Here is a 44,279-nt window from a genome sequence, read left to right on the forward strand (position 1 = left end):
TACTGCAACCTGATAAAACAGTTATAAGAAGCATTACTACAAATAATAGTTTCATAAAGACCTCCATTCATCATCCTAACAATACTAAGATTTATTTTTTAAGCCAATTAATTATTTTGTATTAGATATATCTTATTTATACTATTAATAAATATCAATCAAACTAAAAAGTAAAAATCATCTATTATGTAAATGGATGATTTTTTTAGGATGTTACGATAACTAAGAAAACTTATTGAACAATTTGATAAAATAATATTATTCTTGATTTATTTGTGATTATAGAAAATTTATAAATAGTGTAACTGCAACAATTCCAATAATCATAAATGTCCAAATACTACTTATAATTGTGGATATCAAATTTAATATATTTCTACTTTCTTTATTCTTTACACAAGAAAATGAAAGAATTAATCCTACTAGTACAAATACAATATTGAGTCCTGCCCATATAGTTCGTACCTCATCTATTAAATGAACTCCAAGTAAATTTGGAATAAAAGTTAAGAGGGGTAAAAGGCAAATTATAAGTGCTGTTTGACTTACTCCTATGTACTTTGTATTTTTCATCATCTCATCTCCTTTCTTCCAAATTTTTTCATTGATAAAGTAAGCATGAATAGAAATAACAGAATTGCACATGGCAAGAATGGAAATAATTGGAACACACCTGTTGGATCTGAAGTTGTGAATGCATTTAGAGAGCATGATACTAAGTACCCACTATAGCAATAAGGATACGCTATCCAAAACGGTGTATTCGCCACTAAGACACCTGGTATAACGAGAAATAGATTTAACCCAACTGATAGTAGCGCTTTTTCAAAAATAACTGTAATTGCCCACATGGTTGCGATACAAGGTAACATAGTGAGAAATAAACCTACACACCATTTAATTAAATACATAATGGGTAATACCTCAGTTATACCTGCACTTGTCGTAGCAAGAACACCCGCAACCACAAAGACCGCTAAGAACACAATGATTTCCATAAATAAATAAAAAACAAGAACACAAAATTTAGCAAGCGATAGCATCGTACGATTAACTGGTAACGCAAGCATTTTTAAAATACCATTATTTCCAGTCTCACGCCCTGCAATCATGACACAAACTACAATCATACTAAAAGGTAATAAATAATAACTATAAACCAAAGCACTTTGAATGAACATAGCTGCCCAAGCATTCGTATATTCTGGTGTCAAATAACGACTCAAATTCGCTACTCCTGATATCACAACCAATAATGGTGCAATGAAAATTAACGGAATTATCATTGAACGTTTTACTTTAGTGAATTCAATTTTAACTAATTCTATGAAGTTCATATACCTACCTCCTATTCATAACGAACATTCTTTGATGCATATAGTCCAGCAAAAAGAAAAACAAGGGATTCAACAATTGAAACAATGACTATCATGGTGTCAGGAATCGCAGACATGGCGACAGCTGGTTTTAACATAACCACAAAGGGATTTATCATCAACAATTCAATGTTTGTGGTAGCCATAGCCATACCACTTAAAAACCCAGCAACTCCTATACCCAATGTAACCCACATATTTTCAAAACGAGATGATATAAAAAGCATAAATGATAGAACAGGCATTGACGTTATGAATGAATATAGTGCAAAACCACACAATACATTCAATTCAAATGCTCCTGTGGGTAACTCAGTAATACCAATTTGAATAAGTGCTAAATTTTGAATACATATTGCAATAAAGAATGTAACAACAAGAATCATGAACTTACAGAAATACATCGAAGGTACACTAATTGGAAGCATATGCATCTTTTTAATTGCATTACCTTTGAATTCCATGTTGTAAATCATACAAGTTGCGACAATGATACCAAACATATTTAAAACCATGATCATTCCATACAATTGTGTTAACAAAACATCCATGGGTGGTATTGGCAAATTAAGTAATGTCTGTTTTCTTACAATAAAATTAACAAAAGCATAAGCCGCTCCTAATATTCCAACCAATAGTAATACAGGAATAATACCCACTCTTTTTTCTTTACTTATTTCAATGAAGATATTCTTCATAATTTTGCCCTTTGTTTTCTATCTGTATTATCTTTTTCAATCATCGATAGAAACAAGTTCTCTAAGTTATCAATAGGAAATCCATTTTCTAATGCTTTTTTAAGTAAATCATTTAAGCTCCCTTCAAATAACATACTGCCATGATTTAGTATACCTATATCATCTGCAATAAGTTCTATCTCTGATAACATATGGGAAGAAATTAAAATGGTACAATCATATAACTTTGGCAATGATTTTATTAAATTACGTATTTCATGAATTCCCGATGGATCTAGTCCATTAGTTGGTTCATCGAGAATAAGAATAGGCGGTTTTCCCAATAACGCACCAGCCAATCCTAAACGTTGTTTCATACCCAATGAATACTTTTTAACAAGTCGATTACCAAATTCAGCTAATCCAACCATTTCTAAAGCATCTTCAACAACTGATTTAGGTAATCCCAATATTTTCCTTATAATCTCCAAATTTTCTGAACCTGTTAAATTTGCATAAAATGAAGGTGATTCAATAAATGATCCGACTTCCTTTAAAATTTGTATTCTTTCTTGAGGAAATTGTTTTCCATCAATGACAAAACTCCCTTTACTTGGTTCAGTCAATCCCAACAACATTTTCATCGTTGTGGATTTCCCTGCTCCATTTGGTCCCAAAAAACCATAGATACTTCCTTTCTTTATGTGCAACGAAACCTTGTTAACGGCAATAAATTTTTTGTAACGTTTTGTTAGATGTTCTGTTTGGATAATGTAGTTCATACATCTACCTCCTTTGTTAATTCCATATTAATCGACCAACCTTACTGCAACATTCTTGTAACCTTACATCTTCCTTACATTGACTATAGAAACAAGGAATTTAAAAAAACCTGCGTTATAATAGGATTAACACAGGGGGATTCACTATGAATATCGATTATCTCAAGAACAAACGAATATTACTTGTAGACGATGAAGTAACACTTTTAGATATGATTCTATCTATCCTCAAAGACGATGGTTTTAAAAATTTAGCAATCGCTCATACCGTAGAAGAAGCTCTACTTGTGGCGGATAAGTTTCATCCAGAAATAGCTATATTGGATGTTATGTTACCTGATGGCAATGGGTTTGATTTAATGAATCTTCTTAGAGAAAATGATAACTATCCTATTTTATTCTTGACCGCAAAAGGCGAAGATGACGATAGACTTAAAGGATTGGGACTAGGTGCTGATGATTATATTGTCAAACCCTTTTTGCCTAAAGAACTTACTTTCCGTATCATCGCAATTTTAAGAAGAACTTATAAGATGGATAATCCACTCGTTCAGCTATCACATAGTCAAATTGATTTCGCTCGTGCCGAAGTTATAAAAAACGACAATCATTTACCACTAACCGCTAAGGAACATGAATTGTTAACTATTCTCTATCGAAATGCTGGTCGCATTGTAACAATTGATGCTTTGTGTGAAGCTGCTTGGGGTGATAATCCTTTTGGATATGAGAATTCACTCATGGCTCATATCCGACGTATTCGAGAAAAAATTGAATTAGACCCTTCTCATCCACAATCACTTGTGACCATTAAAGGTCTTGGCTATAAATTAATTGTGGAGGTTCAATAAATGAAAAGCATACTAAAATTAACTCGTCGTTTTGTGAGCATCATGATTACAAGTATTCTTCTACTTGTCTTATTGAATTTTCTTATTCTCGCTCTATTTGTAAACAAACCATCTCCTTATGGAAGTCCTTGGAATACGGCTATTGAAGTTGCGAATGATTTAAAAATAGAGAATCATTATTATTCCTTATCTGATGATCTATTAAATAAATTACATAAGCTGAATATTTGGGCTATGCTTATTGAAAATGATACTCAGGAAGTTATTTGGAGTACCGACAATTTGCCACTAAATATTCCAAAACAATATTCGCTAAGTGATATTTCTAATCTTACTCGTGGTTATATTAAAGATTACCCAACATTTACAGCTAATGCTGAAAATGGCTTATTGGTTTTGGGTTACCCTAAAGATAGTTTTTGGAAACACACTCGAGCTACATGGGATTATCAACTAATCGCAAACTCACCTATCATTGTACTTGGTATCTTGGGTGCAAACCTTGTTCTTGTCCTTCTTATTTATCTTGTTGTCAATGCTCGACTTCTTCGTTCGATTAAACCTATCGCTAATGGCATTCAATACCTACCTACAGGAATGCCTGTTCATATTAATGAAAATGGTCTTCTTTGTGATCTTGCAAAGAATATCAACGCATCTTCGACCACCATACAAGTACAAAAAGAAGAGTTAAAAAAGAAAGACACAGCAAGAGCAAATTGGATTGCAGGTGTCTCTCATGATATTAGAACTCCTTTGTCAATGGTTATGGGGTATGCGGGTCAATTAGCAGAATCACAAACGATAACAGAAGATGAACGAAATAAAGCACTGATCATTGTTAAACAAAGTGAAAGAATGAAAAATCTAATTCAGGACCTTAATTTGGCATCAAAACTTGAATATAACATGCAACCCATTCATCTTGCTACTGAGAATTGTGTAGTAGTTCTACGACAAATCGTAGTAGATTTTATGAACACGAACCTACCAAATGAATATCAAGTAAAATGGTTAACTGATGAATCCCTTATATCTCCAGTCAACATTGATAAAGATTTAGTAAAGCGTGCAGTTATTAATATTATGCAAAACTGCGTTTTGCATAATGACACTGGATGTACTATTTATGTTTCCATCAAAAATGAAAAAAATGAATGTATTATCACAATTGAAGATGATGGCATTGGTGTTACTAATGAAAAAATATTAGATTTAAATTCTATTCAACATTATATGGTTTGTGATAGCAACACTATCGAACAACGTCATGGATTAGGCTTATTAATCGTTAAACAAATTATGAATGCCCATCTTGGTAATATCACCATTAATCATAGTTCCTATGGAGGATTCAAAGTTGTGTTATCCCTTCTATTACTATAAATTAAACAAAGAGTTGAGTGTTCTTCATTTTACCAATTTAACTTAATAATCTACGCTTTGAATAATTCATCTTGACAAAAGGTTAGGATATTAATATCCTTTAGTTAGTTACTTGGTTGTGCGTTAAGTGCTAGTGCTTGGGAAGCATTGGACGAAAAGGAAACTTGCGGTACAACTATAGTCCCACATCTGTGAACTGAGTCTTCTTACTCACACATTGTGGAGGAAGGAGACTTTTTATGTTCAAAAAATCAGCTCAAAATCTAAAATCAATTAAGTATCTTGCTATTATGGCAGTTTTCATCGCCCTTAAGGTTATTATGGCGGGTGTTTTCATTCCCGTAGGGGAAAATCTGAGAATTTCATTTTCGTTTCTTATCATCGCTGTAGAGGCTTGTATCATTGGACCTATCCCTGGTCTTGTGAGTGGTTTCATCACTGATTTGATTGGCTTTATGTTATTTCCATTTGGTGCTTTTTTCCCAGGATATATTTTAAGTGCCATGCTAAACTGCTTTATCTATGCAGTCTTCTTATATGACACTCGTATTTCAATCACAAAATTATTTCTATCCAAAACCATCGTATCTTATTTCTGTAATGTACTACTTGGCTCATTATGGAGTTCAATGTTGTACTCAAAAGGATTTATTTTCTATGCCACTGCCAGTGTAGTAAAAAATACGATACTACTTCCAATTGAAGTAATACTTTTAGTTATTGTATTCAAACTATTACTACCTTACCTACAAAAAAAGAACCTTGTACCTGTACAAGATTCTAAAATGCCACTTATTTAATTCCACCAATACGAATTGAATCATCTAGCATTGTAATAACGGCACTATACTCTTCATAAATGCTTTCTTTGTTTTCTAAACCATCGGTAATTTCTTCAAATAGAATTACTTTTGTTGGATTTGATTCACTATATATTAAGTCAGCTTTTGGTTGACTTTTTTCTATTGTTACAACACCATCTACAACTGTCTTTTGAACATAAATACTTCCAATCATTCCTATGCTTGCATCCAAATCATCTTCATCTGTAATTAGGTTACCTAAAGAGTAATAAACAATTGTATCATCAATCCATTCAATCGGTTGAATACTTCCTGTACCTGTCCCTACGATCACATCAGCACCAGAATCAGCTAATAACTTCGCAACACGATGTTGTTCATTTGTTACTTCGAATGAATCTACATCTTGCCAATCAAGATACACTAACACGATATCCACTTGGCTTCTTAATTTTGTAATATCTTCCATCGCTTTTTGATCATTATATATGTCTAAAACAAATGGTTTCGTTATTGCATATTCCGTAACATTTTCCGGCATAGTATAAGATAGTAATCCAAATGTTATTCCATTCTTATCATAAATATTAGTCGTTGCTTGATCACTTGAACGACTACCAGAAACATACAATGTTTGATTGTTCCAATAAGTATGTGAATCCAATAATTGTGTTTCACCTAACGCTAATTGATCCGCTGATGCAATTGACACCATTGAATAACCAATACTTGTTAATGTATCCACAAATGTTGTCGGAACACCTTCGCCTTTGTAATCTTTCACAACTGAATCATCAAGTTGAAATATAGCTACATCATTATTACTTACTGCAGGTTCAATGTTTTCAATTAAAGGATAGAAATCTTGTACTCCATCAATTGTATATTCAGCTATGATTTCATCATCTATGTTTATTTTTCCACTAAAGAATACACTTGCACTGTAATTACTTACAACCGGTGGTTTTGTTTTCTCAATAACTTCTTCTTTTTGTTTTTGATTAAATGTATTAATCAATATTAACAAAACAACACTAACGGCGATAATGCAAAATACAATTGTTAAAACAAGTGCAACAATTTCTTTTTCTAACTTTTTATTTTTCATAATATCACCCCAATTTCATTATACACAATTTAACCTTGTTTTTCCTTAATTCTTCTTTTCAAATCTTCAACGATATGAGCACAATCCCCCTCATACCCCGTATCGCCCAGTTGAATATTGGGTTTTGTTTTACCATGGAAATCACTTCCAACAGTCATGCATAAATTCTTTTCTTCACATAAAGCTTTATAGAACCTTGCATCTTCTTGATTATGATAGGAACAATATGCTTCAAATCCATCTATATTCGATTCTATCAGTGCATCAATAAGTATTTTTTCTCTACCTATTGTTACTTTAGGATGCGCACAAATCGCAACACCTTTAAGTCGATGTATCATCGCTATGATATCACGATAATCCGGTAACATCATTTCAACATATCCCCACTTACCAATCGCAAGATGATCCCAATAAAAATTCGCTATAGGACTCTTACTTTTCTCACCTGTTTGATAAATTTCCAATTCAGGATGTTGTACATCTTCAAGAAGGACTTGCTCTATTTCAACATTGGTATAAGGATATCCCCCATGAGTTAATGCTTGAATTTTATTAACATCTAATTTACATTGAAATCGCTCTTCGATTAATTTTAATCTTATTTCTGCAATACGATCTAATTCTTTAACATATGCTTGTTTCAAATCATGGATTTCTTGATTATTAAGATCCATTCCATAGGCTGTTAAGTGAATGATTGCATCCAAGCAGAAACAATCAATTTCAATGCCTGATATAATTTCTATTTCATTTTGTTTTTGAGCTTCCAATGATCCTTCATATGTATTATGATCACATATCGCTAAAACATCAATTTGAGCTTTATTCGCTCTTTGTAAAATATCTTCTACGCTTTGAGTACTATCAAAGCTATAAAAAGAATGACAATGCAAATCACATTTCATGAGTATCACCACCGTGTTAATTATAACATATTCATGATACAATTGGGTGGGTGATACAATGAGTAACTATAGTAAAATAAAGCATGATTTATTCAATCAAAAACTAATTGTTGTGAGCAAAAAAAGAAGCATTGAACAAATACAAAGCTATTATGACCTTGGTGAACGTAGTTTTGGTGAAAATCGCTACGATGAACTTATCGATAAGGCTAAGGCTTTACCAAAAGATATCGAATGGCATTTTATTGGGCATCTACAACGTAATAAGGTGAAATATGTTCTACCCTATGTAAGTCTTATTCAATCAGTTGAAAGTATGGAACTTGTTCAAATAATTGATAAAGAAGCAAAGAAATTAAATCGTATTATACCTATACTGATTCAATTTAACTTTGCAAAAGAGGATACAAAAAGTGGATTACCTCATAACGAAGCAATCCCATTTATTACTGAATGTTTAAATTATTCCCATGTTCAAGTGAAAGGTATCATGTGTATGGGTCCACACACTGAGGATATTAGTGCAATTGAACATGTATTTGAAGAAGCTCATCAATGCTTCCTTGAACTTCAAAATCATTTTGGTAGAGATATCATTACTGAATGTTCAATGGGTATGAGTGATGATTACAACCTTGCCATTCAGCATGGTTCTACCATGGTGAGAATTGGTTCTATCCTATTTAACGAAAAGTAGATTATTCTACTTTTTTTATTTGAAGAAGCTCCATCCACAAAATACGTAAAATAAATAAATGACAAATCCTTGAATACCCACAACATCAAATGCATATTTAAGTTGAGGCAACACAATATAACCTAGATCCCAAAAAATAAAGAAAATGAAAAAGAAGGCAACAATAAACTTTTGTATCCACCCATTACTTCTCTTACCATAGTGAAGACTAACTCCAAACGCAAAACAAGTCGCTGCAATTAAAACTATAATTACTTCTCTTGGTACATAAGCGTTTAAAAATCTAACTAATAATCCACCTACAATCATGATACAAAGTGGATATCCAACATTCTTCCAAAAATTATTCATACTATCACCCCTTGAATACCTCATTAGTTTACATGATTCTTCTCATTTTATCTAGACTATTCTTGATTTTGATGGGTTCTACTTCTATACTTATAGATAAGATAGAAGAGGTATGAATATGACATTTACTAGAAAAGTTGCAGATTTAGTTCCTATTGAAGATACAGTATTTGCCGTTGTAGACTTGGCGAACAAAGAGGCACAACGCATTGGACCAGAGAATGTAGTTAACGCTACCATTGGCGCATTATATGATGAAAAAGGCGAATTAGTTGCCTATAAAAGTGTATTCGATCATTACAATCTAATTTCAAATAAAATAAAAGCTAAATATGCTGCAAGTTTTGTAGGTAATGATTCTTATCGTAACCAAGTATATCAATGGGTAACACAAGGTGCAGATATCCATTTAGCACACCGTGTTATCGCTACTCCTGGTGGAAGTGGTGCTGTTAGTATGACTTTCTCAAATATACTAGATGCAAACGAAACAGTCATTCTACCTCATATTGCTTGGGGTAGTTATAAATTAATGGCTACTCAAAATAATTTTGATGTCAAAACATATTCATTATTTGAAGGCGATCATTTCAATTTAGACTCATTCAAATTTGTATGTAGCGAAGTATTAAATAAACAAAAGAAGTTATTAGTCGTAATTAATGATCCTTGTCATAATCCAACTGGATATTCTATGACAAGAAAGGAATGGGACGAAGTAATTTCTTTCCTAAATAAATGTTCTGAAATAGGCCCTGTTGTCTTAATTGATGATATTGCCTATATTGATTATGCTTATGATATCCCTCAATCACGAAAAGTTATGGAAGCTTTTAATCATATTTCTGATAATGTACTTATCAGCGTTGCATTTAGCTCTTCTAAGACTTGTACATCTTATGGATTACGTTGTGGTGCGGCGGTACTATTAGCGAAGAAAGAAGAAAGTGTTCGTGAAGTTGAAATTGTATTTGAAAAACATGCAAGAGCTGTTTGGAGTAATATACCAAATGCAGCAATGGACAACTTTACTTGGGTAACTACGGATAACTATTTTAATTTCTTATCAGAGAAACAAGACTACATTGATTTACTTAAAGAAAGAAGTTCAATCTTCATGGAAGAAGCAAGCAAAGTTGGTTTAGATGTTTATCCATATAAAGAAGGATTCTTCATTACAGTAAAATGTAAAGACAACAAACAACGTGACGCATTACATGAACAACTCATCAAGCATCACATCTTTACAGTAAAAGTAAATCTTGGTATTCGTGTTGCGATATGTTCGTGCTCAATTGAAAAAACAAAAGGACTTGCAACGGCGATAAAAATGTTAATTGATTAAGAAAAGAAGGACGATGAGAAACTCATCGCCCTTTTATTGTGATTGCATTACTCCATGCAATACATCCATTTTCATCAACACATTCAACACGTCCATAAACTTCGTGTCCTCTGAGTTTGTAGTTTGCTTTCTCAAGTAATTCACCAGGTAGTGCCCTTACAGTTAGACCATCTCCCACACGATTACCTACTATAAAACGTATTTCCTTAACCTTTGAACAAGTGATATATAAGGCATCCTCATCAATTCCAAAATCAATAATAGTTGGACCTGATGATGAATAAAAGTTACCATCTAATAAGCTTTGCACAATCGATTCGTGTGTTAATTGTGGTGCTTGCACCATAACATATCCTCCTCCTGAATCTGGAAGACGTGGGTTATTGTGATTGTCATCCGTCGCAACACACGGCATCATCATTCCTCTTCTTAAAAGAATATCCCAATGCAATGTGTCATATCCTGTATTGCTTTCTAATTCAGTTCCATAGTTAAAGATTTCTAAAGCCCAACAATTTTGTGTGTTTATAAAATCATCTTGATCAACTCTTGACCAAACAGGATGATTCATCATCACAAACATACCATAAGAGCGCAATTGGTCGCACATTTCTTGCGCAACTTCTTGCCCTTTCCACTCACCCAAATACTTTCTTGGAGTTAATCGTGTTCCACTTTCTAAGTTCTTTAATTTATTTAGTTGCATTTCTTTTGTTCCAAGAAAACCATTCATATGGTGGCACTTAATTGAATAGGAATTGTCACTTGTTTTTAGATATGCGGATAGTTCAATACCAGGTAACGTAATAAAGTTTTCATCATCTAATTCTTCTCGATGATCAAAGTATGCATCGTGATCCGTTAAACTTATAAATTGATAACCAAGATTTTGATACAATTCCTTTGATTGAATTGGATCTAATTTTCCATCAGATAATGTTGTGTGTGAATGAAGATTTCCCTTATACCATTCACCATTGCCTTTAAATATACTTTTTTTCATGATTATTCTCTCTCAGATTTATTCAATAAATCATATTATAATATCTTAAATAATTCCTTTAAATTCAAGATTTTGTAATCCGCTAAATGATTACTATCTTTCATTTCTTGATTTCGTTGAATCCAAACAGTATGCATATTGCATTTTTTTGCAGGTTCAATATCATTATCAATGCGATCTCCAATCATTATCGCTTGTTGAGGGCTACACCCTGAACGACTTAATGCTAATTCAAATATTCTTAAATCCGGTTTTTCAATACCTTCTTCGGCAGATGAAACAATCACATCAAAATAATGAAGGATTCCTTGACGCTCTAATCGCTTTGATAAGCCTAACAATTGATTCGCAATGATACCCAATTTATATTTGTTTTTCAAATAATCCAATACTTCAATCGTATCTTTGTAAAGTTCTTCTCGATCACTTACCCAGGGTTTTCTTGCTAGTTGATAATACTCACAAGCACCACGATATCCTGGTTTACCATCAAGTAATAATTCTTCTATCTTTTCATAGAAAGTATCAAAAGAAATATTTGTTCCCTCAATTGTATTTTTGATTTGCATATGAAATGCATTGATCTCATCTACCAAAGTAGAGCCCACATCGAAGAATATCCATTCAATATTATCATTCATATTTATTTAACGTTTTTTAAACATGATTTGATAGTTTTGATGAGATTATCGCAGTCTTTCTTTTCAACCCAATAATGCGTTACAATACGAAACTGTTGATCACAACTTGGGTTAATTAGAATTTTATTTTTATTGCATAAATCCATAAATTTCTTTTCACTAAATTTCTTCTTATCAAATTTAAAGAAAACCATATTGATTTGAACATTTTCTACATTCACTTCAATTCCATCAAGTTTTGCAAGTTCAGTTGCAATATATTTTGCATGATCATGATCTTCTTTTAGTCGTTTTGTCATCTTCTTTAGTGCTACAAGTCCACATGCTGCCATCATACCTGCTTGGCGAGTTCCTCCCCCAATCATTTTTCTATGACGTCTTGCTGTTTCAATAAATTCTTTGCTTCCAACGATCATTGACCCATAAGGTGCAGATAATCCTTTTGATAAACAAAAAGTTACACTATCCGTATATTTTGCAATCTCCTTCACATCACATTTTAATGCTGTTGCCGCATTAAAAACACGGGCACCATCAAGATGTAGTTTTAAATTGTATTTCTTTGCCATTTCATAGTTCGCTTTCATGATATCAAGTGGAATAACTAACCCATTTGATAATGCATTTTCCATACTAACTAATGTTGTTTTTGGCTCATGAATATCATCCGCACGAATACTCTTTTCAATATCTTCAGGATAGATAAAATCATTCTCATGACAAATCACTCTTGGCATAACTTGGCATATTTGTGCGATACCTGCTTGTTCATGTGTAATGATGTGGTTATTGTAACCTGTAATAATTTCTTCACCACGATTTGTGTGTGACCAAATAGAAAGTAAATTGCCCATGGTTCCACTACTTACAAATAACCCTGCTTCCTTACCTAACATCTTCGCTGCTAATGCTTCAAGTTCAATAACAGTTGGATCATCCCCATAAACATCATCTCCAACTTTTGCATTCATCATTGCATTTCTCATTTCTTGAGTTGGAAATGTAACGGTGTCACTTCTGAAATCCATAAATTTCATTCCATTTTTTTCTTTACGCATAAGATTTCTCCTTTTCCTATCATTATAAAAGACAATCCATAGATTGTCTTTAGTTAATTTGCGTAATTACCTTTGTTTCTCGTGTTTTTTGTACATCAATACATCGTTGATTACTAGAACCCTTGAATTTAAGCTCCAATGATTTTAAACCATTCATAAACTTACCATCAACCAATACATCAATCAGTTCTATGAATTGGTGAATTGAATCATCACTAGAATCCAATAATTCTTCCCAAGTATATCCTGAGTAACACCAAACATCCAAACCAAGTAACTTTGCATAGCGAGCTATTTCTATACATTGTTTAGCTTGTAACATAGGTTCACCACCAGAAAATGTAATCCCTGTATGATAATCATATTCTTTTATTTCTTTGCATAACAAATCAATGTCAACTTCTTGCCCCTCATTAAAATCATGTGATTGCGGGTTATGGCAACCTGGGCAATGATGAGGACAACCTTGTGTCCATACAACTAGCCTAAGTCCTGGACCATCAACGATACTATCTGTTTGTAAAGAAGATGCTAGTCTAATTTTTGCCATGCTTAACGCGGTCTCTTACTTCCGCAAGTTTAGCATTATTGAAACGATCTAATGTACCTACTAAGTAACCTGTAATACGACGAATTCTTTCAAATGGAATTTCTTCTTCTTTGCGATGACATTGAGGACATTCATCATTAATAATGCCATTATATCCACACACTGGATCACGATCCAATGGATGATTAATTGCACCATACCCAATGTTTGCATCTCTCATAATACGTACAATCTTTTCGAATGCTTCTAAATTATTTGCCATATCACCATCAACTTCAACATAAGAAATATGTCCACCATTTGTATACTCATGGTAAGGAGCCTCTATTTCAAGTTTACGTTTGATATTGATTGGATAATAAACTGGCACATGGAATGAATTTGTATAGTAATCTCTTTCTGTTACATTCGGAATAGGTCCATAAACTTCATTATCAATCTTGATGAATCTACCTGATAATCCTTCTGCAGGTGTTGCGATAAGAGAAAAGTTAAGCCCTGTTTCTTTACTATATTCATCACATAAGTCACGCATTCTTTTTACAATACTTAAACCAAGTTGTTGTGATTCTTCACTTTCACCATGGTGTTTACCTGTTAAGGCAACTAAACATTCTGCAAGTCCAATAAATCCAATTGTAAGTGTTCCTTGTTTTAATACAGAAGCAACTGAATCTTCCATATCCAATTTTTCTGAACCCTTCCAATTGCCTTGAGCCATCAAGAATGGGAAGTTCTTTACTTTCTTTTGACATTGAACTTTATAACGTTCTATCAATTGACCTTTAATTAGTTCCATTTTTGAATCAAGTTCTTCAAAGAAGCCATTCATATCATCTTTGCCTAAACCATGCTTAATACCTAAACGAGGTAAGTTGATTGAAGTAAAACTTAAGTTACCTCTACCTACAACAACTTCATCTTCTGGACAAGCACTATTTCCAATTACACGTGTTCTACAACCCATATAAGCTATTTCAGTTTCAGGTCTACCTTCTTTGTAATATTGTTTATTAAATGGTGCATCAATGAATGCAAAGTTTGGAAACATTCTCTTTGATGAACAACGAATAGCTAATTTGAATAAATCATAGTTTACATCTTCAGGATTATAGTTATTTCCTTCTTTTACTTTAAAGATAAGAATTGGGAAAATTGGTGTTTCATGATTACCAAGTCCACTTTCCATCGCTAGTAGTAAATTACGAGAAACCATTCTTCCCGATTCACTTGTACAAGTTCCAAAGTTGATTGAACTAAATGGTACTTGTGCTCCTGCACGAGAATGCATTGTATTCAAGTTATGAATTAAACCTTCCATTGCTTGATATGTTTCTCTTTCTGTTCTTTGCATTACTTTTTCGAATATTTTTTCTGTATTTTCTACACATACTAAATCAGTACATGTCTCAATTGCCTCATTAATCGTTTTTAACTCTTCTTCTGTGTAGTGATTCGTAAAATCTTGATAATCCACTAACACATGATGATAATTCTTTTTGAATGAACAAAGAACACCCATTGATAAATAATAATCAAACAAAGGAATTGCTTGTCCACCATGTTGGTCATTTTGGTTTGATTGAATCGCAATCGCTGTTAATGACGCATAAGATCCAATACTTTTTGGTTCTCTTAAAAAACCATGACCTGTGTTAAATCCATCTTTAAATAGTTGATCCAAATTAATTTGAAGACAAGTAGTTGTACCCATTGGATAAAAGTCCATATCATGAATATGGATATCTCCAAAATCATGAGCATCTCCATAACGTTTATCTAAACAATATGCTCCTGTATAAGCTTTTGATAAAGTACTACCGTACTTCAACATTAACCCCATTGCAGTATCACCGTTGATATTTGCGTTTTCTCTTTTTTCATCTACTTCGCTTGCTTCTTTGATTCCAAAATTTTCCAATGTTTTCATTAACTTGTGTTCTTTTGATGAGAAACACTCACGAGCTAATGTTCTTTTTTGACGATATTGTTTGAATCTTTTATATTCAGCTACAAATTGATTTTCAACATATGATTCTTCTACAATATCTTGAATTCTTTCAATCTCAATTTTGTTTACATTTAATTCTTTGATTTTTTCCATGACACTAATGCAAATCTTATCCACATCAGTTTGAATATTATCTTGATTAATAAATGCTTTCTCAATTGCTTTTTCAATTTTCTCACGATTAAATTGAACGATTCTACCATCGCGCTTAATTACTTCAATATTTTCCATGTGTTATGCTCCCTTTTCTAATGGTAGAGAAACCTAGTTGCTTTTACAGTATTTCGACTTGAGTTCATCCTACTTTTCACCTTCCCGTAATAAATACAGTGGTTATTGAATTTCGTCCCTTTCACGGCTGCTAGGTCAGTTCTAGATTTACACTAGATTCCTGTCTCTATTCTATTTTAGTTAAAACTATCAACAAGATTAAATGTGAAGTTATCTCCATCTTTAATCATTGTTTCATCTATACCCATGCACATACCTTGAGCTTTACATGATTCGTTGTTATCAGATTCATATAACCACCAAGGTCCTGCTTCTTGTGATCCTTGCTCAACACCACATAACGATACGATAAAACGACCATATGAACTATCTTCTGTTACCATTTGAACATCTTTTGCTTCAGCTAAAGCATCTCCTAAAGTTTCTGCATCAGTGTGAATTGTACCATTATATAATTCCTTATTTTCGATTGTATCCATTACTACAATGTTTAATGCTTTTTCTCCTACTTGCGCATCTTGTTTTGGCATTAATTGGTTAAAGCCAAAGATAGCCAATAAAGCTACAACTGCGATCGATAATGCGATAATTATTTTCTTTTTCATTTCATTTCTCCCTGTATTTTGTTTAAAACTTTTAGACATGGTTCAAAGATAAGTAGACACATAAATGCACTGAGACAACCTTGTATTAAAGAAGTTTTTAATCCTAATATGATATAGAATAAAGTAACTTCTTTAGACAATAAAATGAAAGGTAAATCTAATAGCTGCCCTGTCGCAAAAGATAATAGTCCACAAATAAAAACCATGAATCCTAACCTCTTTAATAATATTGGTTTTAGTACTGAGACAATTAAACTATATGTAGGATATATGACTACATACATCATTGTCCATATGTTGATCCCTTGAATAAGCATGTTCACCATACCAAAGATCAGTGAAGCGAAAATTGCTTCATTCCGTTTGAATGCACACGCAAACAAACATACTGTAAACGTGATCCCTTCAAGATAAAGAATTTGCGAAAATATCGTAAATACTACACTTTGGATGCTGGCCATAATCGCTATTTTTGTTAGTGTTCTAACATCCATAACTTTTTGATGTGAACTGCTTCTCTTCGATATGTTCACCCTTATTTTCAACCAATGCCATCAAAAAGAAAATATTTGAAAGAAGATTGAAGAAATCATGTAGAATGGGTCTTTTCTCTCTTGCTTCCTCTTGATCAATTTTATGAATGATTCGGATTATCGCTTTTGTTTTACTGCGAAGACAATGTAAATAACTTGCGCCTAATGACCCTTGTGGTAAGACAAAGTACTTACATGATCCAATCTTATTCAAGATTTCATCGTACAAATTCGTGAGATAGTTGATATCCTCTTCTTCAATTGCCATCTTTGCTCTCATGGAACCATTCGCATGATAGATAAGTTCTACAAGCCTACTCAAGTCACTATGTTTTACATAATGCATTGCTAAACCTGTTTCTGATGCTAACTCATCTGTTGCGATTTCATAATCACATAACGATGATGACTCATAAAGAAATGAATACGCACAAGCACGTGTATCTTTCATAAATTCACCCCTTTTTTCAAATAAAAAACTCATTCTTCATTGAATGAGTGAATAAAGTACGAAATAAACATAAATATGTTTAAACCGCCGACATCTTTCACCCAGAAGAATCGTAAATATTTGCAACAGGCAGGTCTACCGGCTTAGCTTCATCCTTGATTTTCCCTTCCCGTACATTGGTTGTACAGTGGTTATAAAAATCTCGTCCACATCACGGTTGCTGGGGCAGCTAGAGATTAAACTCTATTCCCTTTTAAGGTTTTACACCATATTGCTTAATGTATTATAGCACAGTTTTTCTATGTTAAAACGATTATGCTCAATGTAAATATTTACATTTTATTTTGTAAAATGAAAGAGCCCAAATCCTATATTTTGAACTAAAATAAAACACCTGTGTAAGATACAGGTGTCCTATTTTTATTGATTCCAGCGGACAAATTCATCATCTGTCGCTAACACTGAATGAGTTGGAGTTAATTGAAACAATTTGCCTTTTGTGTAATCAACTCCCTCTTTTTCTTTATCATAGACCAAGGCTACACGTTTTTTCTCAACCATTGGGTTTGGATGTGGAATAGCTGACAATAACGATTTTGTATACGGGTGGATTGGATTGTGAAATATCTCGTCGGTTGTCCCTGTTTCCACGATATGGCCAAGATGCATAACTCCAATACGGTCACTTATATATTTGACCATGGATAAATCATGGGCTATGAATAAATAAGTAGTTCCTAATTCATCTTGTAAATCTTTCATCAAGTTAACAACTTGAGCCTGAATCGAAACATCTAATGCAGAAATCGCTTCATCTGCAATAACTAGCTTCGGATTCATAATTAATGCACGAGCAATTCCTATACGTTGACGTTGTCCTCCTGAAAATTGATGTGGAAAACGAGTCGCATGTTCTCGTGATAATCCAACACGTTCTAGAATACGATTTACTTTATCATCTAAATCTGCTTGATCTTTATATAAATGATGAATTTCTAAACCTTGCGCAATAATTTCTTTTACCTTTTTTCTAGGATTTAGACATGCCATAGGATCTTGAAATATCATTTGCATATTTGTACGCAAATATTTTTCATCATCTTTCGATAATTTGCCACTGATTTTTCTACCATCAAAAGTAACTTCACCATCTGTTGGATCATATAAACGAATAATTGATCGACCCGTAGTCGATTTGCCACTTCCTGATTCCCCTACTAAACCATAAGTTTCACCAGGGTATATGCAGAAGTTAATTCCATCAACAGCTTTTGTTGTATATTTTCTACTTATCTTAAAATATTGTTTTAAATTTTTTACTTCAAGTAAAGGAGTACGGTTATCCATTAGCTGAATCCTCCTTCTTCATTTTTTCTATTCTTATTCTTAATTGTTCAGGCATTTCTACCTTTGGCGCACGTGGGTCACATAACCAACTACATACTCGATGTTGTCCTCCAACATCAAAGATTGGTGGTTCCTCTTCGAAATCAATTTTTAATGCGAATGGATTTCGAGGTGCAAATGCATCTCCTTGAATCTTCTCAAGTAAGTTTGGTGGAGATCCTGGAATCGCAAAGAGTCTGTGACTATCCGTATCTACATCCGGCATACTGCTTAATAAACCCCATGTATATGGGTGACGAGGATTATAGAAAACTTCATTGATGTTTCCTTTTTCTACGATCTTGCCTGCATACATTACAGCTACATAATCCGCAACTTTCGCAACTACCCCTAAATCATGTGTAATATAAATAACAGAGATTCCTTTTTCAGCTTGTACTGCTTTAATTAATTCAAGAATTTTCGCTTGAATTGTTACATCCAATGCGGTTGTAGGTTCATCACAAATCAAGATATCTGGGTTACATGATAAAGCAATCGCAATAACAACACGTTGTCTCATACCACCTGATAATTGATGAGGATATTGATTGATTCTTTTTTCTGGTGAATCAATCCCTACATAATTTAGTAAGTTAAGAGCTCTTTCTCTTGCTTCTTGTTTTGATATGTTTTCATGTTCTAACATACCTTCCATAATTTGTTTACCTATAGGCATTGTAGGATCAAGAGATGTCATTGGATCTTGAAATACCATGGCAATTTTCTTACCACAAATTTGATAACGAATTTGTTTAGGACTCATTTGTACCAAATCAACAGATTTTTCTTCTCCTTGTTTATCTTTATAGTTAAAGATAATTGATCCTTCATCTATTTTTCCGTTACTACTTAATATACCCATAATTGCCTTAACAGTTACAGATTTACCAGAACCTGATTCACCAACAATCGCAATCGTTTCACCTTTAAATAAATCAAGACGAACACCACGAATAGCATTAACAACGCCAGATCCTGTTTCAAATGAAATGCTTAAATCACGAATCGATAAAACTCGATCTTTTTTATTTTTCTTTTCAGTCATCATCGATTCCCCCTTACATTTGTTTCATCTTAGGGTCAAATGCATCACGTAATCCATCAGCGAATAAATTGAGACTCAACATCAATAATGCAAGTACAACAATTGCACTCATCATCATATGTGGATAAATCGTCATTGATTTATATCCTTCAGAAATTAGTGATCCCAAAGATGCCATTGGAGCCGGTACCCCAAGTCCAACGAAAGACAAGAATGCTTCCGTAAATATTGCATTTGGAATAGAGAACATACTCATGATAATAATTTGTCCAAATATATTTGGAAGTATATCTTTGAAAATAATCGCAAAGTTTTTAGCACCCAAAGTCTTAGAAGCTAAAATAAATTCTTGTTCCTTGAGTTTTAATACTTGGGCACGAGCAATACGACTCATCCCTATCCAACCCGTTATCATCAATGCGAAGATAATTGACGCAATACCACGTGGTAAGACAAGTCCTAATAATGTTACGATAACCAGTGTTGGAATACCATTTAGAATTTCTGCAATACGTTGCATAACCATGTCAATTTTACCGCCGAAATAACCCGATACCAATCCATAAATCATACCTATGAAGATATCAATACATACCGCAGTTAATGCAATCATCAATGAAATACGTGTACCTTCCCAAACACGAGTGAAGATATCTCTTCCTTGTGTATCAGCTCCAAACCAATAATAAATATCTTGGAATCCTTTTTCAATATACATATTCTTACCGTGGAATGTTCCATCAAATAAACCAAAGTTTTCTAAGAAAGGAATTCTTGGTGTTAATGATGCATGTTCTATGATAATTGATTTGTAAGTATGCCCTGTTAAATGAGGACCAATGATTGCCATGATAACAATCAAAATAATAATCATTGCACCAATTACAGCACCTTTATTTTTTATGAAATGTGACCAAACATCTTTAGCATATGAAGATGTATTATAAGTCTTATCAATAATCTTTTCTCCACTCTCATGAGCAAAGGTAAAATCATCATCTTTATATTCAATATCTTTAATTTGTGTCATCTTATGCCCCTCCTTTCGCAACTCTAATACGAGGGTCAATTACACCATATAAAATGTCTACGATTAACATAGTGAAGATATATAACGCTGAATAAATAAATGCACACGCAATAACAACATTATAGTCATTATTTTGAATTGCCAATACCATGAGTGATCCTAGTCCTGGTATCCCAAATATTTTTTCAACAACCATTGATCCTGTGAGTAATCCTACAAGCAATGGTCCCATTACTGTAACAATTGGAATCAATGTATTTCTTAATGCATGTTTAATAATTAATTTCCATTCTTTAATTCCTTTTGATTGCGCAAGTTGTACATAATCAGAACCCAATACATCAATCATTTCAGAACGTGTAAATCGCGCAACATTGGCGATTGTAAAGAGTGACAATGCAATTGTTGGAAGTACCGATGAAGCTTCTGCCATCGATGGGTTATATAGAATTGGGAATAATCCCATTTTAAATCCTACATAGTATGCAAGTGCCAAGGCAAATACGTACGAAGGTACGCTGACACCAATAATTGATATAACAGAACATAACGTATCAATCCATGTGTTATGTTTTATTGCAGCAATAATTCCTAGAACCAATCCAACAACACTTCCAAGAATCATGGCTTGTAACCCAATACGAATTGTAACAAAGAAACGATCTACAACCATTGAAGTTACAGCGAAGTTTTTATTTATAACATATGAAACTCCAAAATCTCCTTTTAACATATTTCCTGCGTAATTAAAGAAGCGCACGAAGAAAGGTTGATCCAAACCATATTTTGCATTCAACAAAATTCGTTGTGCTTCAGTCAATTTTTCATCATTAAAAGGTGATCCAGGCATGAATTCTAACATTAAGAATAAAACGAAGAGTATTACAAACAGTGTTGCTAAACTGATGAGAACTCTTTTCAATATATATTTACTCATATTCCCCTATCCCTTTCTTTTAAAGAAGAGAGCGAGAGAATTTCTCTCGCCCTTAAACTACTTTTATTTTCTAATCATATGACGGTAGCTATCTACACCAGCACTATGGAATTCAATTCCACTAACTGTTGGAGTAATCATCATTGCACCACCATTTTGGTAAACCGGAATAACTCCAGCTTCATCACCTACTAATACTTTTTCTGCTTGTACTAATAAGTCCCAACGAGCTTGAGAATCTTTTGCAGATTCACCTTGAGTAGCTTCAATAACTAAATCTTGATATGCTTGACTTTCATATTTACCATAATTGTTTGAAGCTCCAATTAAGAATAAATCCAAATATGTTTGTGGGTCAGCATAGTCAGGTCCCCAACGATGTAATGCTACTTGGTATTCACCATTTTGCATCATTTGTAGACGTGTTTTCTTAGGTTTACTGTTTAGTGTTACAGTCATACCTGGGCAATTTGTTTCTAAATTGTTTTGAATATATTCTGCAACTGATTTACCAGCTTCAGTATCTTCAAATAATAAGTCGATTGTTACATCTTTACCTAATTCAGCTTTTGCTTTTTCATAGAATTCTTTTGCTTTTGCTGCATCGTATTCTGTAATCTTACCCGCTGTATCACGATATTCTTTACCATCAGGTCCAGTTGCTAATTCAATTGGAATAATTCCATCAGCTGCTACTGATCCATCTTTTAATACGTTGTTTGCAATTGTCTCACGATCGATTGCATACATCATCGCTTTACGTAAGTTTTGATTTTGAAGTTCAGGAATATTGAAATTCAATGATAAGTACCATAAATATCCTTGTAAACGATTCGTGAATCCATCTTGATCTTTATAAGCATCAACCATTTCACCACTTAACTTAACAACATCTAAGTTACCACTTTGATATTCAAGCATTGCTGATTGAGTATCTTGAATAAATTTGAAATCAATGTCAGTTACATCAATTGTATCTGCTTTGAAATAATCATTATTCTTAGTAAATGAATAACTATTTCCTGGAGTCCAAGCTGTCATAACATAGGGTCCATTGTAAATCATGTTTTGTGGAGTCTTAGCATATTGATCACCTTGTGATTCATAATATGCTTGATTCAATGGGAAGAAACTTGGGAATGCAAGCAATCCTAATAAGAAATCACAAGGTGCATCCAATGTTACTTCTAAAGTCTTGTCATCAAGTGCTTTAACACCTAATTCTTCAAGAGGTAATTCACCAGCTGCAACTGCATCAGCATTCTTCAAAGTAATTGTTGAAAGAATGAAAGCATATTCACTCGCTGTTTCTTGATTAATCAAACGTTGCCATCCATAAACGAAATCATTCGCTGTAACTGGAGTTCCATCTGACCATTTTGCATCTGCTAAATGGAAAGTATAAACTGTACCATCTTCACTGATATCCCATTTCTCTGCCATTTCAGCAATAGGCATGTTGTTTTCATCTAATTCAGTTAAACCAGAGAATACTAAAGTCTCTGCAATAAAGGAAGTTCCATCTGTTGCTATATGGTGATCCATTGTGGACAAATCTGTGTCCGTAGCAACGACAACTTTAGTATTTCCTCCAGTTGCAGCGTCTCCACCTTCAGTACCACCATTTCCTGCAGATTTAGACGAACATCCAGCAGCAAGAGCAAATACCAGGGCAGAAACAATTAATAATTTGAGTTTCTTCATTTTTAAATCCCCCTCTCAAAATATGTTACAAGTATAGTCACATCAGTTTTGAGTGTCAATACAAAATGAAAATATTTTCATCTAAAATGATAATTTTTACATATTTTTACATGAAAATTGTTACATTTACCTTTAAAATAAAAAAATCTCACCTTTTTTTGAAGTGAGATTTCTCTATTACATATTTTTTAACATGGAAGATAATTTAGGCATCAGTTGTTGTTTTCTAGAAATGATATCATGATCATATCCAGAATAATCATCAAATTGAGTTTCAATAACGTTACTCATTATATAGGACAGTGGTCCGCTGTAGACGAACATCGTGCCCTCTGCCATTACATGGGTAAACATCATAACGAGTAAGTCTAATTTCTTTTCTTGAACTTCAGCTTCTAAGTTTTTCCTAAATTCTGGAAGAATCTTTTGAAGGTCTTCTATATTATGGTAATTAGTTTGCCCAATTCCCAAATGATATTTTCCAATATCATAGCTCTTTAAATCTCGATTTAAGATTTGAGTTGGTGTTGCATCTTTTAATGCTACTGATGCACTTAACATTTCAATCGCATACTTTTCAATATCAATATGAGCTATTTGCGCTAACCATTGAGCCGTCTTTTTATCTAATTCAGTTGTTGTAGCTGATTTAAAATGTAATGTATCTGAAATAATAGCACTTAACAATATTCCTGCCATTTGTTCAGTTGGTGTAACATGATTCTCTTGATATAGTTGCGAAACAATCGTTGCAGTACATCCACATCTTTGATTTCTATAATAAATAGGATGGTCTGTTTCAATATTACCAATATGATGATGATCAATGATTTCTTGAATATCAGCTTCTTCTATATTATTAATTGCTTGATTACGTGCACTATGATCTACTAATATGAATTTTTTACGACGATAGTTTTGAAGATGGTAACGTGATACTGCACCTACAATATTACCTTCATCATTTAGTACAGGATAGCTTCTAAAACGCGTATTCATCATTTTCTTAGCTACATCATCTACATATTCATTTTCATTAAATGTCATTGCATGAGGAGTCATAATACAACGAATTGGAAATGCTTCATTAATAACTTTCGCTACATTCATTGTATCCCAATCAGATTGAATAATAGCACAATCCTTTGCCTTAGCAAGTCTTAATACACTTTCATCCACATCTTGACCACAAGTAATGATTAAGCACTTTGCACCACCCTCAATCAATTGTCTTTGTTTTAAGATACCATCTGACATGATGCAAATACTACGATTTAGATCATTATCAAAGTTATCCATATTAATAAGGGTAATAATAAATACTTTACCACTCAATTGAAAATCATTAGCTTGAAGTACAACTTTACCATTAACAGTCTTCGCAACTGATTCCAAGTTGGTTGATCGCATTAAATATTCAATTTCATCTGGTAACATCAATCGTGTCATCGCAAGATTTGAAGTCGATACAATTCCCACTAACTTCTCATCATCATTCACTACAACCAAACTACGATTACTTGCTCCGAGCATTTCGCTCCAAGCCTCTTTCATTGTATTGTATTCATTGATACAGTTTGCATTATCCTTTTCAATGTCCATTAATTGACTTCTTGCATCTTTTAATAATAATGGGTTTTCTAAATTAAATCTTTTTAATATAAACTTAGTCTCGTCATTTAAAGGTCCTAATCTACACGCGATTGCATCTTCCCCTAACTCACGCTTTAGGTTTGCGTAAGCTAATGCAGAACAAATCGAGTCAGAGTCTGGATTTTTATGACCGACTACATATACTTTATCGTCCATCTCTATCACCTTTTCTCTAGTACACTTATTTTACTTGATAATAGACGCAATTTCAAATAAAGTGACAAATTCACTTGAAGTTTAATTTTTCACGAGTTACACTAAATCAAGGTGATATGAATGGAACGATTTAAAAAAGGATTAAAGGATGGATTACCTATAGGTTTAGGCTATCTTTCCGTATCATTTACATTTGGAATGATCGCAACAGCCCAAGGTTTATCTACCCTTCAAGCAACATTACTTTCACTTGCTAATTTAACTTCTGCAGGACAATTTGCAGCCATTCAATTAATGGCCGTGCAAGCTCCTGTATTTGAAGTTTTTCTTACTACAATAATCATCAATTTTCGTTATGTGTTGATGTCTATATCTTTATCACAAAAATTAGATCCTCATATGAAATTAAGAGAAAAATGCATTGTTGCGTTTGGTAATACCGATGAAATTTATGCAGTTGCTCAATCACAACCAGAGCCCAATAAATTTCAATATATGCTTGGACTAATGACAACTCCGATTATCGGATGGACTTTAGGTACTTTTCTCGGTGGAACATTTAATTCTTTACTACCTCCATCACTCCAGTCGGCATTTTCAATTGCCTTGTATGGTATGTTTATCGCTATTATTTTACCTGTCGCAAAGAAAGTTAAAACTGTTGCCTTTACCATTTGTATATCAATTGTATTGAGTTCACTCTTTGCATGGGTTCCATTCTTGAATTTTATCTCTGATGGATTTTCAATTATCTTGTGTACTTTGATAGCTTCCGCTATCAGTGCTACCTTATTCCCAGTGGAGGTTAATGAATATGAGTAATTACTTCCTATATTTATTAGTAACCGCTGGTACTACCTATTTATTAAGAGTTATCCCTTTAGTTTTTATTCGAGGTAAGATTAAGAATAAGTGGTTATCTAGCTTCTTATTTTATATGCCCTATGCTGTATTAAGCGCCATGACATTCCCAGCTATTTTATCGTGTACATCATCTCCAATTTCCGCTATTGCAGGATTAGTTACCGCTTTAGCTCTTGCATACAATGAAAAAGGACTACTGACTGTAGCCCTTAGTGCTTGTGTTGTTGTATTTATTGTAGAGCGTTTTATCTAATAACCGAAAATACATTTTGCTTTCTAGATTTAGGTTCACTAAGAGGACCTTTTGGATAGCCTATCGCTAATGAACCAATGCATGTGTAACCTTCAGGTACACCACATGCATTTTTTAATGCTGCATACTTTGGATTATTGAATACATCTTTAGTTGCATGAATCCAGCATGTACCTAAATCATTAAGAACTGCTGCATACATCATATTCGACATCGCCAAGACACAATCTTCAACTGGTGCAATTGCATCATCTTTTGCAAACGCCACAACCAATGTTGGCGCATTATAAAATGGTGCTTCTTCAATTCCTGTCGCAAGCACCGCAATTTCTTGCAGAACTTCTTCTTTTTGAATAATCACAAAAAACCATGCTTGCTCATTCATTGCGCTTGCTGCTAGTTGTGCAGCTGTACAAATATCATGCAAATCTGTACTTGAGATTTGACGTGATTCAAAACTTCTTACACTTCTTCGATTTTCAAATAATGCTTTTCTTAAATCATCCATCGTTTTTCTCCTAATATGTTAAAATTTCATTTCCTGTTTCAGTAATTAAAATCATATGTTCAACTTGTGCCGAAGGTTTTCCATCTGCTGTGTAAATTGTCCATCCATTATATCGGTCGATAACAACATTTGCACCACCTTCATTAATCATTGGTTCAATTGTAAATATCATTCCAGGCACAAGTAACATCCCCGTTCCTTTTTTACCAACATGAGAGATAAATGGATCTTCATGGAATTCGATACCTACCCCATGTCCACCTAATTCACGTACTACTGAATATCCATGCTGGTGGGCATATTTACTAATTGCTTCACCAATATCCCCTACAAATCCCCAAGGTTTTGCAGCTTCAATTCCAATTCTTAGACATTCTTTTGTCGCATCTACAAGTCTTTGTTTTTCAGGACTCACTTGACCAATACAAAACATACGTGATGCATCACTATAGTAACCATCTAAGATTGTGGATACATCCACATTTACGATATCTCCTTGTTGCAATTTCTTTCTACGGTTAGGAATTCCATGACATACTTCTTCATTAATTGAAGTACATACACTTTTTGGATACCCTTGGTATTGATAAGGAGCACAAATTGCACCTTTACTCTTTGTAAATTCAGATACTAATACATCAATTTCTTCTGTTGTCATACCTTCATGTATATGTTCTGCTACATAATCTAAAACAGCAGTATTGATTTTAGCGCTCTCTTTAATCTTTTCAATTTGTGCTGGTGTTTTAATCAAACTGCGAGGAGGTACTGTACAACCTTTTCGCTCATATTCTTTTATCTTTGCATCAATTGATTGATGACACTCATCATAGGGTAATCCACTACCACACCAACAATTTTCTTTATTTTCCATTTGCACTACCTCTCCACTCTGTATTGATAACTTGCATCACTTACGATATGAGCATTAAAGAATTTTTCTAATGCATAAATCATCATATCAGTGTCCAATACACCGGCAGTTTCTAATGCTGAATGCATAGCAAGTTGAGCACATCCAATATCTACTGATAAGATACTTACATGTGATGTACTAATTGCACCTAATGTTCCTCCGCCTCTTTCATCAGAGCGGTTGGTAAATGATTGAAACTTTATCTTCTCGTCTTGGCATATCTCTTTAAATAACGCAGCTGATAAACCATCCGTACTATAATGTTGATTTGCATTGTATTTTAAGACAATACCTTCATTAATTGATACAACATTGGTTGGATCTGATTTCTCTGGATGATTGGGATGAATTGAATGAGCATTATCAGCGGATACAATCATACTCGATGCTAAAGCTTTTTGAAGCATTTCAAAATCATATCCTAAACCAGAGTTGATTCTTTGGATGGTATCCATCAAGAATGTCGAATCAGCTCCTTGTTTTGTTCCACTGCCTACTTCTTCATTATCGAAACAACAATATACCGAAACAGTATCTCGATTACTTCCTTTGATAAATCCTTGTAATGTTGTATAGGCACATTGTAAGTCATCTAAATGATACATGGATACAAATTCATTTTGATCTCCCCAAACATAACCATTATCAATTGGATATAAGAATAAATCTGTATCTAATATTTGTTCTTTATCGATATTTACTTTTTTCGCAATTACATCCATCAAGTCATACTCTTTATTCTTAGATATCATCGGTAACATATCAATTTGAGGATTTAATTTAACACCTTCATTTACACTACGATTCATATGTATCGCAAGATTTGGAATTAAACACAAAGGCTCTTTCATATGAACTGGAAGAATTCGTATCGTATCATTTTCTTTTACAAGTACTCTTCCCGCAACACTTAATAAACGATCCATCCATGTATTATAGATTGGACCTCCATAAACCTCTGTATTCATTACTTCATAACCACTATTTGTTTTTTTATGCTTTGGTTTTAATTTAAATGAAGGTGCATCACTATGTGAGGCAACAACATGATAACTCATTTGATTCAAGCGTTCTCCAATTTTAAACGCAATAATACTTGAGTAATTACGAATAACAAAATACTTCTTTCCTTTTTCAAGGTGATAAGTATCGCTTTCTTTTATTTCTTGAAATCCTTCTTTTACAAGTTCACCTTTGATTGTATCAACTGCTTGATAACATGTTGGTGAAGATTGAATAAAGGACATCATTTTCTTTGTATTTTCCATATATTTCACTTATAGCCGTAGCTATACTCCCTCCTACTATTCTTCTATTTTACACAAATCCTGAACCGAATGGTATGGCAATACCTTATTTATTTGTACTTCCAAATCCACCATTACGAATTTCAGTTGCATCATCATCTTCAGTAATTCCAAATGGTAAGAAAATACCTTGTGCAAATGCGCTTCCTTTTTCAAGATGCAATCCTTTATTTTCTTCATTATCGCAAATCAGTGAGACCATCATATGACCTTCATTATCAGAGTGATAATAGTCTGCATCAATGACCCCTACTGTGTTACTTAAACGCAATCCATATTTAAATCCCAATGAACTTCTTGGAACGATTTGTAATACCCATCCCTCTTCAATACACACACGTATACCTGTCGGTATTTTATGTTTTTGTTTGGGATTAAAATTATAATCTATTGGTGAATAGAAATCATATCCTGCAGATCCTTTTGTTGCACGCTTGGGTAATTGTATACCTTCATAGATTTCTTTTATTGTATCTTCCCCATCATCAAACTGATTCAACCAGTCTTTCTTAAACTGTTCAAAACTTACCTTTTCAAATTTTGCCACGATCATGTTATTTCTTCCCATTTCAACTCTATTCCTTTACTAGTGATAATCCACAATGCCATTGCGGTTTCAAAACCAAATACATTCAAAACTAAACGCAATGGTATTCTACTTTTCTCCCGATATAGAATGCTATGAATTAGTTTTGTGACAATTTCTTTCTTTGTCATATTTTCTAATGTCTTAACTACTTCTTTAACGTTTAACTCCGGTAATATTTCATAATTATCCAGAAATGCAACTTCAAATTCTTGGTGAATCTTTTCTATTACATCATCTAATCTATATAATTCATACGGATTCATTTGTAAAGTAACCATAATCGAATCCATCATCGCAAAATTCATTTCTCTTATGGATAAGAATGCTCTTTGATTATCTCGACATAATCTTGTTGATACTGCATTTTCATCTGACACTAATTTTGATTGAGTTAATTTGTGATCAAAAACTAATAATTGACGATAAAATTTATTAAACATTTCTGGTACTTCATGAATTGGATAAAATGTATAACGGACCCCATCTAACTTCTTATAAATTTTCATCGTATCAAAATAGCCCAATAGAATATTTTGAGTTATGTGTTTTGCATCAAAGTCCAAGAATGATCCTAGAGAAAAACTAGGACGTATATATGTAATGCTCGGTTTATTCACAAATTGACGATGTATTGGTTTATCATCTAAATCAACCGCAATAACTTCATCTGCTCCAAGACGAAGCGCTAATTCAATGGGTAAATTATCGTAATATCCACCATCTACAAATTCAAAACCATCAAACGAACAACGTGGAAATGCTGGGAAACAAGACGCACTAGCAAGTAGGTATTTCTCACCTTTACCCTCTTTCATATCTTCTTTTGTGATATATCGTGATTTTAGTGTTGGAAACTCTACTGTTACTAGACCATATTCTATTTTCGAATTCATAAATTTATCTTCATTGTAATATTCATGAATCATTTCTCTAAAGGGGGTAATATCTGCACCTTGCTCTTTTACGTATTTTTTAAAGAAGGACGTCACCCGATTTGATTCCTTAAGAAATTCATCGACATTCAATTTCATTGGTATTTCTTGAGCTAATACACGCTTCATTTCCATATGTTCCCACAAATCAATCAATCGATCTTCATCGTGTTGTACAAGTAATGCACCATTTAGTGAACCAATTGAAGTACCTGTTACGATATCATATTCTATACCTAATTCTTGAATCGCTTTTACAAAGCCCGCTTGATAAGCACCCTTTGTGCCACCACCCGCTAAAGCTATTGCTCTTTTCATAACATCACCTCTACCTTAACTATTATACAATAGATTGTTCATAATTTTCAGAAAATACAAATCACCAATAACCGATTGACATTTGTAGACTCAAGTAATAAACTATTATTGACAAACGTAGAGAAAGGAGAATTTTATGAAGAAAATTCTTATTATGTCATTGTTATTACTTATCGTTACGGGGTGTAGCTCTAAACCTAAAGAAACTCCACTCGAACAAACACCCACAGATACAACGGGTAGCGAACAAAACAAAAATGCAACCGAGGAACAAGTCTATCTTTATGCTAACGAAAACAAACCTGCAAGTGAATCTCACACATCCGAAATTGAGCTCTATGTAATTTCAGACAATGTCATTGGTTACCGTGTTATTCAAAACTCATCTGATGGTAGTTTATTATCTAGTCAATCATCTAAGAATACTGATGGTACAAAAATCAATCCAGATGATGCAAATATTCTCCCTCAATATGGTAGTGATGATAACTTAGGGTTCATTACTCGTGAGGCAATAGAACAAAACCAATTAAAAGATACCGATTATGTTTATTATAAAATAAGTGCTGTATTGGAAAATGGAGACGAAGTTGAATGTGTAAATGAATTAATTGTAGAAAATCGTTTAGGTTATCTTTATGGTCCTGTTTATATGATTGAAGAAAACGGAAATTTTGTACTTCGCTTGGAAAAATAAAACAGTTAAATCCTTATCTTTCGATTCTTATCTTTTATTATTCAAAACTGTTCTTCAAATTATATGATTAAGACAATAAATCAATTCTTCCATAATTCAATATAATAAAAAGGTGCAATGCACCTTTTTATCTTGCTTTACTATAACGAACTCCATTCTCCATGGTAATTCCCTTTGCTGCCATCATTTCACTCACTGTAACAAGTTGATATCCCTTATCTATTAACATAGGAATAACTTGTATTGCAGCATCCTTAGATTCCAAATGAATATCATGCATTAATATGATATCTCCATCTTTTACATCATTCAAAATCGTATCAACTGTTGTTTGTACATCTCTTGTTTTCCAATCCAACGTATCCATACTCCACATTATAAACGGATATGGCGATTGTTCAGATACGCGCTTATTTATAGCTCCATAAGGAGGTCTAAATAATTTGATTTGATAACACCATTGACTTACATCCTCATATACTTTGTTGGATGTACCGTAGAATTGCAAGTCCAAATCTTTGTCCTTTGTTTTAACAAGATAAGGATGACTCCAAGAGTGACTTCCAACCTCACTTCCAGACTCAATAGTATCTAGTACTGTATATCGTGAATTATTACCGATTCGATTACCCAAAATAAAGAAAGTCGCTGCACTATCATATTCCCTTAGTGTACTTAAGATTTCACTCGTATATTGAACATGAGGTCCATCATCAAACGTTAACGCTACCATGGGACGATTTGGATCTACATATCGCATTGGTATATAAACAACTGGATCCTCAATTGTTTGTGTAATTCCTAAATCCAACGCAATGTGATTCGCTATCTCTTCTCCATTTTGTCTAAACTCAATTACTTGATTTTCGAACAAATCAATTTTAAATACTAATTCAGTGCCTTCAACATAGAAGTTTGAAAATACTTCCTTGTTATTTGCGGTTACTTCTAAAAATTCACGTGAGAACGCTAACTCCTTTAAGTTTTCATCAGCTTTCGCCATATTCCTTAAGTTCTGCCTCAACAAACGTAATGCAACATCATCAAATACCGCTGTTGTATCTACAGTACTCCCTGTATTTTTATCAAGCATTATCGATTTTACATATTGAGAGTCAGTATCTTCATTTAATACTTGGATATTATATTTAATTTGAGCAAGCGATGTGGATATGTCATCATATTGATAATCCACAAGAACCATTGTCGATTTATTGTCCTTGATGAAATCATCTTTTTGTTCAATAATCTCGTTAAATACTTCGTTTGCCTCATTGTATACAATATCATTCAAGTTATTATCTAAAGTTGGATAGTAAACCACAACGGAAAACTTTTTTCCTATTTTTTTAATATACTTTACTTTCTCTGTATGTTCACTAACTTGCTTTAAAGGTTCCGGAATATAGTCATTTATCAACATTATGCTTAAGCTAATTCCACAAATTAAAGCGATAAAGACAAATACAATCGCAATTTTTTTATTTCTTATTGTAGAATTTGAAATCATGATATTACCTCCCAAAACCTAATCCTATTTTATCATAGAAATGACACTTAATTTTACCTTAACAAAATTTTTTAGAATATCTTAAGAACTTTTATTTATAGAAAATAAAATGATTGGTGGAAACCAATCATTTTGGAAATATTGTAAGTAGAATACGTTCGAAATGCTTGAAATCACTTTCATTCGGATGCAAAAGAGTTTCATCGAAACCTTTGAGAAACAAATCAATATCAAACTTCGCAGTCTTACGATCCATCTTCTCGCATTTATTCTTAATCAATAAAGGCATTTTACCTTGACACATAAAATCACCAATTACTTTATTTCCTGGGTAAACACTCGATCTAACAATCTTAATTATTCGATCATAATATGTTTGAGTCTTTTGAAACCCAGCAGTTCCGAATAAGAATACTTTTTTATCCCTCATGTTTTTAAGAAATTCAAGGACTGAAGGATAGAAGTTTCCCTTGTCGACACCCGATCCGACAAAGATAAGTTCTGGTAAATTATCTGACTTTGTAACATCCCCTTCATAAACACACTCACCGGGCACACACTTTTTAATGACATCCACTAGCATCTTTGTGTTCCCAGTTTTTGAAACATACACAATTGCGTACTCCATTTTCTACCTCCATATTCTATGATTACTATATCGTTTCTATAATTTCTAGTCAACGAACACATATCATTCCAGCAATTTTAATTTTAATTCTTCTATTATTCGTAAGAAAACCCTACCTAATTTACAACATCAAGGTAGGGTTCTAATTATAGTGCAATATCCTTTCCTTTAGATATCTTCATAAAGATGAGTAATGATATAACGGTTGCGATTGTAAGTATCGTACTTAATGCCGCCGCTATTCCATAGTTACCACGAAGTACCTCGGTATATATCGCTATCGTTAGTGTTTTAGTCTTTGTTGTATAAAGAATAATTGCGGTTGATAACTCACTAATTAGAGTTACCCAACTTAGAATAGCTCCCGATATAATACCTGATGCCATCATTGGCATCGTAATCTTAAAGAATGTTTTTAACTTACTTGCCCCAAGAGAAATACTAGCCTCTTCAATTGACATTGGAATTTGTTGAAGAATCGCAACACTGGAACGTATCGTATATGGAAGTCGACGAATCACAAGCGCTATAACCATTAACGCTAATCCTCCAATAGAGAAGAACTTATTTCTAAATGTTATCCCAAATGCAATACCAACTACTGATCCCGGAATGATATATGGAATCATACTCATAACATCAACAGTATTTGTAACTTTATTTCTTCGTCTTACAACAAGGTAAGCAATGAGTACCGCTAAGAAAACAATGATGACTAATGCGATACCAGGAATCTTAAAGGTATTAATAATCGTATTTCCCATTCTATCAAACGCAGACTTATAACTCATTAAAGAATGTCCTTCGGTGAACAATAACCCTTTTGTATTTTTAAAGGATGTATAAATAACATAACACTGTGGTAATATCGCAACACCAATAACTAAGTATGTATATAGATGAACTAGGAAATTTTTCATTCCAGTTAGTGGTTTTTCTTCAATTGTATGCATCGCATTCATAGTAAATGAGAAATGATTACTTGCATACTTTTGCACCAAGAAAATAATAGCAGTTACGATAATTGATACAATTGCAATGGCAGAAGCGAATCCATCATCACCACTTACTTCACTCATAAATTCATTGAATATGAGCACTGGGAAGGTTCTAAATCCCTCTCCTATTAACATCGGTGTACCAAAGTCTGAGAGGGCTCTCATAAAGACTAATAATCCACCCGCAAGCATGGTAGGCATAACTAATGGAATTATGACTCTAAAGAATAATTTAATTCCACCACACCCCATATTTTGACTTGCTTCAATTAATGAATTATCTATATTTTTCAAAGCTCCTTGAATATACAAGAAGATTAATGGGAATAATTGACAAACTAATACGAGTAGAATACCTACAAATCCATAAATATTGGGAATCGCAATTCCAATACCTTTGAAGAAATTAGTAATAACTCCGTTTCTTCCTAAAAGTAAAATCCATGAATATGCCCCAATAAATGGTGCTGACATACTCGCAAGGATAATTAAAATTTGTAAAAATTTCTTACCTTTAATCTTAAACATTGTAAAGAAGTAGGCAAGAGGTGTACCAATTCCTACAGCTAAAAGTGTTGTCCAAAAACTAACATTAAAACTATTAATTAATGTATCTGAATAATACTTTTTACCAAAGAATTTTGCAAAATAATCAAGTGTTACTGCACCTGTTTCTTTATTAATTACGGCTTGATATAAAACTGTCCCTAGTGGCAAGACCAAAAATAAGATATATAAACCAAGTATAGTAAGAGTGATTATTCCCCAAATATCTAACTTGAATTTATTATTATTTTTCATCGTTAACACCTACCATTAAGTTATACGAACCATCTTCACTAAAGATATTTATTTTTTCACGTTTAACTGTTAACTTAATTTTTGTTTTAGGTGCAATGATACTGTCAATTGATGATTCTTGTATAATTTCAACTTTGTCACCAGTTTCTTCAAGATGTACAAAATAATGTGTATTTAGTCCTAAAAATACACTGGAATCTACAATCGCATCCATTCCTTCATGTTCATGATTGATAATAAATTCTTCAGGTCGAATTGAAATCTGTACATTTTGATCCTTTTGATATTCTTCACGCACTGTATCAAGTGTTATTGCATAATTTGGAGTAATATTTAACTTTACTACACCATTATCCATCGTCACATTACCCTTCATAATATTTGTACGTCCAATAAATGTTGATACAAATAAATTACTTGGTCTTTGATACAAATCTTTTGGCGTCCCAATGTGTTGGATAACTCCATCTTTCATAACTGCAATCCGATCTGAAATAGCCATCGCTTCTTCTTGATCATGAGTTACATATACCGTAGTAATACCAACTTCATTTTGAATATCTTTAATAACAGTACGCATTTCAACTCTTAGTTTCGCATCCAGATTACTCAATGGTTCATCCATCAAAAGTACATCTGGCTTAATAACTAACGCACGTGCTAATGCAACACGTTGTTGTTGACCTCCCGATAATCGCTCAGGCATACGATCCTTGTATGAATCAATTTGTACTATCTTTAAGAATTTTTCAGTATCTTGTTCTATTTGTTCCTTTGGTACTTTTCTATTTTTCAAACCAAAGGCAACATTTTCCTTAACACTTAAATGTGGAAAAATTGCATAGTTTTGGAAAACCATCCCTATATTACGTTTTCCTGGATCCATATCATTTATCCTAGTATCGCCGAAATAAAAATCCCCACCTTCAATACTATTGAATCCTGCAATCATACGTAAAAGTGTTGTTTTCCCGCAACCAGATGGACCAAGAAGGGTGAATAACTCACCCTTTTTAATGTCCACAGAAAGGTTCGAGATGACCGTATTTTGACCGTATTTTTTAACTGCATCTTTGATTTTAATGTTTACGCTCATCTTTCTATCTCCTTTATTTAATTATTTTTGTAATGAAGCAAATAAATCAGTGTATTTAGTTGCTAATTCATCTTTATGACTGTTTACCCATTCGCGATCTTCATCAATTGTAGTAATGTCAACGATTGGAGTCATATAGTCTGCAGTTTTAGCTTCAGCTAAAGCTGGACGATTAGTTAATGTTGTACCGAAAATATCTTGTACTTCAGGTGTTAATATGAAGTCAATAAATTTCTTAGCATTATCCATATTTTTTGCACCTTTGATGATACCTGATGTTGCTGGTAAGTATACTGATCCTTCAGTTGGATATACTAATGCAACATTAGCACCGTCACGTACTAATTGAGCACATGGATCTTCATAAGATAAACCAACAATCATTTCACCATCTGCTACTGATTTATAAACAGCACTTGATCCTGATGCAACTTTTCCATCGAGTTGTTCAATTAATTTTCCAACATATGCCCAAGCTTCTTCAGATTCATATCCACCCATAGCAAGTAGAATATTGGTTAATTGTGCAAATGCACTCGAAGATGTTGCAGGATCTCCCATTGCGATTTTACCCTTTAATTCAGGATTTAATAAATCTTCATAACTTTCAATTTTGATGTCACCAATAAGATCTTTATTTACGATTAATACGCTACCATCAAGAACATAACTTGTAGTAAATCCAGATTGATTTTGATATGCTTCTGGCAATGTAGCATCCGCTGGTGAAACGTAGTTTTCCCATAAATCAGGATTTGAAATGTATTGTGAGTGAGCTCCACCAAACATGATATCTGCATATGGATCATCTTTCTCAGATTGAATACGTTTAATTAATTCACCTGTTCCTGCTTGAATAACTTCAACTTCTACGCCATAAGTTTCTTCGAATAAAGGAATTACGGAATTCATTAACCCTTCACTATTTGGAGAATAGACAACTAATTTACCCGTTGTTTCAGCTGTTGATTCTCCTTCTGGTTTTTCTTCTTTTGGAGCTGGTGTTGAGCATCCTGTTACCGATAGTAACAAAGCACCCATTAAAACTAATGATAGAAACTTTTTCATTTTCAGATTTCCCTCCTGTTTCTTAACTTAATTATAAAAACTGTGGTAACGCTTTCATATGGCATTATCCTACAAATTTGGCTAATTTATAAAACCAAATGAAAAGCTACTAATACGTAGCCTTTTCAAAATCTTTTGGTGAACACCCTATATACTTGTTAAATACGATGTTAAAGTACTTATAATTTTTAAATCCTGTCATTTCAGCAATCCTATAAATTGGATATTGTTTATCCTTAATCATTTCCACTGCAATCAAAATACGATATCGATTTAGGTAATCATTGAAGGTTGTCCCTGTTTCAGTTTTAAACTTATTGTTTAGAAGTGTTGCACTACATTGTAACTTCTCAACTAAATCGTACATTACAATCTTTTTTTGATAATTTTCTTGAATGTATTGAATCATTTGTGCAACAGTTACCGATTTATCAGTAAGTAAGAGTAACTTCTCGTTTAATACATTGTTTTCAGTGATTTCTTCTTTTTTGGAAATTTGAAACAAATAGCTTTTTCTCATTTCAATTTGTTCAATTGCTCTTCTTAAGGCATTCCGTAATTCCTCATGGTCAACCGGTTTTAAAAGATATTCACTGACACCAAAACGAATTGCTTGTTTAGCATAATCGAATTCATTATATCCCGAAACAATGATAGCACTATAATTGAATTCTTCTGTTGTTTCCTTAATCATTTCAAATCCATTCATAATTGGCATATTAATATCTACTAAAACAATATCTGGATGATGTTCTTTGATTTTTTGAACACCTTCTGATCCATTATTTGCTTCCGCTACTACATTACAATCAAAATCTGCCCAATTAATCGAATAGATAAGCCCCTTGCGAATTAGTGCTTCATCTTCAACTACTAATACTTTATACATACTCATCCTCCAACTTAATCATAATTGCAATTTTGGTACCTATACCTTCTCTAGATGATATTGTTAAACTTGAAGAATTACTATACTGTAGATGCAAGCGTTTTGCTACATTCGCAAGTCCTATGTGATTTGTATGGTTCATATCTTTGGAGTTAATCATTTCGTTGATTGTAGCTAATTCTTCTCGACTCATTCCTTCCCCATTATCTTCAACCTCTATAATTAGGTAATGATCAATAATATCTGCAGTTATCCAAATTGATAATGCATTTTTCTTTTTAAAGTTATGTTTTATACTGTTTTCAATTAAGGGCTGAATAATTAATTTCGGTATCACGCAGGGATAACATTTCTCATCTATTTTTATGGTATATTCAAATCTTTCTTGAAAACGCACCTTATTGATATCTAGAAAACTTTGTATATATTCCATATCTTCTTGTATGGATACTTTATCTTCACCATTGGAAATACTATATCTCAGTATTTTCGTTAACTTGAAGATTAAATCACTCGCCACATTTTGATCCATAATCATCGTATAGCGAATAGTTTCCAGTGTATTGTATAAGAAATGCGGATTAAATTGGGCTTGAAGTTGTTTAATTTCCATCATTCTTCTTAAATCTAATAATTGCTCATTACGTTGCGCTAATTGATTAATTTCACGAATCATATCATTTGTTTCTTTTGCGATTACTTCAAACTCATCATCCGTATGAATATCAATTTGTTTTATTTCACCTTTTTTCACTTTATCCATTTCACTCAACAAAACCGATAAAGACTCTGTTGTATTTTTTGAAATACGTTTTGAATAATAATCCAATAAAAAAGCAATACCACCAATTGAGAGGAGAATTAAGATAAATAACGTATTTCGATCAATGATTTCTTCTTGGTACAATAGACTAATGAATTTGTATCCATTTTGTGTTTTAACTTTTGTAGTGTAATTCAAATTGTTTATTTTAACACTATGATTCTCTATATCAAATGCAAGTTTCCTCATTTGTCTCACAAGCTGTGTTTCAGATGATGCTACAACTTGATTCTTTGAATCTAAAATAATGTAATGATCTGCAGGTTTGCGCTCAATATAATTTATTAAGTTAGAGTCCTTAATATAATATAGTGCAAGTACATCATGTGAAAGTAATCCTGCAACTACAGTAAATTCATGATAGTTACCATTAATTTTTCCATAGTAATTGAGTGATACATTTTCATTTTCGTCTTTGATATCTCTCAAAATCAATTTTTGATAACTCTTGTTTACAGCATCAAACTCTTCGTTTTGAAAACTTGTGAATAAGATATCCATATTGGAATCAAGTAATACTAAATCAAAACTGAAATCTCGAATGTTGTTGATGCTATACAATTCTTGATAAATAATTGAATCAACTTGTGGATGAGTAATGAAATACTCTATCTCAGGATTGTTCTTCATTGCATCTATACTCAAACTACAATCTTCTAAAAGTAACATAAATTGATTCTTAATACGATCATTACTTAATGTTAATTTACGTTCCTTATTATAATTATCATAATAATTCGCAAGTATAGTTAAAAGAACAATAGCGACAACTACAATCACTAAAGTAATTTTTAATATTTGTTTCCTCAATTTTTTCTGAAAGCGATTTTCCGTATTCATAATTTCCCCTAATGATTACTTTCAATCATTGTATAATTTTTATCTACTCCACGCAAACAAAGAAAAAAAGTTCCAAAGAACTTTCATTTTAAAATCATTGGTAAATAGGCAAGTGTACCAATAACACCTGTACCAAATATAATTGTAATTGCATTCATCTTATATTTTCTTAATAAGAAGAAAGCACCAATGAAAAGAACAAACTCAACAACTCTAAAGTTACCCATTACAATTGACTTTAAGTCCGTATTGAATAACCCTAGCATCAGAATCGATAAACCTGCAGATGCAATCATCGCAACTACTGCTGGTCTTAATGCCGCTAACACAGTTTGTACACCACTAAAATTACGATACTTATAATAGAAATGCGCCAGAAGTAAGCAAATTATGAATGATGGTAATATACATCCTATTGTACAGATTATCGCACCAAATGGTCCTGCAAGCCGTGTTCCTACAAATGTTGCAGAATTAATTGAAATTGGCCCGGGTGTCATTTCCGCTATCGTAATTAAATCTGTAAATTCTGCCATTGTCATTAGTTGATGAACATTCACTATTTGATTTTGAATCAACGGAATTGCAGCATAACCTCCACCAACGGAGAATAATCCAACTTGAATGAAACTTAAAAACAATTTAAATAGTATTTCCATTATTCAACAACCCCCAATTTCCCTTTATTCAGAAATAGATTTACACCTAAATCAATTAATCCAATCGCAAGACATACCAAAATAATAATCATTGCACTGATATCTAACACAACTGCACAATAGAATGCGAGTATCATCGAACCAATATACAATATGCGACGCGTTGCACAAACATTCTTCGCAAGATTTAATACAACATCAAAGATTACTGCTGCAACACCAGCTCTCATAACTTGTAAAGCTGTTGCAATATAAACGTTAGCCCTAAATTGTTCATAGAAAACTGCGATTATAGAAATAATAAACATCGGAGGTAAAATCGTTCCTAGTACTGCAACAAACGATCCTAAGATACCTCCCATACGATACCCCAATATTACAGAAGCATTAACTGGAATGGGTCCTGGTGATGATTGTGCAATTGCAGTAACATCCAGCATTTCATCTTCCTCTAACCAACCTAGTTTTTCTACAAATTCTTTCTTCATTAATGAAACAATGACAAATCCGCCACCAAATGTACATGCACTCAACATAAATGTTGAACAAAACAATTGCCAAAGCATTTTCTTACCTATATTCTTCTTCATTTTATCTCCCTAAATAACTTAACGGGTTAAATATATCATGGGTATATTATAATTTCCAATTATGATATATTATATTATATAAATATTCGTTATATGTGGAGGAATTATGTTAGATACGAAAATTGATACATTCTTAGCTGTTGCGAAATATGAGAATTATACGAATGCAGCACAATCATTAAATATGACACAACCTGCAGTAACACAACACATTCATAAACTTGAAGACTATTATGGTTGTCAATTGGTTGATAGTTCTAAACGATCAATACGACTCACTGAAGCTGGTTTATTGCTTTATGAATACCTAAGTCTTCAACAAGCAAATGAACAACAATTTCGAAACTTATTAAGTAAAACAATTCAACCACTACGCATGGGCGCATCGTTGTCTATTGCCGATTATTATCTTTCCAAAATCATCAACAACAATATTTTCCAAGAAAATGAACGTCTCCGTATTTCTGTAGAAAACACCAAAAATCTTCTTCAAAAACTACACACAAATGAACTTGATTGCGCTTGCATTGAAGGCCTATTCAATCATGAAATGTTTGAAGCATACCCATTAATTGAAGTTCCATTTATTCCTGTAGTCGCATCAAATCATCCCTATGCAAACAAATCAATTACTCTTAAGCAATTGCATGAGTTTCCACTTGTACTTAGGGAACCTGAGTCAGGAACAAGAGAGATACTTGAAAATTGGTTGGAGTTTAAAAATGCTCGTTGCCAATCTTTTAAAGAAATTATTGAACTTGGAAGCTTTACTCTTATTAAAGCAATCGTCGCAAACTCAACAGCTGTTACCTTTCTATATGAAGGTGTAGTTAAAAATGAAATCGCAAATGGCCAACTAAAAAAACTCCCATTAAAAGAGTTTAATTTACAACATCCATTTTATTTTGTTTTTAGAAAAGGTGATCCGAAAACGAAACACCTTTTAGCGTTCTATTCACAACTAAACGATAACTTCAAATCTTTAGATTCTTTATAATAGTTTTTCTAATCTCGTTATGAACTCTGTATATTCTTTATCAAAATCCTGAATCAGAAAATCTACACCTTCTAGATTATTTTCTTTAAGGTCAACTATGATGAGAGAAATCTTCTCATAATAGGGTATAATACCCAAATTCGCAAGTACTCCTTTTAATGTGTGTGCTTTGTTGAATGATTCAGTTAAATCATATTTTCCAAATACCTCTATTAACTCTTTTAGGTTCGTATCTTTTATTAAGTGTCGAAGAAGTGTTCTATAAAAATCTGCATTCCCGTTCAATCGTTTTAGTGCTCCCTCAACATCGCAACCTGTTTCTTTCAAGTAATCCAAATAAGTCATTTTAATCACTCTCCAATTCAATTATTGTTTGTATCTTGGCACAATTAGATTCACCCCAATGAATCTTTGATGCCATCAAAATAAACTTTCTCTTCCCAATTCGATAATCTTTATTCAATTCTTTTTCATTTTGTATTCGTTTATTGATTTCTTGAATCGCACTGGATAATCCAAAATGATGGGCTATTTCTTTTTCATCTATATCATTTTCATCCTTTATAACACTTGCGATTCTCTTATTTGTATAATATACAAAGCCTGTTTCCATATCTGAGATATAAATATAAGCGTTCAATGCATCCAATAACCATTCTTTTTCTACAGTAGATCCATAACGTGCAAATACATGTTGTCCTTCACTATAGAAACAACTTTTAGATTTACCTAAACGTTTCGCATTATACAGTGCTTCATCTGCATGAAGGTAAAGTTCACTACGAGATGTCCCATCTTCAGGATAATAAGATATCCCAATTGAACATGATGGTAGTTCTCCTTCATATTGTGACATTGATTTACTAAATGTATAAATGATACTATCCGCAATTTTCTTTGCTTGTTCCTTACTTTTCATATCTTTTAGAAGGACAATAAACTCATCTCCCCCTAATCTTCCTAATGCATGTTCACCATAACAACAATCAATCATGATATTCGTAAATTCAACTAATACCTTATCACCAAAGAAATGACCATATACATCATTAACACGCTTAAAATTATCAATATCAATAATCATTAAAGCTGCTGGTTTTTTAATATCAATCAAGTATGTTTCAATTTCATGACGAAAAGCTGCGCGGTTAAGTAATCCAGTAAGTCCATCAGTTCTACCTGCACGAATAGCGCGTGTTAATTCCAATGTATTTTTAATTCTTTTTCTTATTATTGTTGAATTGTAAGGTTTCTCTAGAAAATCGATAGCTCCCGCTTCAATAATTCTTTCCTCAACATCCTTCGACTCAATACCCGTCATCGCAATGACTGGTATTTCTTGATATTCCTTAATTTTCTTAAAACTATCAAGGAATTCATAACCATCCATTACTGGCATAACAATATCAAGTAGAATTGCTTTTATATCATTATAGTTTTCTTCAAGGATAGTAAGCGCTTCTTGCCCATTACTGGCTTGAAGATAATTATACTCATCTGTTAGGCATTCGATTAGGATTTTACGGTTAATTTCGACATCTTCAATGATTAAGATTATATCTTTCATAGAGTTCTCCCAAGTAAATCTCATTAACTTCATTATATACCAAGGTGAGACAAATTAAAATAGGCACGTTAGGTGTGCCTATTCATGTGGTTCAATTGTAGGAAAATGACTTGCATCATCAACAGAATTCAATGATTTTTCATAATAA

At 32.9% G+C, this 44,279-nt stretch carries 46 protein-coding genes and 2 riboswitches; of the genes, 9 read left to right on the plus strand and 37 right to left on the minus strand.

All coding sequences use genetic code 11. The features are described 5' to 3' along the window. Nucleotides 1-279 precede the first annotated feature (279 nt). Genes RR643_RS04245 through RR643_RS04260 form a run of 4 tightly spaced genes read right to left on the minus strand, consistent with a single transcriptional unit; the run spans nt 280 to nt 2,835 of the window. A complete protein-coding gene (locus RR643_RS04245) occupies nt 280-573 on the minus strand; it encodes a hypothetical protein (protein ID WP_332482410.1) in 294 nt (97 codons plus the stop codon). Then, nucleotides 573-1,337 (minus strand): ABC transporter permease, encoded by a 765-nt coding sequence (locus RR643_RS04250; RefSeq protein WP_332482411.1) that lies wholly within the window; start codon nt 1,335-1,337, stop codon nt 573-575. The genes RR643_RS04245 and RR643_RS04250 overlap by 1 nt, the downstream gene beginning before the upstream one ends. An 11-nt stretch (nt 1,338-1,348) precedes the next feature. Beyond that, on the minus strand, nt 1,349-2,074 hold the full coding sequence (locus RR643_RS04255; protein ID WP_332482412.1) for an ABC transporter permease: 726 nt from the start codon (nt 2,072-2,074) through the stop codon (nt 1,349-1,351). Beyond that, nucleotides 2,071-2,835 (minus strand): ABC transporter ATP-binding protein, encoded by a 765-nt coding sequence (locus tag RR643_RS04260; RefSeq protein ID WP_332482413.1) that lies wholly within the window; start codon nt 2,833-2,835, stop codon nt 2,071-2,073. Before RR643_RS04260 ends, RR643_RS04255 begins: the two co-directional genes overlap by 4 nt. 146 nt (nt 2,836-2,981) lie before the next feature. On the opposite strand from RR643_RS04260, the gene RR643_RS04265 reads away from it, so the two are divergent. The 3 genes from RR643_RS04265 (at nt 2,982) to RR643_RS04275 (ending at nt 5,872) form a co-directional block, all read left to right on the plus strand. Continuing rightward, nucleotides 2,982-3,686: a response regulator transcription factor gene (locus RR643_RS04265; protein WP_332482414.1), complete on the plus strand. Its 705-nt coding sequence runs from the start codon at nt 2,982-2,984 to the stop codon at nt 3,684-3,686. Beyond that, nucleotides 3,687-5,072: a sensor histidine kinase gene (locus RR643_RS04270; RefSeq protein ID WP_332482415.1), complete on the plus strand. Its 1,386-nt coding sequence runs from the start codon at nt 3,687-3,689 to the stop codon at nt 5,070-5,072. Nucleotides 5,073-5,311: 239 nt separating this feature from the next. Beyond that, nucleotides 5,312-5,872 carry a folate family ECF transporter S component gene (locus tag RR643_RS04275; RefSeq protein ID WP_332468998.1) on the plus strand — a complete coding sequence of 187 codons (561 nt, stop codon included), beginning with the start codon at nt 5,312-5,314 and terminating at the stop codon, nt 5,870-5,872. On the opposite strand, the gene RR643_RS04280 is transcribed toward RR643_RS04275, so the two are convergent. Together RR643_RS04280 and RR643_RS04285 are read right to left on the minus strand one after the other, a co-directional pair. After that, nucleotides 5,865-6,983: a CapA family protein gene (locus RR643_RS04280; protein ID WP_332482416.1), complete on the minus strand. Its 1,119-nt coding sequence runs from the start codon at nt 6,981-6,983 to the stop codon at nt 5,865-5,867. The two genes, RR643_RS04275 and RR643_RS04280, sit on opposite strands and share 8 nt — an antisense overlap. Nucleotides 6,984-7,012: 29 nt before the next feature. Then, nucleotides 7,013-7,891: a PHP domain-containing protein gene (locus RR643_RS04285; protein WP_332468996.1), complete on the minus strand. Its 879-nt coding sequence runs from the start codon at nt 7,889-7,891 to the stop codon at nt 7,013-7,015. Nucleotides 7,892-7,949: 58 nt separating this feature from the next. Here RR643_RS04285 and RR643_RS04290 point away from each other — a divergent pair, with 58 nt between their 5' ends. Then, nucleotides 7,950-8,588 carry a YggS family pyridoxal phosphate-dependent enzyme gene (locus RR643_RS04290; RefSeq protein WP_332472376.1) on the plus strand — a complete coding sequence of 213 codons (639 nt, stop codon included), beginning with the start codon at nt 7,950-7,952 and terminating at the stop codon, nt 8,586-8,588. A 15-nt stretch (nt 8,589-8,603) separates the two neighbouring features. Here the strand turns inward: RR643_RS04290 and RR643_RS04295 are convergent, their stop codons facing one another. After that, entirely contained in the window at nt 8,604-8,939 is a 336-nt protein-coding gene (locus RR643_RS04295; protein ID WP_332468994.1) for a hypothetical protein, read from the minus strand. A gap of 118 nt (nt 8,940-9,057) precedes the next feature. On the opposite strand from RR643_RS04295, the gene RR643_RS04300 reads away from it, so the two are divergent. Next, a complete protein-coding gene (locus RR643_RS04300; protein ID WP_332468993.1) occupies nt 9,058-10,284 on the plus strand; it encodes a pyridoxal phosphate-dependent aminotransferase in 1,227 nt (408 codons plus the stop codon). Between the two features lie 22 nt (nt 10,285-10,306). On the opposite strand, the gene RR643_RS04305 is transcribed toward RR643_RS04300, so the two are convergent. The 14 genes from RR643_RS04305 to RR643_RS04370 form a co-directional block, all read right to left on the minus strand. After that, nucleotides 10,307-11,287: a hypothetical protein gene (locus RR643_RS04305; RefSeq protein ID WP_332482417.1), complete on the minus strand. Its 981-nt coding sequence runs from the start codon at nt 11,285-11,287 to the stop codon at nt 10,307-10,309. Between the two features lie 35 nt (nt 11,288-11,322). Then, entirely contained in the window at nt 11,323-11,928 is a 606-nt protein-coding gene (locus RR643_RS04310) for an HAD family hydrolase (RefSeq protein WP_332482418.1), read from the minus strand. 2 nt (nt 11,929-11,930) lie between these two features. After that, nucleotides 11,931-12,986, minus strand: a complete 1,056-nt coding sequence (gene ltaE, locus RR643_RS04315) for a low-specificity L-threonine aldolase (protein WP_332468990.1) — start codon at nt 12,984-12,986, stop codon at nt 11,931-11,933. Between the two features lie 49 nt (nt 12,987-13,035). Continuing rightward, a complete protein-coding gene (gene nrdG, locus RR643_RS04320) occupies nt 13,036-13,536 on the minus strand; it encodes an anaerobic ribonucleoside-triphosphate reductase activating protein (protein ID WP_332468989.1) in 501 nt (166 codons plus the stop codon). Then, nucleotides 13,523-15,778: an anaerobic ribonucleoside triphosphate reductase gene (locus RR643_RS04325; protein WP_332482419.1), complete on the minus strand. Its 2,256-nt coding sequence runs from the start codon at nt 15,776-15,778 to the stop codon at nt 13,523-13,525. Before RR643_RS04325 ends, nrdG begins: the two co-directional genes overlap by 14 nt. Nucleotides 15,779-15,804: 26 nt before the next feature. Then, nucleotides 15,805-15,983, minus strand: a riboswitch (cobalamin riboswitch). Beyond that, entirely contained in the window at nt 15,955-16,383 is a 429-nt protein-coding gene (locus tag RR643_RS04330) for a hypothetical protein (RefSeq protein WP_332468987.1), read from the minus strand. Its footprint overlaps the riboswitch before it by 29 nt. Continuing rightward, nucleotides 16,380-16,916 carry a cytochrome B gene (locus tag RR643_RS04335; RefSeq protein WP_332468986.1) on the minus strand — a complete coding sequence of 179 codons (537 nt, stop codon included), beginning with the start codon at nt 16,914-16,916 and terminating at the stop codon, nt 16,380-16,382. Before RR643_RS04335 ends, RR643_RS04330 begins: the two co-directional genes overlap by 4 nt. Next, the gene (locus tag RR643_RS04340; RefSeq protein ID WP_332468985.1) at nt 16,867-17,367 is read right to left on the minus strand and encodes an ATP:cob(I)alamin adenosyltransferase; all 501 of its coding nucleotides are present in this window, start codon (nt 17,365-17,367) and stop codon (nt 16,867-16,869) included. The genes RR643_RS04335 and RR643_RS04340 overlap by 50 nt, the downstream gene beginning before the upstream one ends. Before the next feature lie 111 nt (nt 17,368-17,478). Continuing rightward, a riboswitch (cobalamin riboswitch) is annotated at nt 17,479-17,654 on the minus strand. A 133-nt stretch (nt 17,655-17,787) separates the two neighbouring features. Continuing rightward, nucleotides 17,788-18,714 carry an ABC transporter ATP-binding protein gene (locus tag RR643_RS04345; RefSeq protein WP_332482420.1) on the minus strand — a complete coding sequence of 309 codons (927 nt, stop codon included), beginning with the start codon at nt 18,712-18,714 and terminating at the stop codon, nt 17,788-17,790. Then, a complete protein-coding gene (locus RR643_RS04350; RefSeq protein WP_332468983.1) occupies nt 18,707-19,801 on the minus strand; it encodes an ABC transporter ATP-binding protein in 1,095 nt (364 codons plus the stop codon). Before RR643_RS04350 ends, RR643_RS04345 begins: the two co-directional genes overlap by 8 nt. 13 nt (nt 19,802-19,814) lie before the next feature. After that, complete coding sequence (locus RR643_RS04355; RefSeq protein WP_332468982.1) at nt 19,815-20,831, minus strand: ABC transporter permease; 1,017 nt, start codon at nt 20,829-20,831, stop codon at nt 19,815-19,817. A gap of 1 nt (nt 20,832) precedes the next feature. Then, the gene (locus tag RR643_RS04360) at nt 20,833-21,768 is read right to left on the minus strand and encodes an ABC transporter permease (protein WP_332468981.1); all 936 of its coding nucleotides are present in this window, start codon (nt 21,766-21,768) and stop codon (nt 20,833-20,835) included. Nucleotides 21,769-21,831: 63 nt separating this feature from the next. Next, a complete protein-coding gene (locus RR643_RS04365) occupies nt 21,832-23,472 on the minus strand; it encodes a peptide ABC transporter substrate-binding protein (RefSeq protein ID WP_332482421.1) in 1,641 nt (546 codons plus the stop codon). A gap of 177 nt (nt 23,473-23,649) precedes the next feature. After that, nucleotides 23,650-25,281 carry a putative manganese-dependent inorganic diphosphatase gene (locus RR643_RS04370; RefSeq protein WP_332468979.1) on the minus strand — a complete coding sequence of 544 codons (1,632 nt, stop codon included), beginning with the start codon at nt 25,279-25,281 and terminating at the stop codon, nt 23,650-23,652. 120 nt (nt 25,282-25,401) lie between these two features. On the opposite strand from RR643_RS04370, the gene RR643_RS04375 reads away from it, so the two are divergent. After that, the gene (locus RR643_RS04375; RefSeq protein WP_332482422.1) at nt 25,402-26,103 is read left to right on the plus strand and encodes an AzlC family ABC transporter permease; all 702 of its coding nucleotides are present in this window, start codon (nt 25,402-25,404) and stop codon (nt 26,101-26,103) included. Continuing rightward, nucleotides 26,096-26,398 (plus strand): AzlD domain-containing protein, encoded by a 303-nt coding sequence (locus RR643_RS04380; protein WP_332468977.1) that lies wholly within the window; start codon nt 26,096-26,098, stop codon nt 26,396-26,398. Before RR643_RS04375 ends, RR643_RS04380 begins: the two co-directional genes overlap by 8 nt. Here RR643_RS04380 and RR643_RS04385 read toward each other — a convergent pair. The 5 genes from RR643_RS04385 to RR643_RS04405 all read right to left on the minus strand — a co-directional run bounded on the left by RR643_RS04385 (nt 26,391) and on the right by RR643_RS04405 (nt 30,968). Beyond that, a complete protein-coding gene (locus RR643_RS04385) occupies nt 26,391-26,906 on the minus strand; it encodes a nitroreductase family protein (protein ID WP_332482423.1) in 516 nt (171 codons plus the stop codon). The genes RR643_RS04380 and RR643_RS04385 overlap by 8 nt on opposite strands. Nucleotides 26,907-26,916: 10 nt before the next feature. Then, nucleotides 26,917-27,786 carry a methionyl aminopeptidase gene (locus RR643_RS04390; protein ID WP_442878011.1) on the minus strand — a complete coding sequence of 290 codons (870 nt, stop codon included), beginning with the start codon at nt 27,784-27,786 and terminating at the stop codon, nt 26,917-26,919. Beyond that, a complete protein-coding gene (locus RR643_RS04395; RefSeq protein ID WP_332482424.1) occupies nt 27,786-29,090 on the minus strand; it encodes a M18 family aminopeptidase in 1,305 nt (434 codons plus the stop codon). The genes RR643_RS04390 and RR643_RS04395 overlap by 1 nt, the downstream gene beginning before the upstream one ends. An 85-nt stretch (nt 29,091-29,175) precedes the next feature. Further along, the gene (locus RR643_RS04400) at nt 29,176-29,682 is read right to left on the minus strand and encodes a dUTP diphosphatase (RefSeq protein WP_332482425.1); all 507 of its coding nucleotides are present in this window, start codon (nt 29,680-29,682) and stop codon (nt 29,176-29,178) included. Beyond that, nucleotides 29,679-30,968, minus strand: coding sequence for a patatin-like phospholipase family protein (locus RR643_RS04405; RefSeq protein WP_332472374.1), 1,290 nt, complete (start codon nt 30,966-30,968; stop codon nt 29,679-29,681). The genes RR643_RS04400 and RR643_RS04405 overlap by 4 nt, the downstream gene beginning before the upstream one ends. Before the next feature lie 136 nt (nt 30,969-31,104). On the opposite strand from RR643_RS04405, the gene RR643_RS04410 reads away from it, so the two are divergent. Further along, nucleotides 31,105-31,665, plus strand: coding sequence for a hypothetical protein (locus tag RR643_RS04410; protein ID WP_332482426.1), 561 nt, complete (start codon nt 31,105-31,107; stop codon nt 31,663-31,665). A gap of 127 nt (nt 31,666-31,792) precedes the next feature. On the opposite strand, the gene RR643_RS04415 is transcribed toward RR643_RS04410, so the two are convergent. From RR643_RS04415 to RR643_RS04455, 9 genes are all read right to left on the minus strand, one after another. Beyond that, nucleotides 31,793-33,175 (minus strand): polysaccharide deacetylase family protein, encoded by a 1,383-nt coding sequence (locus RR643_RS04415; protein ID WP_332482427.1) that lies wholly within the window; start codon nt 33,173-33,175, stop codon nt 31,793-31,795. Nucleotides 33,176-33,302: 127 nt separating this feature from the next. Next, nucleotides 33,303-33,803 (minus strand): flavodoxin family protein, encoded by a 501-nt coding sequence (locus RR643_RS04420; protein WP_332468969.1) that lies wholly within the window; start codon nt 33,801-33,803, stop codon nt 33,303-33,305. A 146-nt stretch (nt 33,804-33,949) separates the two neighbouring features. Beyond that, nucleotides 33,950-35,602 (minus strand): ABC transporter permease, encoded by a 1,653-nt coding sequence (locus tag RR643_RS04425; RefSeq protein WP_332468968.1) that lies wholly within the window; start codon nt 35,600-35,602, stop codon nt 33,950-33,952. Then, nucleotides 35,592-36,698 carry an ABC transporter ATP-binding protein gene (locus RR643_RS04430; RefSeq protein WP_332468967.1) on the minus strand — a complete coding sequence of 369 codons (1,107 nt, stop codon included), beginning with the start codon at nt 36,696-36,698 and terminating at the stop codon, nt 35,592-35,594. Before RR643_RS04430 ends, RR643_RS04425 begins: the two co-directional genes overlap by 11 nt. A 21-nt stretch (nt 36,699-36,719) precedes the next feature. Further along, a complete protein-coding gene (locus RR643_RS04435) occupies nt 36,720-37,766 on the minus strand; it encodes an ABC transporter substrate-binding protein (RefSeq protein ID WP_332482428.1) in 1,047 nt (348 codons plus the stop codon). Nucleotides 37,767-37,875: 109 nt separating this feature from the next. After that, a complete protein-coding gene (locus tag RR643_RS04440) occupies nt 37,876-38,655 on the minus strand; it encodes a response regulator transcription factor (RefSeq protein WP_332482429.1) in 780 nt (259 codons plus the stop codon). Then, on the minus strand, nt 38,648-40,318 hold the full coding sequence (locus RR643_RS04445) for a sensor histidine kinase (protein WP_332468964.1): 1,671 nt from the start codon (nt 40,316-40,318) through the stop codon (nt 38,648-38,650). The genes RR643_RS04440 and RR643_RS04445 overlap by 8 nt, the downstream gene beginning before the upstream one ends. Nucleotides 40,319-40,401: 83 nt before the next feature. Further along, nucleotides 40,402-40,977 carry a chromate transporter gene (locus tag RR643_RS04450; protein WP_332468963.1) on the minus strand — a complete coding sequence of 192 codons (576 nt, stop codon included), beginning with the start codon at nt 40,975-40,977 and terminating at the stop codon, nt 40,402-40,404. After that, nucleotides 40,977-41,567: a chromate transporter gene (locus RR643_RS04455; RefSeq protein WP_332468962.1), complete on the minus strand. Its 591-nt coding sequence runs from the start codon at nt 41,565-41,567 to the stop codon at nt 40,977-40,979. The genes RR643_RS04450 and RR643_RS04455 overlap by 1 nt, the downstream gene beginning before the upstream one ends. Before the next feature lie 106 nt (nt 41,568-41,673). Between RR643_RS04455 and RR643_RS04460 the strand changes: the two genes are divergently transcribed. Further along, nucleotides 41,674-42,564, plus strand: coding sequence for a LysR family transcriptional regulator (locus RR643_RS04460; RefSeq protein ID WP_332482430.1), 891 nt, complete (start codon nt 41,674-41,676; stop codon nt 42,562-42,564). On the opposite strand, the gene RR643_RS04465 is transcribed toward RR643_RS04460, so the two are convergent. Both RR643_RS04465 and RR643_RS04470 read right to left on the minus strand, forming a co-directional pair. Then, on the minus strand, nt 42,559-42,909 hold the full coding sequence (locus tag RR643_RS04465; RefSeq protein ID WP_332482431.1) for an Hpt domain-containing protein: 351 nt from the start codon (nt 42,907-42,909) through the stop codon (nt 42,559-42,561). The two genes, RR643_RS04460 and RR643_RS04465, sit on opposite strands and share 6 nt — an antisense overlap. A gap of 1 nt (nt 42,910) precedes the next feature. After that, nucleotides 42,911-44,131 (minus strand): GGDEF domain-containing response regulator, encoded by a 1,221-nt coding sequence (locus RR643_RS04470; RefSeq protein ID WP_332482432.1) that lies wholly within the window; start codon nt 44,129-44,131, stop codon nt 42,911-42,913. Nucleotides 44,132-44,279: the final 148 nt, after the last annotated feature.

Origin of the sequence: Anaerorhabdus sp. (genome assembly GCF_036637135.1) — a bacterium.
Taxonomy (GTDB): domain Bacteria; phylum Bacillota_I; class Bacilli_A; order Erysipelotrichales; family Erysipelotrichaceae; genus Anaerorhabdus.

Bases quoted from the DNA above. Each gene is read 5' to 3' on its own strand.
- RR643_RS04325 (WP_332482419.1), bottom strand. From the start codon at position 15,778: ATGGAAAATATTGAAGTAATTAAGCGCGATGGTAGAATCGTTCAATTT.
- RR643_RS04405 (WP_332472374.1), bottom strand. From the start codon at position 30,968: ATGAAAAGAGCAATAGCTTTAGCGGGTGGTGGCACAAAGGGTGCTTAT.
- RR643_RS04435 (WP_332482428.1), bottom strand. From the start codon at position 37,766: ATGAAAAAGTTTCTATCATTAGTTTTAATGGGTGCTTTGTTACTATCG.
- nrdG (WP_332468989.1), bottom strand. From the start codon at position 13,536: ATGGCAAAAATTAGACTAGCATCTTCTTTACAAACAGATAGTATCGTT.
- RR643_RS04255 (WP_332482412.1), bottom strand. From the start codon at position 2,074: ATGAAGAATATCTTCATTGAAATAAGTAAAGAAAAAAGAGTGGGTATT.
- RR643_RS04345 (WP_332482420.1), bottom strand. From the start codon at position 18,714: ATGGATAACCGTACTCCTTTACTTGAAGTAAAAAATTTAAAACAATAT.
- RR643_RS04425 (WP_332468968.1), bottom strand. From the start codon at position 35,602: ATGAAAAATAATAATAAATTCAAGTTAGATATTTGGGGAATAATCACT.
- RR643_RS04265 (WP_332482414.1), top strand. From the start codon at position 2,982: ATGAATATCGATTATCTCAAGAACAAACGAATATTACTTGTAGACGAT.
- RR643_RS04355 (WP_332468982.1), bottom strand. From the start codon at position 20,831: ATGACACAAATTAAAGATATTGAATATAAAGATGATGATTTTACCTTT.
- RR643_RS04275 (WP_332468998.1), top strand. From the start codon at position 5,312: ATGTTCAAAAAATCAGCTCAAAATCTAAAATCAATTAAGTATCTTGCT.
- RR643_RS04380 (WP_332468977.1), top strand. From the start codon at position 26,096: ATGAGTAATTACTTCCTATATTTATTAGTAACCGCTGGTACTACCTAT.
- RR643_RS04365 (WP_332482421.1), bottom strand. From the start codon at position 23,472: ATGAAGAAACTCAAATTATTAATTGTTTCTGCCCTGGTATTTGCTCTT.
- RR643_RS04310 (WP_332482418.1), bottom strand. From the start codon at position 11,928: ATGAATGATAATATTGAATGGATATTCTTCGATGTGGGCTCTACTTTG.
- ltaE (WP_332468990.1), bottom strand. From the start codon at position 12,986: ATGCGTAAAGAAAAAAATGGAATGAAATTTATGGATTTCAGAAGTGAC.
- RR643_RS04295 (WP_332468994.1), bottom strand. From the start codon at position 8,939: ATGAATAATTTTTGGAAGAATGTTGGATATCCACTTTGTATCATGATT.
- RR643_RS04415 (WP_332482427.1), bottom strand. From the start codon at position 33,175: ATGATTTCAAATTCTACAATAAGAAATAAAAAAATTGCGATTGTATTT.
- RR643_RS04450 (WP_332468963.1), bottom strand. From the start codon at position 40,977: ATGGAAATACTATTTAAATTGTTTTTAAGTTTCATTCAAGTTGGATTA.
- RR643_RS04270 (WP_332482415.1), top strand. From the start codon at position 3,687: ATGAAAAGCATACTAAAATTAACTCGTCGTTTTGTGAGCATCATGATT.
- RR643_RS04290 (WP_332472376.1), top strand. From the start codon at position 7,950: ATGAGTAACTATAGTAAAATAAAGCATGATTTATTCAATCAAAAACTA.
- RR643_RS04340 (WP_332468985.1), bottom strand. From the start codon at position 17,367: ATGAAAGATACACGTGCTTGTGCGTATTCATTTCTTTATGAGTCATCA.
- RR643_RS04420 (WP_332468969.1), bottom strand. From the start codon at position 33,803: ATGGAGTACGCAATTGTGTATGTTTCAAAAACTGGGAACACAAAGATG.
- RR643_RS04410 (WP_332482426.1), top strand. From the start codon at position 31,105: ATGAAGAAAATTCTTATTATGTCATTGTTATTACTTATCGTTACGGGG.
- RR643_RS04375 (WP_332482422.1), top strand. From the start codon at position 25,402: ATGGAACGATTTAAAAAAGGATTAAAGGATGGATTACCTATAGGTTTA.
- RR643_RS04440 (WP_332482429.1), bottom strand. From the start codon at position 38,655: ATGTATAAAGTATTAGTAGTTGAAGATGAAGCACTAATTCGCAAGGGG.
- RR643_RS04280 (WP_332482416.1), bottom strand. From the start codon at position 6,983: ATGAAAAATAAAAAGTTAGAAAAAGAAATTGTTGCACTTGTTTTAACA.
- RR643_RS04285 (WP_332468996.1), bottom strand. From the start codon at position 7,891: ATGAAATGTGATTTGCATTGTCATTCTTTTTATAGCTTTGATAGTACT.
- RR643_RS04360 (WP_332468981.1), bottom strand. From the start codon at position 21,768: ATGAGTAAATATATATTGAAAAGAGTTCTCATCAGTTTAGCAACACTG.
- RR643_RS04305 (WP_332482417.1), bottom strand. From the start codon at position 11,287: ATGAAAAAAAGTATATTTAAAGGCAATGGTGAATGGTATAAGGGAAAT.
- RR643_RS04460 (WP_332482430.1), top strand. From the start codon at position 41,674: ATGTTAGATACGAAAATTGATACATTCTTAGCTGTTGCGAAATATGAG.
- RR643_RS04455 (WP_332468962.1), bottom strand. From the start codon at position 41,567: ATGAAGAAGAATATAGGTAAGAAAATGCTTTGGCAATTGTTTTGTTCA.
- RR643_RS04370 (WP_332468979.1), bottom strand. From the start codon at position 25,281: ATGGACGATAAAGTATATGTAGTCGGTCATAAAAATCCAGACTCTGAC.
- RR643_RS04430 (WP_332468967.1), bottom strand. From the start codon at position 36,698: ATGAGCGTAAACATTAAAATCAAAGATGCAGTTAAAAAATACGGTCAA.
- RR643_RS04385 (WP_332482423.1), bottom strand. From the start codon at position 26,906: ATGGATGATTTAAGAAAAGCATTATTTGAAAATCGAAGAAGTGTAAGA.
- RR643_RS04250 (WP_332482411.1), bottom strand. From the start codon at position 1,337: ATGAACTTCATAGAATTAGTTAAAATTGAATTCACTAAAGTAAAACGT.
- RR643_RS04395 (WP_332482424.1), bottom strand. From the start codon at position 29,090: ATGGAAAATACAAAGAAAATGATGTCCTTTATTCAATCTTCACCAACA.
- RR643_RS04245 (WP_332482410.1), bottom strand. From the start codon at position 573: ATGAAAAATACAAAGTACATAGGAGTAAGTCAAACAGCACTTATAATT.
- RR643_RS04350 (WP_332468983.1), bottom strand. From the start codon at position 19,801: ATGACTGAAAAGAAAAATAAAAAAGATCGAGTTTTATCGATTCGTGAT.
- RR643_RS04400 (WP_332482425.1), bottom strand. From the start codon at position 29,682: ATGATCGTGGCAAAATTTGAAAAGGTAAGTTTTGAACAGTTTAAGAAA.
- RR643_RS04470 (WP_332482432.1), bottom strand. From the start codon at position 44,131: ATGAAAGATATAATCTTAATCATTGAAGATGTCGAAATTAACCGTAAA.
- RR643_RS04300 (WP_332468993.1), top strand. From the start codon at position 9,058: ATGACATTTACTAGAAAAGTTGCAGATTTAGTTCCTATTGAAGATACA.
- RR643_RS04445 (WP_332468964.1), bottom strand. From the start codon at position 40,318: ATGAATACGGAAAATCGCTTTCAGAAAAAATTGAGGAAACAAATATTA.
- RR643_RS04330 (WP_332468987.1), bottom strand. From the start codon at position 16,383: ATGAAAAAGAAAATAATTATCGCATTATCGATCGCAGTTGTAGCTTTA.
- RR643_RS04260 (WP_332482413.1), bottom strand. From the start codon at position 2,835: ATGAACTACATTATCCAAACAGAACATCTAACAAAACGTTACAAAAAA.
- RR643_RS04465 (WP_332482431.1), bottom strand. From the start codon at position 42,909: ATGACTTATTTGGATTACTTGAAAGAAACAGGTTGCGATGTTGAGGGA.